Below are 57,671 nucleotides of genomic sequence, written 5' to 3'. Positions count from 1 at the left end.
TGCACCGGAGATAAGAAAAGAAATTATTGTTGGCCCGGATGTGCAAGCAGGTCATCAGCCGCAGGCGTTAGTACCGGCGAACGAATGGCAAATGGCGCGGCCGCTGGGCGACGAGCCTGTACTCGTATCCTGTGTCGTAGCGCCAGGCTTCCATTACGATGATTTTAAGCTAATCAAGAGATAGTCCGCAGCAGGCAGAAGATGGGAATTACTTCTATAAAGGCCATCCATTTGGCTCCTGACTATATACCATTTATGAAAAAAGCAACTGCTCAGGTTTTGATCGCCTGGGCAGTTGCTTTTTCGTTAATGAGGTTAATAGTAAAACTTGTTATGCAGGAAGCTTGATTTTTTGTCCGGGATAGATGAGATCGGGGTTTTTCAATTTGTTAATGTCGCGAAGCACCTGCCATGTTGTTCCGTATTTTTTGGCAATGGCCCAAAGCGTATCGCCTTTTTTCACGATATAGACGGCTGCGACAGGTTCAGGCTTCGGCTTTGGTTCGGGCTTTGGTTCTGGTTTAGGCTCTGGTTTAGGCTCCGGCTTTGGAGTAGGAGGGACTGGCTTCGCACCTTCAGTTATGCGGCCTTCTACGATAGGATTCGCTTTGCCGAGCCTTTGGATGTAAGCAATCAGCGCCTCGTCGAGCGCGCCGTACATGCCAGCTTGAGGATATTTGCTGAACATCGTATATTCATCGCCGCCGGCAGCAAGGAAGTCATTGGTTGCCAGCGTATAAGTCGCTCTATCATCCAGCGCTTTGCCGCCTACCTTAACGGTGTGGACGCGATCGCCTTTGGCGGCTGCCGGATCAATTTTAAAAGTTAGCCCGGCGACTTGTGGGAAGGCACCTTTCGCGTTCGGATAGTCGGATACGCCGTTCTCCAATGCGGCCTTAATATCCGCTCCAGTTACTTTGACCGTAACAATTTGATTGCCGAAAGGAAGGACGGTAATGACTTCGCCTTTCGTAATCATGCCAGCATCAATGGATGAACGAATGCCGCCGCCATTCGTGAGCGCCGCATCGGCGCCTGTAACGTCAAGCAAGGCGTCGGCAAGCAGGTTGCCGAGATTCGTTTCGCCGGCGCGAACCTTCTCGCGTGCACCTTCGAGCAATACGGCCGTTTCCCCAACCTCTTCAGCAAGAATTGCTTCCTGACTCTTTTGAACGGATGCTACAAGGGCAGCAACAGCGGCATTTGGCACAAATTCTGCGGCTTCCGCCTGATTGATAAGCGTCGCTTGCTTCTTCGTGACCTTGCCGTTATCGACCCATAGGTCGACGACGCCAACATACTTCGTGTATTCGCCTGCGCTTACGATAAGCGTTCCGTTATCGGCTGTAAGCCCGTCCTCGAGTACGGTATGGCTGTGACCATCGACAAAAATATCGATGCCGGCCACTTCCTTCGCCACCTTCAAGCTCGTATCGACGCTTGATTTGTCCTGTCCAAGGTGACCGACAGCAACGATAACATCGGTCTTGTCCTTAAGCTCGTCTACGATCAGCTGCGCTTCTTTAGCCGGATCGGTGAAGGTGATGCCTTCAACGTTTTTTGGATGCGTTTTGTAGGCAGTCTCCGGCGTCGTCAATCCGAAAATGCCGATTTTCACACCATCAACAACCTTAATGATGTAAGGCTCGAACAGGCGGCTGTCGTCTGCTGCTTTTACGTTTGCGCTAATCATCGGGAAAGTAAGCTTGCTTTTGAGCTCAAGCAGTTTTTTGGAGCCGTAATTGAATTCGTGGTTGCCGGGGGCCATTACATCGTAGCCCATTTTGTTCATGACATCCACGACGCTTTCGCCGTTCACGAGCGTGGCGAAGGTGGTGCCGTGAATAGCGTCTCCGCCGTCAATGACGAGGGTGTTGGCGTTTTTGCTTCTGTAGCTATCGATAATACCGGCAATCTTGGCTAAACCCATCTCACCGCTTGCCGCTTCTGCGGCTCTGGCATGCATATCATTCGTATGTAATAGCGTGATGTGTTTACCGGCTGGGGCCGGCATGTCTGCGTCTGCAGCCGCAGCGCTGCTCGTTGCCCCTAGCAATAATGCACCGGTAAGCAGTGCGGGCAGCAGCCATTTTGAATGTTTGCGCATCCATTTTTCATCCTTTCACGATATATTTGTAATAGCATGGTTCCACACTATATATTCTACCAGTTTCCAATTAAAACCTTTTTGAATATTCGGTTAATTATAAGTAAAGGCTGTCTCAAAGGTGTTTCTTCTACTGGGAGGAATCCGGATCGCTAATCGACAGTCTGTAAAACCCATAATAAAAAAAGGCTGTCCTCATGGACAGCCCTCGCAATCTTAATCATATTAAACGTTAATCGCGCTAACGGATGCTTTCACCAGTGCAATAAATTTCGGTCTGGCTTGTTCAGCGACGCGCACTACCTGCTCATGCGTCAGGGGCTCAAGCTCATCGCCGATAGCCATGTCCGTAATGCAAGTGATGCCGGCAACGCGAATTCCGCAGTAGTTAGCGGCGATGACTTCAGGCGCGGTTGACATGCCGACGGCATCGGCTCCCCAACCAGCCATCATCGAAAGCTCGGCAGGTGTACAGTAGGTTGGACCAGATATGCTTACGTACACTCCTTGCTGCAGCTTAATGTTCAGTTCGGCCGCTTTGGCGGCAACGATTCCGCGAAGATCGCGGTTATAGGCCTGGGACATATCCGGGAAGCGGGGACCGAGCTCAGGTATGTTGGCTCCCATCAATGGATTGCTGCCCGTATTGTTGATATGATCCGTTATTAACATGAGATCGCCGGCAGCGAACGAGCGGTTCATGCCGCCAGCCGCATTCGTTACAAGCAGCGTATCAATGCCGAGCTGCTTCATGACATAGACGGGGAAGACGACCTCTTTCATCGAGTATCCCTCGTAATAGTGAAAGCGGCCTTTCATAACGATAACATTCTTACCCTCCAACTGGCCAATAACGAGCTCGCCGGAATGACCTTCTACCGTAGAAACGGGAAAGTGGGGGATTTGCCCGTAAGGAATAACAAGTGCTTCCGTCACTTCATCGGCCATTACACCGAGACCAGAGCCGAGAATCAAACCGATTTGCGGCGATGTTTGCAGTTGGTCGCGTATGTAGGCCGCAGCTTCATTTATTTTGCTTAACATATTTTCCATGGGTGATGTACCTCCTAAAGTTAGTGAAGCAAAGCTCGCTTCGTATTCGAAAGCTTTAGCTGGAATGATATTACAGCATTACAATCATAGCGTATCGCATGAGCAAAAGTAAACCAACGGCTTTTTCGGAAGGATGTCATTGTTGTTTCGGACAAAGCTTCGTATAATGAACATTATTATGCGTATCTAGTCCACATAATTGGATAGGATAGGGACGAGAAGCTATGAAAATGAAGCGGAGGAACAAACCATGAGCAACAATTACTCGCCAGCTGAAGTAGCGGCAATGATCGACCATACGATATTAAAGGCCGATGCGACGAAAGAAGAGATTTTACAAATTTGCCGCGAGGCTAAGCAATATCAATTTGCAACCGTATGCGTCAATGCGGGATGGGTTGCGGTAGCAGCTAATGAGCTGAAGGGCTCGGGCGTCGGTATCACAACGGTGGTGGGCTTTCCATTAGGCGCTACAACGACAGCATCTAAAGCGGCGGAAGCTAAATTTGCAATTGCAGACGGCGCAACGGAAGTAGATATGGTTCTAAACATCGGTTTGTTGAAATCGGGAGACTTGGAAGGCGTACAGCGTGACGTCGAGGGTGTCGTTGAAGCCTGCAATGGCCATGCCGCAGTTAAGGTTATTTTGGAGACGGGTCTTCTGACTGACGAAGAGAAGGCAGCAGCTTGCCAAATTTGCAAAAAAGCTGGAGCCGACTTCGTTAAGACGTCAACCGGCTTCGGCAAAGGCGGAGCTACCGTAGAGGATATCGCACTTATGCGCCGCACGGTAGGGCCTGATATGGGTGTAAAAGCATCCGGCGGCGTACGCGACCGCGAAACGGCGCTGCAAATGTTTGCGGCTGGCGCAACGCGCATCGGCACTAGCTCTGGCATCGCGATTGTGACCGGCGGCAAGGGCGAAGGCTACTAAAGTCTAAGTAGGCAAGCTCCGTGATTTATCTTGTATAGTTGGATGTTAAAGGTGAAAAGGCTGTCCCACATTAGTCGATGACGGGGCAGCCTTTTATTGCTATCGTGGATTTTATCCAGCATAGGGTCAAAATTACGGCGGCACGATAGGCTATATTGGATTTTGTACAGTAATCCGCCCAGTGAGTGAATAATGAATCATCGTTACTGCAAATATCCAATATAGCCTCAAAAGAAGTGACGCCGCGTTATTAACGCTCGCAGCTAATGGTCAGGTTGGCGCGCAGCGCTTCGCCGGCACCCAGCATAACGAGCTCCTCTTGACGATTCAGCTCACCCGTCTTGGCCATCCACGGCTCCGCGCACACGAAAGGACGATCCTTCGCCGACCACAGCACCATGTATTTGAAAATATCATCGTAAGTCATGCGGACGCGCGCATCCGGAGCTACAGGGAACGAGATCTCGCTCTTCTTCGTATCGAGCAGGCAGACGGACTCCACGAGCCCTTCCAAATCAATCACACCATCGAATGGTTTCTCCGCGTTATCGTTGTAATCGAAATAACGGGTCGCATCCGTTTCATATGTGATCCGCTTATCCGAAGCAATCGCAAAATAAGGGTGGAAGCCCGCATAGAACGGCATAGCTTCAGATTCGCTCAAATTGCTGTATTGCTGGCGCGAATGTAATTTTCCGTCCTGCAGAGCGTAAGTGAACAGCAGCTCGAACGCAAATGGATAAGCTATCAGCGTTTGCTCATTGCTGCGCAATCGAATCGTGATCGAAGCCTCGCCATCGGTCTGAGTGTCAACGACTTCCCACACAGCTGTACGGGCGACGCCGTGGTTTGCCATTTTGTACGGCTTCCCGTTCCATTCGTAGGAAAGCTCCTCGAGCTGGCCGCAAATCGGAAATAAAATCGGATTGCCGCCGCGAATATTTGCAGTAGGGTGCTCGAACGTAGCTTTGTCCAAATAAAACAGCTCCAGTCCGTTCAACTGGCAGCCAATAACGATACCGCCTCTTTCCGGACATACAAGCACGCGAGAAGAGGTGCTTTGTTCCGTTAATTCATAAAGCGTATACGTGTCTTTAAAGCTTCTTACTTCGTAGTTACTCACTTTGTTCCCTCCAATAAGATAAGTATGTTTTTCCACAATCATACCACACTCTGGATAGGCAGGCGTTGCCCTTTTACCATCGCCTATAGGGTTGTTTCACTATCCCCGGCATTAGCCAGTCTACTTCAAGCAGGTGCAATGCAGGTTTCAAAATGGACGAATCTATAAAATCATCCATCTACGCCAACCCCGGTTTACTAGAATAATATAAATTAACTTCAGAGAGAGAAGCAGTGATACAATATGGCATACACAATCCTTCCGGTTCCCAGCTATTATAGACGCGCATTTTACAGCAGCCCGCCTGCGCTCTCTGTTGTCAAAGCCGCCCTTAGCTCCTCCCTCCGAGTGAAGGGGCGGTATTAAAATGATACGATGCGAATAAAAACAAAAAAAGCGGCAGTATTCCATAAGGTCTGACCGACCTGGAGGATACTGCCGCCTTCTATATGCGCAAATTACTGAACGGCTTCGGTTCCAGCTGCGCCTTCGGCAGGCGTTTCGGTTGCAAGCGTGTTTGTAATTTTCGCTTTTTCACGAATTTTTGCCATCCATGCTTCCGAAAGCTCATTTGCTTCCGTAGCAACGAGCTGTTTGCGGATTTCTTCCTTCTTCTCTTCAAAAGTTGGAACTACAGCAGCTTTCTCGGCTGTTTTCTTAATAATGTGGAAGCCATGCTCCGTTTGAACGACACCGCTTAATTCATTAACCTTCAGTGCGAATGCCGCTTCTTCAAATTCAGGAACCATAGCGCCCTTACCGAAGAAACCAAGATCTCCGCCGTTATCCTTTGAGCCTGGGTCGGTCGATTTCTCTTTGGCAAGCGTCGCGAAATCCGCGCCTTGCTTCAGCTCGGCCAAAATGGCGTCAGCTTCTTCTTTGGTTGCCACCAAAATATGCGATGCCTGAACTTGTTCAGGTGTGCCCAGCGATGCTTTGTTCTCATCGTAAAACTTCTGAATCTCTGCGTCCGTTACGTCCGTTTGCGGCTCCAAAATTTTGCGGATCGTCAGGTTTACTTTCGTGTCCTTCTGCAAGGATTCAAGTGTCATGCCGTATTGTGCAAGCGTTGCATTGAATTCCTCGTCAGAGCCAAAGCTCTTTTTGATCAAATCAATCTCGGCAGTTACATCAGCATCGGATACCGTAACGCTGGCCGCCTTCGCTTCTTGCCCGATAAGCTCTTGTGTAATCAGATTATCCAGCGTTGCCGCGCCGCCTGCTAAAACTAATTCATCATAGAGTCTGTCCTTGCTTATATTGACACCGTTAACGGTTGCCACGGTTTCATTGCTGCCTCCAAATGGCGGCTTAATCAGCACGATAATCAGTGCTATAGCCAGGATAGCGGAGATAGCGATCCATGCTTTACTGCTTCCGCCTTTAGGTGCTTGCTGAGCGGCTTCCGTGTTCGAAGGTGCAGCTGCTGCGCGGATCTCATCGTTTGCGTCTTCAGGGAGCTCTTCGCCTGCTTCTTTCAAAAGCTCTTCTTCTATAGCCGCATCTTGCTCCGACAGCTTGTCCTGCTGCTCTTCATTGTCGTACGTGTAGCGCTCTTCTTTCGCAGTCAATTCGTTTTCTTCATCTTTTTTGTTGGACTGCGATTCATTGTTATTCATTCGATAAACTCCCTTCGATTTGCCTGTCTTCACATACTATAACAAAACAAAATTGAAAAAACCTTAATCTAAAATAAAAATATGTCTTGCAACATTTGTCGATTCGTATTAATTGTATAGTTATACCAAGTATGTTTTCAAGTTACAGCGCCAATTTGATGGCTTTAAAGCATTTTTTGCCCGGGTAAACTTCATTGTTTAAAGGAAGCGGGAGGGATGTTATGATAGTTGCAAAAGGCAAACCAGCATTTTCCTACAGCATTCGCGGTGGCTTCTGCTTACTATCATTAACTACAAATCATTTGTAGGAGGGATCGGCTTGCGGAAAAATACGGGTGTATTTATACGGTTAGCAATATCAATGCTCATACCGTCGCTTGGCTATCTGCTGCTGCGGTCGTCGGCGCTCGACAAAAGCATTAATGCACCGCATGAGCATTTTTATATAGTCAGTCTTATATCCGTATTGGCTCTATCTCTCGCGATAGCAGTTGGATTCGTAGCGATTCAGCTGCGTAATATTAAGATTAGCTTTCTATCGTTGTCCTATGTATCGCTAGCAGCGATGTTCGTCCTGCACGGCTTGTCTACCCCCGGTTTTCTGATTCACCATAGCAGCATTTCGACTAATGCCGCTCAGCTTAGCATTTTGTTGGCTGTCGTTTGGCTGTGGCTTTCCTCAATCTCTGTTGATCAACCGCTCATCAGATGGTTGGCAAATTGGCAGCGCATGCTGCTGCCCGTATGGTCGTTGTCGGTTTTTGCTTTCTGCGCTGTGCTTTGGATGTATCCAGACTTGACCCGTTACTTTCATTTGAAAGAAAACCCGGTGAAATGGTACGCGACTTTCTTTATTGTTGGAATGAACGGATGGACGATGTACAGATATTTGCAAACGTACCTGTCATCCCACTTTCCGCTGCAGCTTTCTGTCGTATACAGCTCGGGCTGGCTGATTATCGCCCAGCTTATTATAGTAACCGGGCAAGCCTGGAACGTAAGCTGGTGGTTATACCATTTCATGCTACTGGCATCCGTGGTTGTTATGGTCGTCGGTATTATTTACCAATATGTAAGCTCAAGATCGATCACGGCATCCATCAAGATGATGTTCCGCGCAAACCCGGGAGAATGGATTCGTACATATATGTCTACAAGCGTCAGGGAGCTGGTCATGACGACAGAAGCGCGCGATTCGTATACGGCAGGCCACAATTATCGTGTTGCCTTATATGCGCTAAAGCTTGGAGAAGAGCTCGGCTTGTCATCAAGCCAGCTGCGGGCGATTGCGCAAGGCGGACTCGTTCACGACGTCGGCAAGCTTCGTATCCCTGATCCCATATTGAATAAAACTGGCAAGCTCACGACTGCGGAACGGCAGGTTATTGAGCTGCATCCCGTTTCCGGCTTTGACTTGTGCAAGCGTCTGGGCTTTATGCCGGAAGAGCTTAGCGTTATTCGTTCCCATCACGAAAAATGGGACGGCAGCGGCTATCCGGATCAATTAGCCGGTGAGCAAATACCGCTTCTGGCACGCGTAACTGCAGTGGCCGACGTATACGACGCGCTAACCTCGTCGCGGTCTTACCGTCAGGCAATGTCCCACGAAGCGGCCATGGATATTATCGTGAAGGAGAGCGGACGGCATTTCGATCCGCAATGCGTGCAGGCGTGGGAACGGCTTGTCCAGGAGCAGCCGGATTTTTTCGAGGAGACGCTACGGAACAGCCCGCACTTGAAGCTGGAGCGTAAATTAGCGAGATAACAGGATTTCCTTTTGCTGCCTTACAGTTGTAAAATAGAAGCGTTCCAATTTAAAATTTGGAGGGAAATCAAACATGACTTATCAAGCGGCTAATAATCGATATGAGGGTATGAAGTATAACCGGGTAGGTCGCAGCGGATTGAAGCTGCCGGCTATTTCACTGGGACTATGGCATAATTTCGGCGGCGTTGACCGCTATGAGAATGGACGGGCGATGGTTCGCCGGGCTTTCGATCTGGGCATTACACACTTCGACCTTGCCAATAACTATGGGCCGCCTCCGGGCTCTGCAGAAGAAACGTTTGGACAAATATTGAAGCAGGATTTCGCAGCTTACCGCGACGAGATGATTATCTCGACGAAGGCGGGCTATCATATGTGGGAAGGCCCGTACGGGGAATGGGGCTCGCGGAAATATTTGATTTCCAGCCTGGATCAAAGTCTGAAGCGGATGAACCTGGAATACGTTGATATTTTCTATCATCACCGGCCGGACCCGGAGACGCCGCTGGAAGAAACGATGGCGGCGCTCGATCATGTTGTCCGGCAAGGAAAAACGCTGTATGTTGCGATTTCCAACTATAGCGCGGAGCAAACGGCCCGCGCTTCCGAAATATTGAAGGGGCTCGGCACGCCATGCCTTATTCATCAGCCTTCCTATTCCATGTTCAACCGCTGGATTGAAAACGGGCTGCAGGACGTGCTGGAGCAGGAAGGCATCGGCTCGATTGTATTCTCGCCGCTTGCCGGAGGCTTGCTCACCAACCGGTACTTGAATGGCGTTCCCTCAGACTCGCGCGCAGCAGGTCCAAGCGTATTTTTGAAGACGGATCAAATAACGGATAGTAAGCTGAGCAAGGTTAAGCTGCTGAATGATCTGGCGCAAGAGCGTGGACAATCGTTGGCCCAAATGTCGCTTGCATGGGTGCTGAGAGGCGGCAAAGTGACTTCTGCTTTAATCGGAGCAAGCAGAGTAGAACAAATTGACGATAATGTCGCGGCGTTAAGCCGTCTCGACTTTAGCAAGGAAGAGCTCGGCCGGATTGAAACGATTCTGGCGGCTGATTAAGCTGAATAATAATATAAATCCAATAAACGCTAGAGTCTGGCCCGTGATATGACGGGCTGCTCTAGCGTTTTTCTTCTACAACTTACCGATAAAAGGTATAATAGTGTCAAAGTTCGACATGCGCGGTTTACGCGGGTTGGAAGGGGAAAACAGCTTGAACAAGATGTCGTTAAGGACAAAAGGCGTAATCTTAATTGTTCTCATTTCTTTTATCCCGTTGCTGATTGCAGGAGTTGGAAACTATTCCGCAGTGAAGCAATCGATGCTTCAATCGGAGATTGAGAAGACAAGCAGCAAGCTAATCAGCCGCGGAAACCTTTTATCGTCGTGGATGGCTATCCGCAAAGCAGAGGTGCTCGTGATGAGCCGTACGGAATTGGTGCGCTTCGGTACGGATGCCGAGCGTCTTCATTATTTTGGACGCGAGCTGGTACGCAGCGGATTTACCTATTATTCAATTGGATATATGGATGAGAATGGGTTAGGCCTGCGAACGAACGGCGGAAAAACGGACATGAATAATGAGCCTTTCTTTGACGCGGCGATGGAAGGCGAGGTTATCATTACAGACCCTTACATACCTACATTTTCCGACACGCCTCAGTCATTAATTGTCGTACCCGTATATGGAGCAGCGAATGAGGTAAAAGGGGCCGTTTACGCATCCATCCTTTTCTCAACGCTTCGGCCATACATTGAGCTAGCTGGAGAGAGCTCGGTTATTCGATTATTTAATGATAAGGGCGGGATAATTTACAGCTCTGATACCCCTCGGTTGTCTAGTACAACCCTATATGACAAAAAAGCTGACCTATTCCCGATTGCGAAGCAATTGCTGGATACGAATGAGGGAATGGTTAAAGTAACGATCGCCGGGGATGATTATGCCGTTTTTCACACGAAGGTAAGCGGCACGCCTTGGCGGGTTGCGCTGCAGGAGCCGATGTCTAAGCTCGAAGAGAAGCTGTTACCTATCTTCTGGCGAATATTTACAACGATTACCGTTTCGGAAGCGATTATCGTCATCTTTTTCTTTCTCTATTTTGAACGAATCATTAAGCGTCTGGAACGGATTTTAAGGGTAACGGAGCAGGCTGCGAACGGCCGGTTCGAGGCTGGGCATCTAGAGGTTGAGCCGCATGATGAGATCGGCAAGCTTGCTCATTCCGTAAACGGGATGATGGAGCATTTGCAGGAAATGTTCGACCGGCTCGAAGCGATTATCAATCAAAATCAATACGGTTTTATTGTTCTCGACGATCAATATAAGGTTTCTTATTTAAACAAAACGGCGGAAGAGATGCTAGGCTACAAAACGGAGGAATTAGCCGGTTTCGCCACTCCGCTTTTGTTTATGGATTTGGATGAACTCCGCAAGGAGGCAGAGAAGCTGTCAATGAAGCTGGGGCGGACGGTACAGCCCGGACTTGAGGTGTTCAAGGAGCTTCTGAGCGAGCAATTTTCTTATGAACGGGAATGGACCTTTATACATAAGGATGGTACACGTATTCCGACGCTGCACAGCTCGAACGGTCTGCGTGACCGCAATGGACGCTTCTCCGGCGTTGTCGGCATGATGCTTGATATTTCCGACCGGAAGCATGTGGAGAAGGCCCGCAACCGATTGCTCGATATTGTGGGGTCGGCCAAGGATTTGATCGCTTCAGTCGATTCGGACGGCAAGGTTGTTTATATTAATCGCGCCGGCAGAGAGATGCTGGGCTTGGAAAGGGATGCTGCGGACGAGTATACGGTGAAGCAGCATGTGCAGCCGCAAACGTATGCAGAGCTGATCAAGGGTGCCGAGCTGGCGAGAGAGTATGGCTACTGGGAAAGCGGCGCTCAGCTGCTCAAGAAGAGCGGCGAGCCGCTGCATGTATCTATGGTCGTCGTGGCCCATCAGAACGAGCAGACGGGAGAGCTGTTTTTCTCTTGTATCGCCCGCGACATTACCGAGCAAAAAAGGGTTCAGGAGGAGCTTGTCCGCGCCACGCTGGAAGCGGAGGAGGCCAATCAGGCAAAGAGCCGGTTCCTCGCTCTTATGAGTCATGAGATAAGAACACCGCTGAACGGTATTATTGGACTCGCACAGCTTATGCGCAAAACGGGCCTCTCGGCATCGCAAAAGGATTACATGGACAAAATGAACACGTCATCCGAAACGCTGCTGCGCATCATAAATGATGTTTTGGACTTTTCCAAAATCGAAGCGGGCAAGGTTGAGATTGAACGGCTGCCGTTCCAAACAGAAGAGCTGTTGAACCGGCTGACCGATCAATTAAGCGTGTTTATGGGCGGCAAGGAGCAATTTGAATTTATCATCGATACGCCGGAGAGCTTACCTCAGACGGTTATTGGCGATTCCATGCGCCTTGAGCAGGTACTGCTTAATTTGTGCATGAATGCCGTTAAGTTTACGAATAGAGGCTGTGTGAAGCTTCAGCTGGAAATCGTGGAGCAGTCTGACGATAAGGCTAGAATCCGCTTCCGTATTGCTGATACTGGAATTGGCATGAGCAAGGAACAGGTCGAGAAGCTGTTTAAGCCATTTACGCAGGCTGACGGCTCGACAACCCGCAAATTCGGCGGTACCGGTCTGGGACTTGTCATTTCGAAAACGCTAGTCGAATTAATGGGCGGCAGGCTTGAGGTTCAAAGCGAGGCCCGCGTCGGCAGTCAGTTTGACTTTACACTATCGTTCGCGGTTGTTCATAAGCAAAGCGAGCGGCGCACGCAGGTTTGCCAGGATATGAAGGAGCAGTCTGTATGGATCGTAGAGGATAATGAACAAATGCGGGAGCACTGGAGCGCGATTGTAGAATCATACGGTCTAACGGCGATATCCTTTCACTCTTGGAAAATGGCCAAGGACCGTCTCCGCCGAATCGGGGCAGGCGCTCTGCCGACGCTTATCATTCTGGATATGGAAATGCCTGATATGTACGGCGTGGAAACATGGCTTGAATTCCACCGCGAGGCTGAGGCTGCCGGCGTGAAAACCATTGCGATAACGACTTCATACGGCCGCGATGAAATGCTGCAGCTTCCGGCTGAGCAGCGTCCGCTTACGCTGCTGATCAAGCCGGTTATGCGCTCGGGTATGCTGCGGGCGATTGATAACGCTCTGGAGCATAAAACAACGGATGGGAACGTGCAGGAAAGCGTGGTTCCAATTGAGGTGAAGCCCGAAACAAACATGAATAAGCGTATATTGCTCGCAGAGGACAATAAGATTAATCAGCTGGTTGCGATTGAAATATTAAAGGAACGGGGATATGAAGTCGGCTTGGCGGAAAATGGCCGGGAGGTGCTTCATAAGCTTATGGGAGAAAGCTGGGATCTCATTTTGATGGATATTCATATGCCTGTAATGGACGGCTCGGAAGCAGTCAGTCTCATACGCAGTCAACCGAAATATGATACTATCCCTATCATTGCCGTAACGGCGAACGTGCTTCGAAACGATCATGATCATTACTTGAGTCTCGGTATGAACGATGTCGTGACGAAGCCAATCAACTCCGGGAAGCTGCACGAGGTCATCACTTATTGGCTCAAGCCGGGCAGCAAGCTGATGACGAAGCCTCCCTGGGAACAAGAGATGCAGAATGTGCAGCTGATGCAGGCAGCAGGCATAGAACGTCCGTTCACCGAAGAAGAAAGCACCAATCCGCTGCCGGCAGTAACGGGAATGGATGTCAGGAGCGCGCTTGCCAGAGTGAATGGAAAGCTGCCGATTTTGCTGCATATGATGGAGCAATTCATGCTCGATTACGAAACGTTTGGTGATCAGCTGCGCATGCTGATTGAACAGTCGGATCTATCGGCTGCCCGGCGAATGGTTCACACGTTAAAGGGTGCTGCGGGATATTTGTCCGCTTATGAGTTGTTAGATGCTTTACATAGGGTCGAAAGTATCGTGCAGCGAACAGAACCGGATAGGGAAGCGCTGCTGAACTCTATTGTTCAATTAGAAAAGGTCTTGAAGCAGCTCTTGAACGGGCTTCATGATGTACGGAATCTCTTCGACAATCGTTCCTAACAAATTTCTAACATATTGTTGTTCCATTAATGTGAGTAAGGTATAGTAGAGATATATGTCAATTCGACAGAATTCCTCAATCCTTAAAAAGGGTGACGACAATGTATAAAGTTCTAGTTATCGAAGATGACGTCATGATGAGTGATATGCTGTCTATGTATTTATCGGAAGAGGGCTACTCAGTTATGCAGGCTTACCGTGCGGACGATGGATTGCGGCTGGTTGCCGATTTCGTTCCGGACTTGGTGCTGCTTGACCTGATATTGCCTGATTTGGACGGCATGGAGGTTTGCGCGCTTATAAGAAAGCGCTCTAACGTACCGATTATGATTCTATCGATGAAGAGCGAAGTGTCCGAACGGGTGCAGGCGTTGAAGGCCGGAGCGGATGATTACATGTGTAAACCTTTCAGTATGCATGAAATGACAGCCCGGGTGGAGGCGTTAATTCGTCGTTCAAGCGTGATGCAGATCGAGTCGGCTCAGCAAATGGCTGCGGCTGTTGAAGCGTCTGACGATCGTGAGCCTATTCAGCTGGATTTTGAAAGACGGCTATTGTTCGTTCGCGGTCAGCTGGTTGAAACGACCTTCTCGGAGTATGAGTTGATGAGGCTGTTTCTCGCTTATCCGGGCAAGGTGTTCAGCAGGGAAGAGCTTATTAATGCGATTCGCGGCTTTGATTCGTTCGTAACGGACCGTGCGATCGACGTACATATCGTTAATCTTCGCAAAAAGATCGAACAAAACCCGAAGGAGCCAAGGCTGATCCGGACGGTTTGGGGGTTTGGTTACAAGTACACGGCTGAGTATTCAAGAAAGAGCTAAGGTTAGGGCAGCTCTAGAACCATTCCGATGATACGGAGTGGTTCTTTTTTTGTAGGCTCGACCTGTCAATGATTCGCCGTTCTGAATATAAGCGGTGAATAGAAAAGACCCAAAAGCGCACATGAACGTGCCTTCAGGTCTTTTTTAACGCCCCGAGCCTTTTACCCTTTACCTTGCCGCTTAACATACTTCAAGATACAGCTTTGTTCCGTCATTATATTGAAATATTGCCACATCGCGCACCATCTCAACGGATTTAATCCGTCTCCATTTTTTGCGGAAATCAAAGTCTAATTCCATTTCATACAATTTATGATGAAGCAGTTCTACTGATGCCGATTGTTCGTTAGGGTAGTAGACAGGGACGGAACGACTTTTGAAGGTAATGACTTTCATCATTTCCTAGAACACCTCCGATCGTTTTTTCCCATTCTAACTTAAATCTTTTAGCGTCTTATGAAACGGTCGTCAGGATTTTGTTTACTTTACTCATACATTTCTAACAAGTGCATTTAACTGGAAAAGCTGCTGTATTTCTTCTTGTAATAGCCGTGCCCGTAGTGCTGATGCCCTTGCGGCGGATATTGCGGCGGACGGTTATGCGGATGAAAGTGCCCCTTCTTGTAATCGCTGCTGCTGTAGTGGTAATAGCCTTGGTGTTTGCGCCCGGTGAGCGAATATAAGAAGCGTTTAATCAAATGTCTGATCATCATCTCAACCTCCTAAAATTATTGTGATGCAAAACTGGCTTCGAAAGCGTAATCTAAAGATTTTGTGAAGTATAATTATAATACGACATTTTGTCATCAAGGTTTCTAGTTGGACGTCGAATTCCGCTCGGCAAGGTGAATCGGCCGCGGTAACTTGATACTAGGAGGAGATCGATGTGTGGAACTTTATCGCGGAGAAGTGGAGGGAAACAATTAATCACTGGCGTGATTATCCGCTTCGGACTGGAACCGTATGGATGGGACGTTACCGGATCGAGCGATTTCTCGGAATGGGCAGCTACGGGCAAGCCTATACGTGTACAGATATTGAAAACGGGTGCGCCGTTTTACTGAAGCGCAGCATGCCGAGCAAGCTTGAGCTGGGCAGGCTGCTGCTTGAGCGTGAAAGCCATATTTTAAAGGCGCTGGACCATCCGCAAATTCCGAAATGGATCCATTATGCAAAGGGCGGCCGCGATGAAGCGCTTATCATGGAGCTCATAGAGGGCGAAAATTTGGAGCATAAAATGATGGTGCAAGGTCGCACCTTTACGCTGCAGGAATCGCTGGGTACGATCAAAGAGCTGATTCAACCGTTAAAGCATCTTCATCAGGCCGGGTTTGTGCATCGGGATGTCCGGATACCGAATGTGCTGGATCGCAGCGGGAGCATCTATTTGATTGATTATGGGCTTGCATGCCGCATTGGCGAACAGCTTCCGGAGGAGCTTCGAGCCTTGTTGAAGGAGACAGATTCAGCGGACAATAATGCAAGCAGCCTGCAAGGCGGAAGCTGGGCTGCAGTGAAGCGGCGAATGAGAAAGCCGTATCCTTCAAGCGATTTGTACGGCTTAGGACACCTGTTTCTGTTTATGATGTATGCAGGCTATGAGCATGAGGAAGGGCAGGCGGAGCGCGGCTGGGAAGAGGAGCTGGAGCTTCCTCAAGCGGTGAACCATTTTATAAGAAGGCTGCTTCAGCAAAGTGAACCGGGCTGGCTGTCCGCTGTGCAATGCGAACAAGACCTGGAGCAGCTAATAGCTGCTCTTGCCTAAGCAATGCCCTATATAAACGGAATAATTTGCTTAAAGCTCTCATTGCTCGTTCCAGCATAGATGATCGCGATTACTGTCAGGTGCAGCGGGTAAAAGCTGCGCCAAATGATTCGGGGAATGCGGATTTTATCGGCACTGCGCATGAAATTAGGCGCATAGACGATGAGCAATGTAGCAAACAAGCTAAAGCTTTGGAGAATCCAGCCTGAACCCTTCACAGGAATGCTTACCACATTTAATAAGAAATGAAACAGCGTCAACCATTGGACGGACGCATAACGATAAATAAGCACGAGCAGCACAGCGTAAGCGCCGTAGCTGAATGGGCTCACTTCTACTAATAAAGCAGCTCCTACTGCCGCAATGATTTGGATGACAAGCTTTCCGTTCCATCTGTCAAGAAGGTACAGGAGCAGGAGGCAAACAAATAACGTGCCTACCGTATTTACTTCAAGCCGGTAAAAGGCAAATTGATAAGGCAGCTGCGAAATTAAAGCAATCCATCCGACTCGCTTCAAATAGCGGTTAATGTCGCGGGTACGGCAGTATCCAAGCACAATGGCATAGGCATAGAAAGGCAGGGCGAGCCTTCCAATAATTCGCCAGATTTCATTTTCAGAGAACCACACAAGGCCGATATGATCAATAAGCATCGTTAGCATAGCTAGAAATTGAATCGTCTTCACCTTCGTCCACCGGGTTTTACCCAGTATACCATAAGGGTTGACTGAAAAAATGAAGAGGAAGACCTCTAAGCCGCTTCGCACGGATAAGGTTTCTTCATTCCATATGTATGACAGCTTTCGGGGCCTTAGACCGTTGATGTCAAAATGGACAACCTCATGTCGAAGTGACTATTCATGGCTGTTGCTGCATTTCAGCATTTGACGGTTATTAAACGTCCATACCATTCTCTCTTAGAAACATAGAATAGGGTATGCTCGAGAGAGAGGGGGGGATAGGAATGTCCGCCAAATTAAAAATGAAAATTCGTAACGTGAAGACGACTCGCAAGTCAACTAAACGCGCTCGTGTATCTTCTACTTGTACATGTAGAGATGATCAACAAGTCGCTGGTCAGCAAGTCGCTGGTCAAAAAAGCGCTGGTCAACAAGTCGCTGGTCAACAAGTCGCTGGTCAAAGAAGTTGTGGCCGCAGACAAGATCCGGCAGTTGATGCTATGCAGGAAGCAGGTAAAGAACTAAGCGATATTTTTAGGCAGTTGAGGAATGAAGATGTAGCGGAGAGGTTTGTTAGAGCGATTCGCTGTCGTGATGCAAGAGCGGTGCAAATGCTGCTTGACTGCAATTGCAGAGTAGTGGACTTCTTCAGCACGCGTGATCAAGACTGTGTAAGAATCTGCTGCGCATTCGGCAGATACAGTGATGTAACAACCACTTTCGATATTTGCGTCAGAAGTATACAGGATGATTGCAGACGCAACAATTTCTGGTTCTAATTCACTCAGGAAGGGCGGTCCTATTCATATAGGGCGGTCCTTTTTGCCGTTCATGCCTCTATGGAAAAAAACACAGAGGTGGCTCTAGCCGCATAACATAAAGGAGTTGAGAGCGAAAAAATGAACAAGCATGGAGGGGAACGAGGTTGCCGCTAATACCGAATTTTCCAAAAGCGTTGTTGGATGAACACCGGATTTGGCATCATACGAATCATTTAACGCCGGGTTCAATGCCGCCGCCGGGCTTCGGGGAGAAATTTTTGCGTTTTCACCGCGATTACATTAATCGGGTGCTCCATTGGTATGACGTATGGGTTACGACAGGAGATGGATTGCCGGTTGGAACCAGATTCCGGAGGCATTTTGCCGCACAAGCTGCTATGATGCCGCTGCAGAACAGCGACTTCAGTTTAATCCGCGCTCGTTCAGAACATTAGATGAGCTTGGCAGCTTTATTGAAATGAAAATACATGGCTGCTTACATGAGATGGGGGCGCAAATATTCAATCAGCCGGAGCTGGATGACTTTGATCTTGCGCCGCGCCATACGGAATTTTACAATATCCACTTTATGATAGATGGATGGTACAGCAATTGGGAGCGTGCTTGGGGGATTCGCGGTCAATCGAATAAGCGCCGCGCGCGTATTAAGTGCAACTGTGCAGCTTCCGAAGTACGCATGCATAGTAAGCAATCTCGCGCGGCACGAATTGGTTCACCTTTACGGATTGCTGCGCCTGTGCCAGACGGCCGGTCTCATCAACCAGCTCAACGCCAAATGCAGTCACCTCATCGACCACGCCTTCAAACAGCGCAATCAGCTCGTCGAGATCAGCCTCATAAACGCCGGCCACTTCTTCTGGCTGGAGCCGCAATTCAGTCAGCGGCACCGAGCAAACGAGGCCGAACACATCGCTAACCTCGCGGTCGATGAATGGAACGCCATTCACATCACCGCTTGCTTGCTCACGAATCTGACCAAGCGGAATCAATTGCTCGAACTCGGCCTTTACTCCAAGCTCCTCCTCGAGCTCCCGGACCGCCTCGCGAACCGTTTCACCGGCAGTCAGATGGCCGGCAGCCGTTATATCATAGCAGCCCGGATTCGTATCCTTGCCTGCTTGGCGGAGCTGGAACCGCACGAACCGGCGGTTTCCTTCGCGCCGTGTCAGCCAACAGTGAAACGTGCGATGCCAGTAGCCATTGGCGTGCGTATCGGCACGGGTTGCGGTGCCAAGCGGACGAAGCTGCTCGTCATAAATGTCAAACCATTCCTCAGCCATTCGCAGCAGCCTCGAGCTGGGACGTGCAGTGCTTGCAGCGCGTCGCTTTGACCGGTACTTGGGACAAGCAGTACGGGCATTCTTTTTCTGTTGGTTCAGCTGCCTTTTCTTCAGATTTCTCTTTACGGCGAAGCACATTGATCACTTTTACAAGCAGGAAAATACAGAAGGCAACGATAATAAAGTCCAAAAGTACATTAATGAATTGGCCGTATGCGATGACGGGAGCTGTAGCTTTTTCAGCTTCTTTTAACTGGCTCATATCCACAAGAGGAATCTTCAAATCTTTGAAATCAACTTCCCCTAAAAGCCACCCAATCGGCGGCATAATGAGGTCGTTGACGAGCGAGGTAACGATTTTACCGAACGCGCCTCCAATAATGACACCGACCGCTAAGTCGATGACATTGCCTCGCATCGCGAACTCTTTAAATTCTTTGACGATTTTCATGTGTATCCTCCTGGCAATTTTCTTATAATGCTGCCGGTTCCAAGTGAACCTACCCTATCATTGTAGCGTAAGAAGAAGATTTGAGAAACTTCCTTCTCTTTTTTTGACAAAAATATGCAATTTTCCGCAAAAGTAGAAAGGATTTTACAGGATATTGTCGAATTCCATTAGAAGAAAAGAATTTATGGATATTTGAAGGAGTCTTATGAACCACCCTATCTTTCATGGAAATCCCTACTATTTGATCTTGTCCTTGTTTATTATGTGCTATGCCTCCTATACGATGCTCAGTATGATTGAGCAGCTGAAGCCGAGAGAACGGGTGGATAGCTTCAACTGGATGGCTGGCGGAGCGGCTGTATTCGGCTTAGGCTTATGGACGATGCATATCATTTCTTTGCTTTCCTCAGACTATATGATCGTCATTAATTGGAGCATGCTTCTTGTCTTAATCGCATGTGCTGCCATTACCTATTTGAGCATACTCCAATTGAAAAAAGAGGAGTTTACAAAAGGAAGGTTTGCCTTAAGCGCAATCATGATGGCGATTGGAGCTAATTTACTTCAATACCTGTCCATGCTTTCCGGTTCCTTCATTGCTTTCGAGATGAATTGGCTTTTATTTGCGCTATCCTTCCTGGTCAGCCTGGCCGGTACCTATTTAGCATTTTACTTACTCGGGAAAAAGCAGGTTAAATACAAGCTGAAAAGCAGCCTCGTGCTTGGTCTGTCAAACATGATCATGCATCAGCTGGGGATGCAGGCTTTGACCGTCGAATATCGGGATATCCTGTCAACCGACAAATTAAATGATTATTTGCTGCTGCTGGCTTTCATGCTTGGGGTGGCTACACTTCTTATACTCAGCTTTAGTCTGACGACAAGGTTTGCTTCTAACAAATATAATCAAATCGATCTGAGATATAAGCTGCTTGTCGAAAACTCGATGGATACCATCGCATTAATTAGCGGCGGCAAGTGGGAATATATGAACCGGGCAGGAATTCGTATGTTTGAAGTACAGAGCGAGAAGGATATAATCGGAATGGACATTTATTCTCTGCTTGATGAGAAGCATCATAGCGAGATGGCTGCCTGGCTCGAAACCGTTCAAGATGATGAGGCTGCACCGATTAAGCCCATTGAGCTGCAATGGCGAACGGTACAGGGCAAGCTGCTGCATACGGAAATCGTACGGGCAAGCACAACATTCTCGGGCAAGCAGATTGAACAGGTGATTATTCGCGACATATCCGAGCGGAAAAAGAATGAAGAGCTGCTCATTAATTCCGAGAAGCTGTACGTAGCAGGCCAATTGGCTGCCGGAATTGCTCATGAGATACGTAATCCTCTTACATCATTAAAAGGTTTTTTGCAGCTCATCGCATCGGGCCGGGGAAATAAGGAAGACTTCTATGACATTATGAAATCGGAGCTTGTACGCATTGAATCGATCGTAAGTGAATTGCTTATGCTCTCAAAGCCGCAAATCTATGAATTAGCTTTTAAGGACGCTCGTCAAATGATGACCGAAACGGTTAACTTACTTGAGACGCAGGCTATTTTGCATAACGTCATTATAGAATTCCATGCGGGTGATAAGCCGCTCTGGGTTATGGGTGTAGAAAATCAATTAAAGCAGGTGTTCATTAACGTGATCAAAAATGCGATTGAAGCGATGCAAAATGGAGGAGTCGTGAAGATCAGCATGTCGCACGACGAAGACGGAACCGTTAACATTCGCATACAGGATCAAGGCTCGGGCATTTCGAAGGAGCAGCTCTCCAAAATTGGACAGCCGTTTTATACGACGAAGGATAAGGGGACCGGTCTCGGACTAATGGTCACCTACAAAATCGTGGATAATCATAAAGGACAAATAACGGCTGAAAGCGAGATCGGGACAGGAACGACTTTCATTATCCGTTTGCCGTATTATGAACAGCCAATTCCCTCCGGTTAAGTGAAAGAAACACATTTGAAACCTATTTTATGAGGAATCGTAATATGCTTATGCAGTAAGGATTCACGATAAAATGAGTGGAGGTCGTTTACATGTTTAATCGTTTTTTGGCCAGTATCGGAATTGGATCCGCAACTATTGATACGCTGCTTGAGAAGCCGCGCTATATGCCGGGCGAGGAAGTCCGGGGAGTCGTTAAGATTCGCGGCGGTAACGTGGAGCAGCGAATTGAAACCATTCAGCTCTCGGTGATGACAGAATATATTCGCGAAAGCAACGACCATAAATATACGCAGCACGGAGAAGTGGGACGTTTCCATGTATGTCCTCCGTTCACACTGAACGCCGGGGAAAATCGCGAGGTTCCCTTCTCGTTCCAGCTGCCGCACCAAACGCCTCTAACTATCGGACGCGCGCCGGTATGGGTGAAGACGGAGCTTGATGTTCGCGGCGGCGTCGATCCGGGCGATAACGACCGAATCGAGGTTATTCCAACACCGGCGATGAATACAGTGCTTGAAGCGCTGAGCCTGCTTGGCTTCCGCTTACGCAAAGCAGAATGCGAGTACTCTTCCCGTCTTGGCGGCAGAATGCCGTTTATCCAAGAGCTGGAGTTCGTTCCTACAACCCAGTTTCGCGGACAGCTCGATGAGCTTGAAGTGATGTTCTATCCATCCGACCGCGAGCTTGAGCTGGTGCTTCAGATCGATCGCCGCGCGCGCGGCTTGTCCAGCTTTTTTGCAGAAGCAATGGATATGGACGAATCATTCGTCCGCACCCGCTTTACGAATGAACAGCTGACGGCAGGACCAAATGAGCTTGCTCACCAGCTGGCAGACATTATTTCACGTTACGCCTAAGCAGCTAATGAATAGACGACAGCTCAGAAATGCTCCGAATGGAGCGTTTCTGGGCTGTTTTTGTCTGTGCAGGAACGTGCTGCATTTTTTCTGTATAATAGCGGGAGGAGGGGATTGACGTTGGCTGAACCGCTAAAAGCTATATATGACGGATTATTTATTGAACAATTTGCTGCTTTAGTGAAAACAGCGTGGAGCCCTTTCGATGAGGCTGCCTTTGCGGAGCGTGTAAGGGATGATAATTGGGAGCAGCTTGAGCTGAAAGCACGCATTAGAAAAATAACGGAAGCGCTCGGCGCTGCCTTGCCGCAAACGTATGAAGATGCGCTGGCCATTTTATATCAAATCGATGAGAAGTGTACCGGTTTTCCGTATCTGTTCTTTCCGGACTTCATTGAAGTATTTGGAATGGAGCCGGAGCATTGGGAGCGTTCGATAGAAGCGTTGGAACGTTTTACGCAGCGTTCCACCTCGGAATTTGCAATAAGGCCGTTCATACTTCTTGATCCGCAGCGGGCAATGGCTCAGATGCTGAATTGGGCGGATCATCCCAATGAGCATGTGCGGAGGCTCGCGAGCGAAGGGACAAGACCGCGTCTGCCTTGGGCGCAGGCGCTGCCGCTTTTTAAGCGCGATCCTTCACCGGTCATTCCGATTTTGGAAAAGCTGAAGGGCGACCCTTCCCTCTACGTGCGCAAGAGTGTAGCGAACAACTTGAACGATATAGCTAAAGATCACCCTGAGCTCGTTATCCGGCTGGCGAAGTCTTGGATCGGAGCAGGCGAAGGGACCGATTGGATCGTGAGACACGGTTGCCGTACGCTCATCAAGCAGGCAGATCCGCATGTGATGGCTTTATTCGGGTACTCGAAGCATGAAGAAACGGACGAAGGGCAAATGCCGCTCGTTACTGCTGCTTCGTTGGACGTTTCTCCGGATTCGGTAGCGATCGGCGGAGAGGTGTCCTTGCGATATCACGTGCAGCTGCGTGAAGGAGAACGCGCTAAGCTGCGTATCGAATATGGCATCGAGTTCGTCAAATCAAGCGGCAAAACATCATTAAAACGGTTTCTTCTATCCGATCGTGAATATGCCGGCGGCGCGGTTGCTCAAGGTGTACGCGTACACCGCTTTGCGGATTTGTCTACGCGCAAGCATTACAGCGGTCTTCACCGTGTTACATTATGGGTCAATGGGAGAGAGGCGGCTTCCACAGAGCTGCAGGTGAAGGAGGCTGGAGCGACATGACAATAGGCGCAAGAGTGCTCAAAACAGGAATGGCCGTCGCATTAGCGATTTACCTCAGCGGGGTGTTCGGCTTTGCTTCGCCGCTGATCGCTGCGGTGGCGGCCATATTTACGATTCAGCCGTCGATTTACCGGTCTTGGCAGAGCGTTACCGACCAAGTGCAGACGAATTTGCTTGGCGCGCTTATCGCCATTGCTGCTGTACGGCTGTTCGGGCATACGCCGATTGCTGTCGGGCTTGTCTGTGTCGTGGTCATCCTGATAAGCATTCAGTTGAAAATGGAAAGCACAATCGGACTGTCGCTCGTCACGGTCGTGGCGATTATGGAAGCGAATGGGCAAGGCTGGGCACTGGCAATTGAACGGTTTTTAATGATACTGACCGGAATGGGTGCTTCTTTCGCCGTTAATGTGCTCGTCTTTCCGCCGCGTCCAAGGCGGCAATTTACTGCCCAGGTGCATCAGGCGTACAATCAGCTTTCGCTGCTGCTGCGGACGGCTATTTCAAATGAGATGAAGGAGCAGGTGTTCCGGCAAGAAAAGGAGAAGCTGCACGAAACGCTGCGCAAGCTGGAGGAGCGCTACGCTGTTTTTGAAGAGGAGCGTAAAATATTAGCCCGAACGAAGACAAGCCACGCCCGGCAGCTGCTCGTTTCGAAGCAGATGATTAAGACGCTGCAAAAAGGGGCAGATTTGCTCGACGTGGTGGAGGAGCATTATTTTGCTTCCCCGAGTGCCGGAGAATGGGCGCTGCGCTTCGACCGGCAGATCGAGGAGCTGTCGAAGTACCACGAGCACATTTTGCTGAAGGCAGAGGATAAAATGAAGCCGCATGCTTTAATCGAGCCGGAAGAGGAGCGCGAAGCCCGGCTTGTGAAGGATCTGACGGCGTACATACTCGAGGATCCGGATGAGCACAAGCGGCTTGTGTTTGTCGCCTCAGGACTGTTTGAATACGCGTATCATTTGCGCCGCTTAGAGAAGCTGCTCGACCAAGTCCAGCAACGGGAAGAGGGAGCGAAGCGGGAGCCGGGAGAGCCGAAGGAGGAGCTGTAGGGAAGTTGCAGTAGAACCGCTGGGCAGCTGCAGTGCCAGCAGCAAAAGCAGCAGCTTACGATGGAAACGATAAACAGCAGGTAGGAGGCTAGCTGGATCCAGCGCTCCGACCTGCTGTTTTTGCTGGGTCTAGCTCAAAGCACCTGGCCAGCAGCACCACCAAACAGCATCACCAAACAGCATCACCAACAGCATCATGAGCAGCATCACGAAAACGTAGGCGTCAAATATAGCACACCTGTCAAACGTTGCCGACCATGCCAGAATAGATTCATCCTAATGGCCGCAAAAGGTTCCAGCATAAGCTGCCTTCATCCATGGAAGCTGTTCTGGCGGAAAATAACGGAATCTTGACAGCGGCATGACGGATTTATGGTAGTTGGAGATTTGCGAACCCCTTATCATTACTTATGAAAGCGTTACCAGTTAATGATAGTCGGGGGATGACATTGAGCATGCATCCTATTGAACGATATCAAGAACGCGGTCAAAGGCTAAAGGCTACATCCGGCTTGCCGGTTAGCATACGATTCCAACTCATTGGGAGGTAATCAAATGAAAAAGGGGTAACGTTGGGAGCGGAGTATTGGACGGAGACGGACTACGCCCTCTCTTCAAAAGCTGAGTGATGAGAAAGCCGATTTTTGGATGGATTATCAGAAATCAAAGCAATATTAAATATCTAGGAGGCAGGTTGTCAATGGTTAATAAAAAAAGCATCAGTAAACACGTGAAAACAGCCATGATGAGTATATTAGCAGCCAGCACAGTTCTCTCTATTAGCACCGGGGTATTGGCCAAGGATGTTAAAACGCACTCTGCCTCTTATCGAACGGTTACGGAAATTGAAGATTGGGGAGCCGTTATCACCAAGGTCATCGTCGATTTGGGCAAACCGGTTGCGAAGGGTGCGGTAACAGCGGATACCTTCAACGTGTATGTCGAAAGAAGCGACAGCCGATTAGCAAATCCCCTATTTGAGAAAGGCTATCGAAAAGTAATCAATGCGTACGTCTCGGATAAAGACGGAAATCCGGCCGTTCAGACTGGCAAATATGCCGTATTGGAAATGGAAATCGGTCCGGAATTATCATTAGGGTCCGCCCTTAACTTTGTCTGGCCCCCAGGATTCAACGCATGGACTGAAAATAAATATACCATTACCCAACAAAAAGAAATCAAGACACCTGCCGGTGATATAACAGGATTGGTTGCGGGTACGTTTACAGGCGGAGTCAGAGAACTGGTAGACGATTTTACAAACGGCAAAGTGACATACAACGACATAACATTGACGTATGCTGACTTTGCACCGGCACAAGACAACCATAAGAATCCCTTGATTATATGGCTGCATGGATTCGGAGAAGGAGGCACAGACCCGACGATTCCGATTTCTGCCAATAAGGCGGCCAACTTTGCTTCGGAACAGATTCAATCCTATTTTGACGGAGCGTATGTTTTGGCGCCTCAGACACCGACTTATTGGATGGATGGTTTTACCGGGTTTGGGGACGGCACATCGAAATACCAGGATTCGCTTATGGCATTCATTAAAGATTATGCAGAGAATAACAAGGACATAGACACGAATCGAATCTATATCGGCGGAGATTCCAACGGCGGTTATATGACGATGTTGATGATTCGCGACTATGCAGATTATTTTGCCGCCGCCTTCCCTACATGCGAGTCTTTACGGGATACGCTCGTGACGGACGAAGACATCCAGAACATGAAGGAGATTCCCATCTGGTTTATTGCGGCCAAAACCGACACGGTCGTGCCTCCGGATCAATACACCGTGCCTACGTACAACCGTTTGGTTCAAGCCGGGGCAAAAAACGTTCACCTTTCCTTATTTAATAATGTGATCGATACGTCAGGCTTGTACAAGAATTCCGACGGTATGCCATACGAATACGGCGGGCATAATTCCTGGATTTATGTCTATAACAACGATGTGAAAGAAACGATCAACGGTAAAGAGACAACCCTCATGGAATGGTTAGCTTCCCAGTCATTGAATAAGTAAATAATTCGTTGATGAATCCAAAGGGTTTGTTTATCGGTAAGCGTCAAACCTAAGCAGCAGATACAGCTTTTTCGGCTCATATGTAAGGTTTCTGATGTAGAAAGTGCTAAAGAAACATAAACAGCAGGTAGGAGGCTAGCTGAATCCAGCGCTCCGACCTGCTGTTTTTAGCTGGGTCTAGATTAGCAATAAGGTCTTGTCAAAAGAATCGCTTTGCGTTATTGATCGTCCCGATTTTTATTGCTGCCCTCGTGACGGCGGGGATGCTGCATATGAGCTTCCGGATTGTCATCGTCATCATGCGGAATCAATCGCGGATCAGTATGTCCTTTGTGATGATTATTGAATTGCAGCTCAACGAGCTCCCATTCTGTCGATCCAAGCATAACGTCAGCGGGAAACAAATCACCGCGTTCCAGCTGTTCTTCGCGTCCCCATTCATTTCTATATGTGCCCTTGACCTCAACCCGTTCACCCGAAATCGGCTTCATCTCATAATGATCTTGATCGCTCATCGTGTCAACCAACCTTCCTATGCTTATAATCCGTGCTTCGGCACCGCTGCACGGTCGGCTTCTGACTGCAGCTCGCTGGCAGCTTGTTTGCTGGCTTTGTTACGGTCGGCCTGAGCTTGCAATTTGCTGGCCTTTTTTTGCATATCGGATGCATGTTCGCCTGACATATGGTCACCCTCCTGAGGTTTTCATCGTTACTTCTTATCTTCACAAGAAGAGAAGATCCTCAACAGTTTGCCACAAAAGGAAGAAATGTATGAGTCCAGGTTAGAGGCAGGAAGACGCTTTGTCGTCATATTTACAATAATCGGAGTCCGCAGGAGGGACACTCGATGTCCCGTTCTGTGATTGTCTCACTGCAAGCGGGACACGGCTCGGAAAATGGAGCTGCTGCAGCGGCGGAAACAGCAGTGCCTGTGGATTTGGCAGGATCTTTGTTTGATTGAGGTTCAGCGTGCTGGCGGAGATGGGCAGGCGTCCCGAATAGCGTCTCGACCATTTCCTTCAACTCTTTGTGCCTGTCGGAATCGTCCGAGGCTATTCGTACGAACATAAACATGCCGCCGAGCAGCAATGCAGCTATGGTGAGAACGATGATCGTCGCCCCAACGTCGAACCAAGTAAATAAGGGCAGCGCCAGATGCGCCGCCCAGCCAGCTATTATAGTCAAAATCGTCACCTCACCCGTTCACTTGATAGCGGGATTCCAGCCGTTTGCCGCCAAACCACATGACGAGTACGGCAGTAACCGTGACGAAAATACGCCATGGCTCATCGGCGAGATTGCCGATATCGAAGCTAATCAGAGAAATGCTGAATATCATGACCGCTTTGCCAAGCAGGGTAGCCAGCAGAAACGTACGGAAGGGCACTTTGCTCAGACCGGAGACGACGGTAATGACCACCGATGGCGTGAATGGAAAGCAGGCTAGCAAAAATAACGGCGTGAATCCTTTTCGTTCAACCCAATTGAAAAACCGTGCCGATTTTGGAAATCGTCGCTCCAGCCATCCCTTAACATTAGTTCCAAGCTTGCGGCTGATCCAAAATACGCTTATTGCCCCGGCTGTGACGCCGATCCATGAGAGTATAAACCCGAGCCAAAGGCCGTATATGTTGGCGTTAGCCGCAATGATGAGAAATAACGGCAAGACGGGAAGGAAGGACTCAACCATCGGAAGCAGTATGCCGGGCAAGGGTCCCCACTGGGAGTAGCTTTCCAGCGTCCATTGAATCGAATCGAGATCCAAATGCTTTATATATTGCAGCCAATTTTGCCAATCTTCCATAGATCTAACCCCGTTCTACTTGTTTGTAGCTTCTCCACTTGGAGCAAATGCATGAAAAGGAAACCATAAATAAAATAAACCGATAAGCCCAAACAGGATGGCGCTGATCCAGAACACAGCGGTGTCACCGTTCCAAGCGGCGATAAAGCCGCCGGCCACCGGGCCGATCATGACGCCAATCCCTTCAACGGTGGACAATATGCCCCAGCCGAGCCCCTCTTGTTTTGGCGGTACATAGGCTGCGAGCAGTGCGTTCCACGCAGGCAGAATAGCGGCATAGGACACGCCCAAAGCAATAGCTATAAGTAAACAATACCAGAACGTGAGGCCTGAGGCCAGCATATACAGCCCGAGGGCGAAAACACCGAAGCCGGCGACGAGAAACCACTTTTTGCCTCCAAGCTTGTCTGAAAGCTTACCCATTGGAATTAGCCCGGCTGCTGCACATATTCCGCCGACCGTGAGCAATATCGAGTATTGCGTACCCGAAAGCCCGAGCTCTTTATCGGCGAAGCTTGGCAAAATAGGGACGAGCATGCTCGCACCCGTCGTCTGTAAAATCATCCCCGGCAGCAATAGCTTCATATGGCTAAGTCTGTCTTTCAAAATGGTGAATTGCTCGCGCAGCGGCATTCGATGTGGCGTAACGGCTTTCCCTTTGCGCATGAAGAGTGTTAGCAAGCAGGCAAGCACCGACATGGTGACAAGCAATTTGTACGTGAACGATGCGCTGTAATCGAGCAAAATATTACAAACAATCGGTCCGCTCCCCAGCCCGACCATCCAGATCGTATATAGAAAACCCATCTGCGTGGCGCGCTGCTGCTCGGATACCTTCGTCAGACAGACGATCCAGATCGGTGACATCCCGATCCCGTATAGAGCGGCCGCCCCGATGAACATCCATGGAAGCTCGGCGAACTGCAGCAAGTAAACACCCGCCAGCGAAACGATCAGTCCGAGTTGAACAACGATACGTATGGAGAAGCGGTCCAGCAAATAGCCAATGGCCATTTTAAGAATCGTGTCGGTTATATAGTGGGCGGATATGGCTGCGCCGATTACATCGGGTGCCAAGCCTAACGTTTTTGCTCCGTAAATCGGCAGCAGGCTCACGAGAACAGCCCCTCGGACAAATTCTACGATAAACAATATAACGGAGATGAGGCGCATCTCCGCTCCAAACCAAGCATTCTGATCTGTGCGCACGGACAAGCTCCTTTTTTAAGTTAAAGAATTGATGCTCTTTCCATTATACGCAAGTTGGATAAGATATCCAAAACGATGCTATCCGCGGCCGTTTGTGACGTTTGAAGCTGTGCGATGGACATCCTGCTAGTAGTAAGACGCAGCGGGTCGCCGATCAGTTTCAAAATTTGTTCGGTTAGCTCCGCCGGATCATTCGCAATGACAGCTGCGCCTTTGGATTGCAGATAAAGCGCGTTTTGCTTCTCTTGGCCTGGAACAGGCCGGTACGTAAAAATAGGCAGCCCCGCCGCGATTGCTTCAGAGAGCGTAACGCCACCAGGCTTTGTAATGAGACAGCTGGAGAGTGCCATCAGCTCATGAATTTGATCCACGAAGCCGTAGACATGCAGTCGGGAAGAACCGCTGTGATGCCGGAATTGCTGTTCGATTGAATCCTTTAGAAGGCTATTATGACCGCATATAAGTGCGATTTGTACATTTGAATCCTGCAGAAGACCGGAGCAAATTTCCGTAACGTCAGGCATGACGCCCTGTGCGCCGGCCATTATGAGGACGACAGGTTTATCCGGCTGCAGCCTGTAGCGTTCATATAGCTCCGCAGATGCAGTCGTTGTGCGAAAACCGCGTTTGAGCGGAATGCCGCTCACTTGAATGCTTCTGCTCGGAATGCCCAGCAGCGAAAGCTCCCGCTTCAAATCATCTGTCGCCACATAATAGCGCTCGATGCTCGGATGCACCCAGCGGCGGTGTAAATCAAAATCGGTAATAACAGCATAGGAAGGCGGGTGGAAATTCATACGTCTTTTAAGCTCGGGTAAAGCGAAGATCGGGAAGGTATGGACGACGGCATCCGGCTGCTCAATGGCAAGAATGCGCCTTATTTTGTCGCGTCCAAAAGAATGGAGCAGTCCGCCAAACAGCGAATCATGCTTCATCGGTCTTGTGAAATCGTACATCCAGCCGTACAGCGAAGGCATGTGGGTGTAGCTTTTTAAGTAGAAACGTCTTGTGACCTCATTCAGCCATGGGTGTGACTCTGCCATCAGGTCAACCATCACCGTCCGATAATTGCCTTGCTCCTCCATGGCATCTCGAATGGCTCGGGCGACCTGCAGGTGACCCTCACCGTAAGATGCGTATAGGATTAATAATTTGGGCTGCCGATTGTTTTCAAAACGAACCATTGGGTACACCTCCTGCCGCTAGTGTAGCGGACATTTGTAAAGAGAGCGTGAACGCTGATTGGTTACTTTGTATTATTTTTGTATAATGATTGGTATATCCATCCTATTTCAAAAATGAAGGAGCGATGATTAGTATGCAATTCACGAATTTAGGAAGATCGGGGCTTCGGGTAAGCCGGTTATGTCTCGGTACAATGAATTTTGGCGTGGACACCGACGAGAAGGAATCATTTCGTATTTTAGATGCTGCACTCGATGCAGGAATTAACTTTATCGATACGGCTAACATTTACGGATGGGGCGACAACGCCGGGCGCACGGAAGAGATTATTGGAAAATGGTTTCAACAGGGCGACGGACGCCGTGAGCGTACAGTACTCGCTACCAAAGTATACGGCGATATGCATGATACATATGACGGTCCCAATCGGGAACCGGGCTTATCAGCCTATAAAATTCGCAGACATCTGGAAAGCTCCCTTAAGCGTCTGCAAACGGATCATATTGAGCTGTACCAAATGCACCACGTCGACCGCAATGTCAATTGGAGTGAGCTTTGGGGAGCATTTGAAATAGCAGCGGCGCAAGGAAAGATCGGCTATGTGGGCTCGAGTAATTTTGCCGGGTGGGATATCGCGGTGGCGCAAGGCGAAGCGAGGGCGAGAGGCTCGCTGGGGCTCGTATCCGAGCAGCACAAATATAATTTGCTTTGCCGTCTTCCCGAGCTGGAGGTACTGCCGGCCTCAAAGGCGCTTGGACTTGGCGTTATTCCGTGGAGTCCGCTCGATGGCGGCTTGCTTGCGGGTAACCACCGCCGTAAGGACGGAGGCCGGCGCAGCGGCGACTCGAAGCGTTTCGAGCAGCACCGCGAGCAGCTTGAAGCCTATTCAGCGTTCTGTGATGAGCTGGGCGAGCCGGAGGATCTTGTATCACTCGCATGGCTGTTAGCTAATCCGGCCGTAACCGCTCCAATTATCGGCGTGCGCACGCTTGATCAATTCAGACGTTCACTGCGCGCAGTGGAGCTCGAATTGGATGAATCGGCGCTGAAGCGCATCGATGAAATATTCCCTGGACCCGGCGGCGACGCGCCACGCGCATACGCCTGGTAAAACAAATAATCGCCCAGCCTTCTTTAGAGGAAGCTGGGCGATAAATTTAAATCAAATGAGTAGATTGAATAATACAGGGTCTTTGTTCAGCTCCAAAAATTGAAAGCCTTTCTTGGTCATCCGCTCGACGAGCGGATCGTAGTCGTCCCGATGCTTAAGCTCGATGCCGACGAGTGCGGGACCGTTGTCTTTATTTGATTTTTTTGTGTATTCGAAACGGGTAATGTCGTCGTTTGGCCCGAGCACCTGGTCGAGAAATTCCCTCAGAGCTCCGGCACGCTGAGGGAAGCTTACCATAAAGTAATGCTTATAGCCCTCATAGATAAGTGAACGCTCCTTAATTTCCTGCATCCGGTCGACATCGTTATTACCGCCGCTCACTACGCACACGACTGTCTTGCCTTCAATTTGATCGCGATAGGCATCAAGCGCGGCAATCGGCAGCGCGCCTGCAGGCTCGGCTACGATAGCATTTTCATTATACAAATCCAGAAGCGTCGTACAAACCTTGCCTTCCGGCACAGCGATAACGTCATCTAGCAGCTCTCTGCAGAGTGCAAAAGTCAAATCACCGACCCGCTTAACGGCTGCGCCATCAACGAATTTGTCGATTTGATCCAGCGGGGTAACTTCTCCCGCATCAAGCGATACCCGCAAAGAAGGAGCGCCTTCCGGCTCCACGCCGATTACTTTCGTTGCAGGCGACACCATTTTCACATACGAGGAGACACCGGCAGCAAGCCCGCCTCCGCCGACGGTAACGAACACAAAGTCGGGAACGGAATCAGCCGCCTCCATAAGCTCTTGACCGACGGTCCCGTTTCCGGCAATGATCTTCCGGTCATCGAACGGATGGATGAATGCCATGCCGCTGCGGTTGCTTTCTGTCATCGCCTCGTCATAGGCGTCATCGAAGGTATCGCCGGTTAAGATGACTTCAACCTGCGAGCCGCCGAAGAAGGACACCTGCTTAACCTTTTGGCGCGGCGTCGTGCTTGGCATATAGATTTTGCCGGGAATGCCAAGCGTCTGGCAGGAGTAGGCTACCCCTTGCGCATGGTTGCCGGCGCTTGCGCATACGACGCCTTTTTCTAACGTTTCGGGTGCAAGGGAGCGCATCAGATGATACGCGCCGCGTATTTTGAATGAGCGGACGATCTGCAGGTCCTCCCGTTTCAGCAGAACGTTGCAGTTGTAGCGTTCGGACAGCACCCGGTTATATTGAAGCGGAGTACGCGTAATGACATCTTTTAAATGCATTTGCGCTTGGACGATTTCTTCAAGCCCAATGCGGGCCAAAGCTGCGGTATTCGGATTCATAGGCGACTTCCTTTCGGCTTTCGATAAACAACAACATATCAGATGATTCATTATAGCACTTTGGACGCGAATTGACGCATCTGCCGGTGTCTAATCAATAAATTGGATAGTAAGGCTCGATACAAGTGGAGGGGGTACCGAATGCGGAAAGCCATTAGAAGACTGTTGACCGCTGTAGTACTTATTATTTTGCTGCTTGGCGGGGCTGCATGGTGGCTGCTTTCTTATATTGCGCCTGACGAGCCGCTCGACATGGCCTATGAATCTATCGATGTGAAAGAGAAGGCGCTCGACATGGCCAAACGGTTGAAGCCGGAGTTTGTGCTTACCGAAGCAGACATTAATAATATGATCAAAATGCATCTGGAGCGCAAGCTCGCAAGCCGTGAAGCGGGAGCGTCCTCCATGGAGCTTGCGAACGGTATTCATCTGGACGGTGCGGCGTTCGAGCTGGAAGAGGATAAGCTCGCTGCGCGCTTGAATGTGACGTACCGGGACCGTGTTCCGGCTGAGCTTGATGCGGTTTACTCTTTGGAATGGCAGCCGCCGAACATTGCGCTAAGGCCGAACTCCCTCTCCGTGAAAGAGATCGGATTGCCGGTCAGCTTACTCGAGCCGATTATTATTCCGCTTGATCTACCGGCGGACGATGTTGTTACGGTGCGGGATGTCCAGTTTCTGAAGGACCAGATTAAGGTTTTGTTAAAGATTAGTCTTCTTTCAGCTGTAGCGGAGGAATAACAGAACGGGGCTGTCCCGAAAGTAATAGCCAACTATTCCCCAAATGTGTTGGGCTTAGCTGAAATGCGGACACAGCTATACTGGATAAATACTGTAACTTTTGGCTTTTTGGCCTTTGCGTTTGCTCTATAATGGAAATACTCCAATGTAGAACACCAATAGAAAGCCCATCTCCCTCAAAAGTACCGAATTGAGCTGATTTTACTGTACGATATCCAACTTAGCCCAGCACGCCAACATATTTCTGCTCCTATCCTGTATCGAATCCAATGTAGCCCACTTACCCCTGAAATAAATGGAGGTAAGTCCTGAGTAAGGTATGATAGATAATTATTAAAAGCCGTCATAAAGCAAATGATAAGCTTGTTTATCCGGAAAATCGCTAGCAAGGGCTGTCCCTGAAGGTCTATAACCTTTGGGACAGCCCCGTTTTTTTGTGGACGGATGGAAGGAATAAGCGTGAAGTAGAACGTTAGAAGAATGACATTGACAACGGAAATGAGAATGGTTATCATATATACGAAAGTGATAATCATTATCACTTAATGTTAAAGCTACATATTCACATAAAGCGCAGCATCCGCTTTCGAAGCGGCAAGCGGAGTCTATAACGAAATAAATTATATAATCGAATTTTTTTTAAGGAGAGAGCTGCATGCAGACTGAAACAAGCAAGCCTTGGAATTGGCTGCTCTTTCCCTTCTCATCGGTAAAGGCCGGTCCGGACTTCTTGTATGCGGCTACAGTCGGTCATGGCGTATATCAAATCGATGCGAAGGGCAATTGGGAAAAGCTCGGTGACGGACAGCCCGATCTGACGAATGTGAACCGGCTGCAGCTGCAGCATGATTTGCTCCACGCGTGCACGGGCAGCGGGCTTTACGAATGGAACGGCGACAAGTGGGAGCATAACGGTCTATCGATTCCATGCTATCAATATCGCAAAATCGGCGGATCCAGCTACACTGCGACGGAATCTGGACTTTGGTCTAAGTCCGGCTCCAGATGGGAAAACATCGCATGCCCGGACAAACGGGTGTATGATTTCCTTCATTTGCCCCAGTATGTCATCATCGCGCATGAGAGCGGCATTTCTTTATACGATCGGTTTATGGACGACTGGGCGCACTTCGAGCTGCAAACGAGCGTAACGAGTCTGGCTGTTTTTAAAGGCCATTTAATTGGCTCGGGCGATAATGGCGAACTGCTGATTGGGGATAAAAAGGGTAAGTTTGATCGGGTCCGGTTCGGAAAAACATTTATATTTTCCGTACTCGCGAAAGGCAAGGATGTCTATGTGTGCACGGACCGGGGATTGTTTCAGCTGGCCTATATTTGCAATCAAGTGACGCTGTTGTCGATAAAGCTCGGCTGCCCGGTGACAGACGTTGACATGCAGGGCGATAGTCTATACCTGGCAACACTGTTTAAAGGCATTCAAACGGTAAACGTCTAGATAATATAGAAAGCGGAGGAATGATTGGTGTCGAAGGTACTTGTAGTGTACGCGAGCATGACGGGAAATACGGAGGAAATGGCCGAAGCAATTGCAGAGGGCGCGAAGGAAGCAGGCATAGAGGTCGTAGCGAAGGAAGCGTTCGATGCGAGCGCAGATGAGCTTAATGAATACGACGGCATTGTTATCGGGGCCTATACATGGGGAGACGGCGAGCTGCCGGATGAGTTTATCGATTTCTACGATGCGCTGGCTTCGCTTGATCTAAGCGGGAAGAAAGCAGCGGTATTCGGTTCAGGCGACACGTCTTATCCGATCTTTTGCGGGGCGGTCGATACGATCGAGTCCAAGCTGAAGGAGCTGGGTGCGGAAATCGTAAGCGAAAGCATCAAGTTCGAATACAATCCTTCGGAGGCAGAGAAGGAGCAGGGCAGAAGCTTAGGGCGTCAAATTGCGGGCATGGTAGCTGTTGCTAGTTAATCCCTAGAGAAAGGCGGCCGTTATAATGGAGCAACTGCCAGCGGTGATAAGATTAGAAGACTATAAGCTTGAAGAGCTGCTGCGCAGCCCCGAACGGTTCGCAAAAATGCAGTCGGGCAGCAAACGGGACAGCGGCGTGAATTGGCGGCAGATGGTACAATTCGCCGCCATGCACAGCGTCAATGATTTCTATAAGCTTCCGGCTGAAGCCCGAACGCAGGCGGCGGTAGAAGCTGCAGTGGAGCGATGGTGGACGAACCGCAATTATAAATTTCATTCGAACGAGCATTTTTTGCAAATGAAGCAAGCCGTCATTTCCAATCTTGGTGCGTTTCTTGTTGAAGAGCAATGCTGCAGCACGCCGATTATTTTATTCGAACAGCTTACCGCTTACGTAGATGAGCTTGATATGGAGCTCTCGCAAATTTTTCATGTGGTATCCGCGGATGCAGAGGGTGCGGCTGACGATTTCATCGTACAAAAATTTGCCGTCGATATGGATGCGGATTCACTCGATTTAATGTTCCATATGACGTCGGTATTTTGCGCGAATGCCTTTGAAAAGCTTCCAGCCCGAATCGAAGTGCTGTCGCTGCTAAGCGGCAAGCGGATTCTGTTCAAGCCGGACGCAGCATCGCTGAAGCGGTCCTATGATTTTATGTACCTCGTAAAAAGCTTGCTGCCGGAAGCAAAAGCAGCGGGAGAATAGAGCATTAAGACGAACCTCAGTCGGTATCCGGCTGGGGTTTTGTTTTGTTGTAGACAAATGAAACGGTTTTCAAGTAACATGGCAGTAGTCATTTTTGCATATTTACACATGGAAAAACCATTGAGGAGAGATCAGGTTGTCAGAGGAGTTATTGCTAACATTTCGTTCACCGCCGCTGCCGTTTTTTATAGAATCAAACCGGTTAACCTATCCCGCCGGGGGAGAGCATCCGAACCGGACCAACCTTGGCGTCTTTGATTTGCTGTTCGTCAATAAAGGCTCGCTGCATATAGCGGAGGAAAACCGCAGGTGGACGCTCGAGCCCGGTGATGTGCTCATACTGAGGCCGGACCGCTGGCATTATTCGACCCGCCCTTGCGAGGAGGATACGGTGTTTGACTGGATTCATTTTCAGACGGTCGGCGCATGGGAAGAAACCGAGGGCAATCAATCGGGTTCGCTGCGCGGCGATTATTACACCTATGCCATCCGGCTCCCGAAAAAGATGAAGCTAACGTATCCGGACGAGGCAAGGCTCATTTTCTCGCAGCTGCATGAAGCAGCCAAAAGCTCGTCGCACGGAGCATTCTGGGACCGCCAGCAGCGCTTTTTGCATTTGCTGCAAATGCTCGATGAAGGCTGGCGCTCGGATGCGGCGAAAGCGGCTGTATCGGTTGCGGAGCGGGCGGCTGCTTATTTGAAGCTTAATTATCGCAGTCCTATAAGCAATACGATGCTGAGCGATGTGCTCCAGCTGCACACGAACTACATCACGCGCTGCATGACCGAGGTATTCGACTGCACACCGCAGCAATATTTGCTGTATTACCGTCTCGACCAGGCGAAGCTGCTGCTTATTAAGACCGACTGGACGATTGCGCGCGTGGCGGAGGAGACGGGCTTCCGGCAAACGCCGCATTTCTCCAGACTGTTCGCAGCGCATACCGGAATGCCGCCGCTTAAATTTCGCAAACGATTTACGATGTAAATGGTTAGCGGGGTAAAGGATTGAGGGATAGAGGGATAGGGATGAGAGATAAGGGATAAGGATGAGTTGTCTAGGCGGCTGAAGAGCGCTGCTATTTTATTGTAAGTTGATGGCTGTGAACTATCTATCATGGAATTTGTCCAACGTTAAGCTGGATTTTACTTTATGACGCAGCTATATTGGATTTCCTCCAATAAAATCCTCTGTAATAGGCTATTTTCAGTCTCTATAGAATTTGGAGGGACCTCTTATACTGGAAAAATACAGTATAGCGTACCAATGAGGGGAAAAAAGCCTAAAGTTATTGGAAAAATACAATATAGCTACCGAATAAAAAGTGAGAAGAATGGCTTCATGAACGGCATACGCTTGGGAAAACGAAGCAGCGTGCATACTTTTCTCGCTTTTAACAAAAACTGGTTCAAACAACGTGAAAAGGGTGGTCGCGATGATTGAACGGTTTTCGTTAACGGCGGATATTGGCGATATGGTGGAAATGTTTCAGGTGAAAAAGGTGATCCGGGGTTATACGAACCGGTTTAATGTAGCTCCGACACAGACGGTGTCGATTGTTATGAATGACCGTTTTGACCAAAGGACGATGCAGGAGTCGAGATGGGGGCTGTTCCCTTTTTGGGCGAAGGATTCCGTTAATGCGGACCATGCTACACTGTCCTCGAAGCCTTTTCTTGACCGGATGCTGCGAAGGCAGCGATGTGTCCTGCCTTGCAGCGGATTTTTTGGCCAGAAGCAGTTCGGGAAGGAAAGGGATCCGCGTGCCATGCACATTGTCGTGCCGAGCCAGCCTTTATTCGGTATTGCGGGAATTTATGATTCTTGGAAAAATGTGAGCGGGCAAGAGGTGCGCGCCTTTACGATGATTACGGCGCCCTCGACAGGAACGATGTCGGTATGGCAGCCGCGGGTACCGGTTATTTTGGACGAGGATGGCATTGAAGACTGGTTGAACCCTCGGATTACGGAGTTCAGCGGACTGCGGAAGCATCTTGAGGCAATGGACACTTACCTGATGCGAGCATACCCTGTAACGAACGCGGTTCATGATGAGTGGTACGAGTCGCCGGATTGCATCAGGGAGATAAGGCCGGATTATGCTTGAATGATATCGGAAGTTGGGTAACTCTGGGATCCTTGGAAACTTGTGAACACAGAAAACGGAAACTCTGGAACCTCGTGAACCAGTGAACACGGAAAGCCGGGAGACCCGTGAAACCGTGAGCCCATGAGCCCGTGATTCCGGAAATCAGGGATCCCAGAAATCCAGAAACCCAGAAACCCGAGAAACCCGGGAAACCCGGTAACCACGGGAAGCACATTGGGGGAGCAGGGAGATAGAATAAGGGTAAAAAGCGGCGCTATTCGGATGAAATACCCATTAAAGTGAGCTTTAGCGGTAAAAATAGGCGTTATATCACCAGTTCGGACCCTGTGGGACCGAATGTGAGGGGATAGCGCCTGTTTTTACCGCTATTTTTGTGGGAGCGGAGAGATCTAACGAATAAATTGCGCCCATTATTTCCGTTAATTTTCTCGAAGGAGAGATATTATGAGCGTACGCGCTGCAGTTCAGCTGTCAGCAAAGGCACAACCTCGAACAAATCGCCAATGATGCCGTAATCGGCGACGCCGAAGATTGGAGCATCGGGGTCTTTGTTAATGGCGACGATGACGCGGGATTGGCTCATGCCGGCCAAGTGCTGGATTGCGCCGCTGATGCCGCAGGCGATGTACAGCTGCGGCGTGACCACCTTGCCGGTTTGCCCAATTTGCAGGGCATAATCGCAATAACCGGCGTCGCATGCGCCGCGGGAGGCTCCGACCGCGCCGCCGAGCGAGGCGGCCAGCGCGTGCAGAGGCTCGAAGCCGGCTGCACTGCGCACACCTCTACCGCCGGACACGACGACGTCGGCTTCGGCGAGATCGAGCTGGCCGCCGGTGCGGCGAACGAGGCCGCGCACGGCGGTGTAAAGCGGCGGCACCGTGAACGGCAGAGCCGTAACGGTGCCCGTTCGCTCCGCGGCGTCGATCGGCTCCGCCGCCGGCAGATTGTTCGGGCGCACCGTGATGACCCACGGGTGGCCCGGTACGAAGCTGCGCCGCTCGAACGCCTTGCCGGCGTAGAGCGGGCGAATGAAGCCGACGTCGCCGCCATCGTGAGAGACATCGATGGCGGTGACGTCGGCAATGTGGCCGGCGCCATAGGCCGCGGCCACGCGGGGCGCGAGCTCGCGCCCCGCTGCGGTGTGGCCGAGCAAAAACGCGTCCGGCCGCACCGCAGCCATAGCTGCGCCGAGGGCGGCGACGTACGCCTCGGGCGCATAGGCGCGAAGGGAAGGATCGTCGGCGATATGTACGACGTCCGCCCCCCGCGCTGTTAGCGTGGCGGCTTCTTCTGCCGCGCCGCCTGAGCAGGCGAGGACGGCATGCACAGCGCCGTCCTTGCCTGCAAGCCGCCGCGCTGCGCCGAGCGCCTCGAGCGCAACGCGGCGGAGCACCCCGTCCCGGGATTCCGCGAACACGAGTATCGTTTTGATCATATGATACAACTCCTCTCCCGTAACATTTCGTGTTAACAAGTGCTCTTACTGACGCGTGTAAAACTAATTAGCGGTGAAAGCTTAATAGGTGGTATTACTTGCTTCAAATCAATTCCATCAATTTCTGCTACCCATCCTCAGCACTCTTCTCCCGTCACCCTACAGCAATTTCGCTTCCGTCTGGAGAAGCGAAATGAGCGAGGCTGCTTGCTCCGCTGGCGTGCCGGGGAGGATTTTGCCTGCAGCGCGCGGCGGGGGCGGGAGCAGCTGTGTGCGTACGGTGCGGTTTGCCATGTTTTCATCCGCAGCCGCGCCGCTGCCGAAAAGCTCCCGTGCCGTTATCGTGCGCAGAGGCTTGCGCTTCGCCTTCATTATGCCGGGCAGAGAAGGGTAGCGCGGCTCGTTAAGCCCCTGCTGCGCTGTGATGAGGGCGGGCAGAGGAATGGATACCGTTTCTGTATCGCCTTCGACATCGCGCTCAACCACTGCGTATCGCTCAGCGCTCAGCCCTGCGGGAGCGTTCAAAGCTTCCGCCGCTGGTAACGAGGCGAGCTCGCCAGCGGAAACAATGGTTACCTTCACCGCTGATGATGCATGCGGTAAATGAAGCCGCTCCGCTACTTGCAGAGCGACACTGCCTGCTCCGCTATCTACTGCAAATAACCCTGCAAACAGCAGATCAGGCGCAAGCGGCTCAATGACAGCAGCTAATGCGGCTGCAACAGCATAGCTGTCATCCGGCAGCCCGTCGCTCTCCAGCCGTATCGCTTCATCAGCTCCGATTGCAAGCGCAGTACGAAGTGCTTCTTGCGACCGCTCGGGGCCGCATGAGACGGCAATGACCTGTCCGCCTAACAGCTCCCGCTGCCGGATCGCTTCTTCCAACGCATATTCGTCGTAAGGATTAATGACAAATTTGGCGTCTCTCTCATCAACGCCCTCCGGTGTAACGACTATTTTCTCCTCGGTATCAAACGTTTGCTTGAGAAGCACCACTATTTTCAGCATAGAAGCTCCCTCACTTATACCGGTATTTTTTTGAAATATAAGCACGTATAAATTGCCTTATACGATGCTTATATTTCACAGCGAAACGAGCTTTGCCGCCAAGGATGGTGCAAAGCTGTTTACGCCAGCTGCCAGTTCTTCACGCCAAGTACTGTCCATCAGTGCTACGATATGTCGTTTCACCGATGATTAGACCGTATGGATTAGTCGGCTGTGCGGCATGTTCGCGATAAAAAGCTCATATACATGGATCACCGCGGCTATTTTTTGAAAGCGCTTCAATACTTGTCCAATTACTTCGCGCATACGTGTTGGTTACAAGGAACCGGCATACAGGGGGGCGGGGCATATGGCATCGTTTTTTGTGTTATTAACGTTCGGACAATTGGTGTTTTGGGGTAGATGGGTGCTGTTTGCGGCCGTTACGGCGTTTGCGATTTCGTTGTTCGCGACAGTTGTGCTTAGGCGTGTCGGGTATATGAGGCTGGGCGTGCCGATTGTTTTTGCCCGCTATCAAGGTAAACGCAAGAGCAGCTTCAGCGGTCAAGTGCTTGGCCATCGCAAGCTGTTGAACGATGTAAGAAGCGGTATTATGCATCTGGTTTATTTTTATGGTTTTATTGTGCTTCAATTTGGCGCTGCAGATTTAATTTGGAAGGGGCTGAACGGAGGCGTTCCGCTGCCGCTGCCCTATTATGATTTGTTTTCATGGACGCAGGAGCTGACGGTAACGCTGGTGCTGGCGGCAGTTCTATACGGCGCATTCCGCCGATATGGAGAGCGGCTTCCCCGGCTAAAACGCGGCTGGAAGCCGTCGCTCGTCATGTGGTTTATCGGTTCGCTTATGCTCACCATATTGTTCACCTTAGCATTCGAGCGTCTGGCTGAGAACGAAAGCCCCGGGAATGCCTCATCAGCTGATTCCGCCTCTCACATCGTTGCTCCCAGCTACGCGCCGGTCAGTGTGCAGGTGGCGAAGCTGCTTCATTATGCAGGTGTGCAGCCGCAAAGTGTGGAGGCCTATGCAGGGTTTGAAGTGTTCTGGTGGCTTCATCTTCTTGTGCTGATTAGCTTTCTTGTCTACGTGCCGCAGTCAAAGCACTTTCACTTGTTGACCGCTCCGGTCAATTTGTGGTTCCGGCGCAGCACGCCGCCAGGGCGGCTCACGCCTTTGAATTTGGAGGATGAGGAAGCGGAGTCCTTTGGCGCAGGGAAGGTAGAGCATTTTACGCAAAAACAGATGCTTGATTTGTATGCGTGCGTCGAGTGCGGCCGCTGTACGAATGTTTGTCCGGCCTCGAATACCGGCAAGCTGCTGTCGCCGATGCATTTGATCGTGAAGCTGCGGGATCATTTGACCGAGAAAGGAGCGGCTATCACGTCCAAGTCACCGTGGCTGCCGGCTGGATTATGGCAGCATAAATCCGCCGAACCGTATGCGCATGTAATGGGAGCGGTGATTCCGTCTTGGGATTCGGAAGCTGAAAGGGGAACGACAATTGAGCCGACGATGGCTGCGCAAGCGGCTGCGTGGGTCAAACGGGAGTCGATTAAACCGGAGGAGGTGGAGCTGATCGGCGAGGTTTTGACCGAGGAGGAGCTTTGGGCATGCACGACCTGCCGCAATTGCGAGGAGCAGTGTCCGGTCGGTAATGAGCATGTCGACAAAATTATTGATATGCGCCGTTACTTAGTGTTAATGGAGGGCAGGCTTCCATCCGACGGGCAGCGAGCGCTGCAAAACATCGAGCGTCAAAGCAATCCTTGGGGACTGCCGCGCGCTGAACGCGCAGCTTGGGTTGCGGACTGTGAGAGCCGTACCGGCATTCGGGTTGAAACGATGCAGGAGCTGAAGCGGCAAGGCCGGAACCCGGATGTATTGCTTTGGGCAGGGTCGATGGGCTCGTACGATATTCGCAGCCGCCGTGTCCTATATGCTTTAGTGCGGCTGCTCGATCATGCGGGCGTCAGCTTCGCAACACTTGGTTTGGAAGAGAAGAGCTCGGGCGATACGGCGCGGCGGATCGGGAATGAGCTGCTTTTTCAGGAGCTGTGCCGTGAAAATATTGAAACGCTGAGTAAATACAGCATAACTCGCATCGTGACCGCCTGCCCGCATACGTACAACACGTTCAAAAATGAATATCCCGACTTCGGCCTAAGCCCCGACGTTAAAGTGGAGCATCATACGGAGCTGCTCGCAACACTGCTTGAGGACGGGGCGCTTCGGCCTTTTTATACGCTGGATGAGCGGGTTACCGTTCACGATTCTTGCTATCTCGGTCGTTACAACGACACGTATGAAGCACCGCGCAGCCTGCTGCGGGCGATACCCGGCGTAACGATTGAAGAGATGGAGCGATCCCGCTCGAACGGGATGTGCTGCGGTGCCGGAGGCGGGCTCATGTGGATGGAGGAGCATTCGGGAACGCGCGTCAATCATGCCCGCACTGCCCAAGCATTGGAGGTAAAACCTTCCGTCATTAGCTCAGCCTGTCCGTATTGCCTGACGATGATGGAGGACGGCTTGAAGGCTATGTCGGCGGACGACAGGGTGGTAGCGCGCGATGTAGCGGAGCTGCTTGCGGAAAGCGTTTTTGGCGACTGAGGTGGAGATAGGTGGAAAATAGAGCTTCGACTCAAAAGACCGTGGTCGGCTGGTTACGCGAGAGGTGCAATTCTGCACCAGCCCAACCCGAGCTGGTTTCGTAAAATGAGGTGCATTATTGCACCTGCCGAGCCCAACCGGAGTTACTTTTCGCGAAATAAGATGCATAAATGCACCTGCTTAGCGCATTCCGAGCTAAGCCCACGCTTTCGAAGCGAATTTTGCTTCGTAATACTTTAAGGAGGTTGCCTATGACGGTAAAAGCATCACAAAAGAGCGCCAGCTCCATTCGCAGTGCCGCAGTAATCGGCTCTGGCGTCATGGGAGCGGGAATCGCAGCTCATTTGGCGAATGCGGGCATGCGCGTCTTGCTGCTGGACGTTGTTCCGCAATCGGTAACGGCGGAGGAGGAGAGGCAGGGGCTGACGCTGGCGGATGCCAAGGTGCGCAGCCGGCTGGCAAGCGCCGCTGTGGCGAGAATGAGCAAGGCGCAGCCGGCGCAGCTCTATGACCCGGCTTGGACCGCGCGCATTACGCCTGGCAATTTAACCGATCATTTGACTGCGCTCGGAGATGTCGATTGGATCGTCGAAGCGGTCATCGAGCGGCTTGATATTAAACGGGAGGTATTCGCAGCAATCGATACTGTCCGGCAGCCGGGAACGATCGTCAGCACAAATACGTCGGGCTTATCCGCAGCGTCAATGGTGGAAGGAAGGAGTGAGGAGTTTCGACGGAATTTTGCGGTGACGCATTTTTTTAATCCGCCCCGTTATATGAAGCTTGTAGAGATCGTTCCAACCGCAGATACAGGCCCCGAGGTTGTGCAGCTGCTGAGCGAGTTATGCGAGAAACGGCTGGGCAAAGGCGTGGTTATCGCGAAGGACACGCCTAACTTTATCGCTAACCGGATTGGAACCTTTGGCATGCTCGTGACTTTAGAGGATACGCTTCGCTTCGGGCTGACGGTGGAGGAGGCGGATGCGTTAACGGGTCCGGCTATGGGAAGGCCGAAGACGGCGACATTCCGTATGCTCGATCTCGTTGGCTTGGATACACTGCTGCATGTTGTGGATAACGTGCGGGAACGAAGCAGTGACCCGAGTGAACAAGCCATATTTGCCAGGCCGGCGTTACTTGAGCAGTTGGTAGCGGCAGGGCGGCTGGGGGAGAAGTCAGGAGCAGGTTTATACCGGAAGGTGAAGGGCCGGGGCGGCAGTGAAATCGAATCGCTCAAGCTGGATACGCTCGAATACGGGCCTAAACGTTCCGTAAGCTCGCCTGTTATCGATGCCGCGAAAGCTGCGAAAGGCGCTGCTGCAAAGGTGAAGGCGCTGCTCCGAACCGATCCCCGTGACCGCTATGCGAAATTCGCATGGTCAACGATCAAAAAAACACTGCTCTATTCGGCGGCCCAAGTCGGCATTATCGCCGATTCCATATCGGATATCGACCGTGCGATGCGGTGGGGCTTTAATTGGGAGCTTGGGCCGTTCGAGCTGTGGGATGCTATCGGTCTTGCGGAATCGGTTCAGCAGATGCAGAAGGAGGGCGACGAAATACCGTCCTGGGTAACGGCTTGGATAGCGGATGGTCATCAAAGCTTTTATCGTGCGGCGGACAATAAACGGGCATATGCTGCCGGCGGCGTTTATAAGCTGGAAGAGCAGGAAGCAGACATGATTTCGTTAGCGGCGTTAAAAGCTTCCGGGCGAACCGTACTCGCCACGTCGGGGGCCAGTTTAATCGATATTGGCGACGAGGTCGCACTCTTGGAGTTTCATTCTCCGAACAATGCGATTGGCGGCGATATATTGACAGCCATTCGACAAGCGACCAAGGAGGTGGCGAAAAATTGGCGCGGGCTTGTGCTCGCCAATGAGGGGCGGAACTTTTGCGTCGGCGCGAATTTGATGCTTTTGCTAATGGAGGCGCAAAACGGCGAGTGGGATGAAGTAGAGGATATTATCCGCTTCTTCCAGGGCAGCATGCTGGATCTAAAGCGGCTCGATCGGCCAGTCGTTGCGGCTCCGCACCGAATGACGCTAGGCGGCGGGGTTGAGGCATGCTTGCCTGCCGATCAAATTATTTTTTCTCCAGAAACCTATTTCGGACTGGTTGAGACGGGGGTGGGCCTTATTCCTGCAGGCGGGGGGTGCAAGGAAGCAGCCGGAATGGCGGCCGAACGGGCACTCGCCGCAAGTAACGGCAAGCCTGGTGCAGACTTGCAGCCGCATTTGAATGCGCTGTTTGAGACGATTGCGCTGGCAAAGGCATCTTCAAGCGGCTACGAGGTGAGCCGGTTAGGGCTGATGCGGCCGCAGGACCGCGTCATTATGCGGCAGGACGCGCGTATCGCCGAAGCGAAGCGCGCGGTTCTAGAGCTTGACCGTGCAGGCTATACGCCGCCCGCGGAAGGCCGTATTCGCGTGGCGGGACGCGAAGGCAAAGCAGTGCTTAAGGTCGCTGTCCAGGCGATGCAGCTGGGCGGCCATATTAGCGAGCATGACGCGCTTATCGCCGGCAAGCTTGCGCATGTACTCGCCGGCGGCGATATTCAGCCCGGCACTGAGGTAAGCGAGCAATATCTGCTCGATTTGGAATGCGAAGCGTTCCTCAGCCTGTGCGGCGAACGCAAAACGCAGGAACGAATGAGCCACATGCTTTCCACCGGCAAACCGCTGCGGAACTAGCACTCGCTCTTGCCGTACCGGCAAACCGCTGCGGAACTAGCATATGCCATGCACCTGGGAAACTATTTAATCAAAGGAGGAGAGCGTCATGTCAGCTGCATCACCGTTTACCGATCACGATCGCGATGCCGTTATCGTAGCGGCGGTACGGACGGCGGTCGGCAAAGCAACGAAGGGAAGCTTGGCGGAAACGAGGGCGGAGGATCTCGGGCGCGCGGTGCTGCAAGGCGCGCTTGCGAGACTGCCCGGCGTATCGCCTGACCAGATCGAAGATGTCATCATCGGCTGCGCGATGCCGGAAGGGGAGCAAGGGCTTAACGTTGCCCGTATCATATCGCTATATGCCGGTCTGCCGGTCACAACGCCAGCCGTGACGATTAACCGGTTTTGCGCTTCGGGGCTGCAGTCAATCGCTTATGCCGCAGAACGTATCCGGCTTGGGGATGCGGATATAATCGCAGCGGGCGGAGTCGAGAGCATGAGTCATGTGCCGATGACCGGCTTCAAGCTGTCGCCTCATCCGGCCATTGTCGATGCGAAGCCTGAGGTATACATGGGTATGGGTCATACCGCTGAAGAGGTTGCCCGCCGCTATGGCGTTACGCGCGAGGCGCAGGATTCTTTCGCGTCAGCGAGTCACCGCAAAGCTGCCGCGGCGATCGCGGCGGGTCGTTTTCAAGCGGAAATTGTGCCGATAACCGCCAGCCGGTCAGGAGTAAACGATGCCGGCCGGCCTTGGGAGAAGGTGTTTCAGTTTGATACGGATGAGGGGGTGCGTCCGGAAACGACGGTGCAGACCTTAGCGCCGTTGAAGCCCTCGTTCGCCCGCGAAGGCACGGTAACGGCGGGCAACACCTCGCAGATGAGCGACGGCGCAGCGGCGGTTATCGTGATGAGCCGGGCCCGCGCAGCGGAGCTTGGCTTACGTCCGCTCGCCGTTTTCCGCAGCTATTGCGTAGCTGGCGTCGCTCCTGAGGTGATGGGCATCGGACCGATAGAAGCGGTACCTAAAGCATTGAAAAAAGCCGGCATAACGCTTGCACAAGTTGATCTGTTTGAGCTGAACGAAGCTTTTGCGGCACAATGTGTCCCCATCATTGATCAGCTAGGCATTAATCCTGAAATAGTGAATGTAAACGGCGGAGCAATAGCGCTCGGCCATCCGCTCGGCTGCACGGGAACGAAGCTGACTGTATCGCTTATTCATGAGCTGGGGCGGCGTGGCGGCGGTATTGGCGTCGTGACGATGTGCGTGGGCGGCGGAATGGGAGCGGCGGGCGTTATTGAAGTGTATGGCTCCTGAGTGATTGGAATAGCTAATCAATTTGACTGACTTGACTGAAGGGAGAGCTGCGGCATGACGGAAACGATACGTTTTGGCGGTCGGTTTGTCGTGGAGGACAGTGCACCGGAATCGGTCGTGACGCCTGAAGATTTCACGGATGAGCAGCGGATGATGGCCGAAGCCGCGCAGCAGTTCATGGAGGCGGAAATTATTCCGCGCGACGCGGAGCTGGAAGCTTTGAACTACGATCTGACGGTAGAGCTTATGCGCAAGGCCGGAGAGCTTGGTCTGCTCGGAGCCGATGTTCCCGAGGCGTACGGCGGGCTCGGACTCGATAAGGTAAGCACGACGCTATTAGCGGAAACCTTAGCGCGGGCTTCGTCATTCGCGCTCTCGGTTGGGGCGCATACGGGCATCGGCACGCTTCCGATCGTATTTTTCGGCACGGCTGCGCAGAAGCAAGCTTATTTGCCTGCATTAGCGTCGGGAGAGCGGATTGCCGCGTATTGCTTGACTGAGCCGGCTTCAGGTTCTGATGCGCTGGGTGCCAAGACGACCGCAAGGCTTTCGCCAAGCGGCAAGCATTATATATTGAACGGCTCAAAGTTGTACATTACGAACGCCGGTTTTGCCGATCTGTTCATCGTATACGCGAAGGTCGACGGGGAATATTTCACTGCTTTTATCGTGGAGCGCGGAATGCCGGGATTCAGCATCGGGCCGGAGGAGCACAAGATGGGCATCAAGGGATCTTCAACATGCCCTTTATATTTTGAGGATGTAGCGGTTCCACTCGAAAATGTGCTTGGAGAGATCGGAAAAGGACACCATATCGCCTTTAACATATTGAATATCGGGCGTTTCAAGCTTGGAGCGGGCTGCCTGGGCTCGGCGAAGGAAACGATCGGGCTGGCGTCGGCCTATGCCAATACGCGCAAGCAGTTCGGGCGTGCCATTTCCTCCTATCCGCTCATTGGCGCCAAGCTGGCTGACATGAACATACGCACGTTCGTGCTGGAGAGCATGGTATACCGGACGGCCGGTTGGATCGACGGCATGATGCGGGACGCTGATTCAGCGGATGATGGCATGCAGGTGGTGAAGGCGATCAGCGAGTACGCGCTGGAGTGCTCGATTATAAAAGTGTTCGCGTCCGAAGCGTTAGATTTTGTCGCGGATGAGGGGGTGCAGATTCACGGGGGGTACGGTTATATCCGTGAATACAAGGTGGAGCGGATTTATCGGGACTCGCGGATCAACCGGATTTTTGAAGGGACGAATGAAATCAACCGCATGCTCATCCCGGGCACCCTGATGAAAAAAGCGCTCAAGGGCGAGCTGCCGTTGCTGCGTAAAGCACGTGCCCTTCAAGCTGAGCTTGTTCAGCCTATGCCGGTTCCGCCGTTCGATATGCCGCTCAGCAAGGAAGCATTCCGGGTCGGCCAAGCGAAAAAAACATTTCTCGCCATCGGAGGACTTGCCGTTCAGAAACTGGGCTTAAAGCTCGAGCAGGAGCAGGAGGTGCTGTGTTCCCTTGCGGATCTTATGATTCAAATTTTTGCGATGGAGAGCGTACTGCTTCGCACGCAGAAAATGATGAAAGCCGGCGCTGAAGCCGACTCGGAAAAAACGGAGCATATGATGGCGATGACGACAGTGTTCGTACAGGAGGCCATGGAACGGGTTGAATCATTGGCAAAGCTAGCTTTAACCGCATTGGAGCAGGGAGACGGGCTGCAAATGCAGCTATCTATTCTGAAAAAGTTAATGCGGGCGCCGCTTTCCGATACAGTAGCTTTGAAGCGGACAATTGCCGCGCGAGTCATTCGAAGTGAGCATTATGTCGTGTGAAGGGGGAGAGCAAGTATGGAACCGCTCGGACCGCAGGACCCGCTTTTGCCCGAACAATCGTCCGCTGGCGATTCGCCGGCGGATGCTTCTGCCGAACCGCCTCTTGATTCATCCGTCGAAGCGCCGTCAAGCCCGCTGGGAGTAACCGCCGGGCTTGCGCGTCCATGGCTTCGCCATTATCCGAAAGAGATTGCTCACTCCATTAAATATCCGAATTATAACATCGTTCAATTTTTGATAAATGCCGTTAATCATTATCCCGATCATACCGCCGTGCATTTCATGGGCAAAACAATGACCTACCGCGAGCTGCATACCGGTGCCGTTCGTCTGGCTAACGGTCTTATTTCACTTGGCGTAGCCAAAGGAGAGCGGGTAGCCATTATGCTGCCTAACTGCCCGCAGGCGGTTGTTTCTTATTACGGCGTGCTGCTGGCTGGGGCAGTCGTCGTTCAGACGAATCCCATGTACGTGGAGCGGGAGCTTGAGCATCAGCTGTCGGATAGCGGAGCAGTCGCAATTATTACGGTTGATCTTCTATATGCGCGATTGTCCCGGGTGAGAGGGAATCAGCCTAAGGAAGGTCCGCTGCCGCAGCTGAAGCATGCCATTATCACCTCCATTAAGGACGGTCTTCCATTTCCAAAAAATATTCTTTACCCCATTAAGCAGCGAAAAGACGGGTTCCGCGCAGATATCCCATACGGCAGCTATGGCGTCGTTGCCTACAAGCGGCTGATCGCTATGAAGCATCAGTCGATAGAGCTGCCTGAACTCGCTGAAGGCAGTGAGCTTGCAGCTCTGCAGTATACGGGTGGAACGACAGGTACGCCGAAGGGTGTTATGCTGACGCATCGCAATCTCGTTGCCAACACGCTGCAGATATCAGCTTGGTGCTATAAAGCGGAGGACGGCAAGGAGAGGTTTCTTGCCGCGATGCCGCTGTTTCATGTATTTGGATTAACGGTATTAATGAATATGTCTGTCCTGCGCGCAGGCATGCTAATCCTGCTGCCGCGATTTGAACCGGATACGGTGCTGCAAACGATCAGCCAGCTGCATCCAACGATTTTTCCAGGCGCGCCAACGATGTATGTAGCGCTCATTAATCATAAGGCGGCAGCCAAAGCCAACCTTTCTTCCATTAATGTGTGTGTAAGCGGTTCGGCCGGGCTGCCGCTTGAGGTACAGGAGCAGTTCGAATCGCTGACCGGCGGAAGGCTCATAGAAGGTTATGGCTTGACGGAGGCTTCGCCGGTGACGCATGCCAATCCGTTATGGGGAACGCGCAAAATCGGGACGATCGGCGTGCCGTTTCCCGATACGGATGCTGTTGTGGTTGACCCTGCTACGGGAGAGCAACTTCCGGTCGGCGAGCTGGGAGAGCTGATTGTCCGCGGCCCTCAGGTCATGAAGGGCTATTGGAACAAGCCTGAAGAAACGGCGAAGGTGCTGCGGGACGGATGGCTGTATACCGGCGACCTCGCGACGATGGACGAAGATGGTTATTTTACAATAATGGATCGAATTAAAGATATCATTATCGCAGGCGGCTTTAACATCTATCCGCGTGAAGTGGAGGAGGTGCTGTTTGAGCATCCGGCCGTGCGCGAAGCTGCGGTTGTCGGCGTGAAGGATGCTTATCGGGGCGAGACCGTGAAGGCGTTTATCGTATTGAAGGAGGGGTGGCAGGTATCGCGCAGCCAGCTGGACCGCTGGTGCAGGGAACGGCTCGCAGCCTACAAAGTGCCGCATCACTATACGTTCAGGGAAACGCTTCCAAAGTCGATGATCGGCAAGGTGCTGCGGCGTAAGCTGCTGGAGGAGGAAGCCGAAACGAAACGGTCCGCCGAGGATAAGGGAGAGTGAACGATATGGATGAGGAACGGTTTGTGCAGCAGGCAGATCAGGCCGAACACTTGGCGCGGCTGTCAGAACGGGCGGAAGCGACGTTCTGGGGACTGCTCGGCTGCCAGGTTGTGCAGGCCAATCCGAGTAAAGTGACGATTTGCCTGGATGCCGCTGAGCCTCATATGAACCTGCTTGGCATCGTTCACGGCGGCGTGCTTATGTCGCTGTTAGATAATGCAATGGGGCTCGTTGTGATGCTGGCCTCCGCGAATGAACGGATGGTTACCGCCAATATGAACACGCAATTTCTCGCCAGCAGCAAGGGAGGCATGCTGTTTTGCGAAGCGGAGCTTATGCACCGGACGGATCGGACGCTGACGCTTCAAGCCCGGGTTAAGGATGAAAGCGGCAAGCTGCTTGCATGGGGCAGCGGCGCCTATAGGCTCATTTAAAATATTTTACCACGAAACGAGCTTTTGCCGCCAAGGATGGCACAGAACCGAGCTGATCATTCACACAGCTAGCGGTTCGTGCGTCGCGACATCCGTTTACGCCCTGAGTTGCTTGTCTTTATGTAATTCGTTATAATAATACCTAATATATGGAAGGTTGACTTTGCAATAAAATAGTTAAATATTAATCGATTTTAAACCGATAAACATATTAAAGGAAGGAGGCGAAGACATGGTCCAGGGCTGGGTAACGACGCTCGTATTAGCGTTTGGAATTGTTGTCGCCATGATTGGCGTAATTGCATATTTAAGAATGTTTCGTAAAGACAGGCTTTCTGAGACAGCTCGGCCGGCAGTCGATGTCTCGTCTCCAAATCCGATTATTACAGCAAAATCAACGGATGGCGGGCACAGTTCGGAAGCTATAACCGAACATGCCGGGCGACGAGATTAATAATTGTTAACTTTCATAATTGTTTCCAAAATGTTATAATAGTAAGAAAAATTAAAACATTGTGACTCTTTGGCCATGGAGTTACCTGCACCGACCGGGGGGTTCTTTCGGTGCAACCACCGCTAGCGGTCTCGTATATTGCTGTTTAGGACGACCATCCAACGTATAGGGGAGGAGATTTCATGGCGAAACATAGCCAGAATGAAGTCAAGGAAAGCCTGAAGGAACTCACGAGAATTTTTCAACCCAAGGACCCGCGTAAATTTGTTAAAGATTATATTCGCAAGTACCGGATTACCGGTGGCTACGAAGATGAATTAACGACATTGGTGGAAAATGAGTTAGGCAGGATCAACTCCTCGGTCAGCTGAATCATGATGAATATAAGGCTGTGCAACCTGTCATGGGCAGGAAGCAAAGCCTTTTTTGTTTCGGAATAACACGAAAAAGGGGCTTCTCTGAAGGTTTATAACCTTTGAGTCAGCCCCTTTCGGTGAGATATCTGGAGGTATGCTGTTGCGAGCGGGAATAGGAGGAATTTTTAGCAGTCTGAATGCATGGAGGACATTCAGTGTTTATTTACTAGCCTCTGCCGTAGCCGCCGAATAAGCCGCAACTGCAAGCGATAATTACTAACAAAATGAAAAGCACCAGAATGGAACCTGTGTTTGTGAAAGCACCACCTACGTAACCGGACATTATTAAATGCACCTCCTTACGTGTTGAGTACTCTGTAATTTATGCATGGCTGCTGCTTTGTGATTGGGTGTTTGCCGTAGAGACATTTAATCAGTGTCATTAGCCTAGTGAATAATGAAATACAAGAAGGGAGGAAGTTAATCCTCCGGAGTACGATCGAGGTAAAGACGGGTAACAGCAGTTGTATCGCCTTTTTCTTTTTCTTTATCTGTTGGTTTTTCCTCAAGTTGATCGTGCATGTTCATCCCTGGCGCAATGGTTGGTTCATGCTCTTTTTCGTTTGGCATACAACACTCTCCTAAAATGAAGCTTCTCGTTTTTTCAGCTTTAATGTACCCAAGAATACGGAATTAATGTAAAGCTTTACCTCGATGTTAAGCTCCCATGGAAGAACGCAATTACTTCCATAATCTGTGGTAGCGCGTGAGAGTTATGGATGGCTAACGGGGACTGTCCGGCGGCAGATGTTTTAAACCTCTTTATCTTAAACCAAGCTCCTCGCGAGCGCAGTCCTCCGATTTTTCCGGCCAAAATACACCTTGTTCCCAAGCGATTACAAAGGACTCGTATCTTTTTGTCTCCGGAAAATCATGCAGCTTGCCGAAATACCGCTCTATCCCAATGATTTGGGAATCATGCGCACGCAGGGCTTCCGCTTTTACGTCCCACATCGGTTTAGTATCGACAGAAAAGGTAGGCTTATGACCCGCATTCATAACTGGTTCGGACATAGTGTAGTACAGCTGTTTCACGGATGGACATTGTCCGCCGACAACAGCCTTCGTAGTGATCCGGGATATCGCCATATGATCGGGGTGGAAGTTTCCGCCATCAGGAGGAAAAGTAAAGACGCCCGATGGTCTTCTGCGATTGAGGAATGCCACGACTCCCTGCAAGAATGCCTGCTCATCGCACTCAGCCAGCTTTCCGTCGGGAAAACCCAGGAATTCTACGGCATCCAGCTTCAGGACGCCTGCCGCGCGTCCCATTTCCTTCTCCCTCAGATGACCCAAATCCATCTTTGACAAATGGGCATAAGCGCCGTTCTTGCCGCCGGCATCTCCTCTCGTTGCGAGCAAAAGCGCAGGCTGATCGCCGGATTCGGCAAGCTGGCGAATGAGACAGGCACTCAGAAAAGATTCATCATCGGGATGCGCGTAGCTGAATACGATACGGTTGGACATGGTTTTCCTTCTCTCGATAAGTATTCGATTGCTTTTTACAACTCCATCTTCTTATTATGTTACTTCAAATGTCCGCAATAATAAAATAACAGCCTTAGTCCGTTCAACAACGAACCAAGGCTGCTTGTTGCCGTACTTAAGTATATTTATCGTTGTTGTATATACTTTTTAAATCATCCATATATACTTACATTTACTTATAAAAATTATAAAAACTTAAAAATAATTAGCATTAATTACTTACGATCACTTATAATCAACCCATAGGTGGTGAATATTTGTGTACCAAGAAGAACGGTTAATAGGTATATTGAATTATTTGCAGGAACATCAAAGAATCAGTATTGAGGATATTTGCAAAGTCTTTGAAGTATCTAGGGACACAGCTCGTAGAGATTTAGTGAAACTTGAAGAAAATAGAAGCATTATCCGTACAAGAGGAGGAGCCATTCTTCCTTCTTTAACTAAAGAAGTCCTCAATTATGAACAACGATTGCTGGATGAACCCAAGGGGAAAAAGGAAATTGGACGATTGGCCGCATCTCTAATTAAGAATAATGAGTATCTCATTATGGATGCATCAACAACGGTACAGTTTCTTGCTGAGCATATTTCAACTCAAAACAATATAGTCGTTACAAATTCCATTGACATTGCGGATATACTTTCAAAAAAAGACACGTTAAGTATCCATTTGTTAGGTGGCTTGTTTAATTCTACTCACCGTTATATTTACGGAGCAAAAGCCATAGAAATGTTAGCTGATTATAACGCCGATAAACTGTTTTTAGGAACATGCGGAATTACTCAGGACGGGTTGTCCATTCCTGATTCGGAAGAAGCCTCTTTGATGAAAGAAATGATACGAAGAGTTGACCAAGTTATTGTATTAGCAGATAGTACAAAGTTTGGTCGAAAACTTTTTCAAAACGTGTGTGGGTGGGACCGTGTAGATATACTAATAACAGACAAGGAACCTAATGATCAATTAATTGAAACTTTAAATCTTCACGAGGTAGATATTATGTTGGTACAAGGTGCAACGAACGATGGATAAAATTAATGATGTGAGAGGATAGTATAAAACTATTTTTATTATTGGAGGAAACAAATAGATGAAAAGAATAGCAATAGATATGGATGAAGTAATTGCGGATGCAGCTGAAAAGCATTTGAAATTATACAATCAACATTTTAAAGAAACCATCATGATTGACGATATTAAAGGAAAAAAATTAAGAGATCTTCGCCCGCATCTGGAAAGTGAGATTAAGAGTTTTTTTGCAGAACCAACATTTTTTCGTGATTTGAATGTAATAGAAGGAAGTCAGGAGGTTATTAAAAAGTTAAGTCAGCACTATGAAATATTTATAACTACTGCCGCTATGGAATTTCCAAGTTCCTTCACGGCGAAATATGAGTGGTTAAAAGAACATTTCCCATTTCTTTCAGACATGAATTTTGTTTTTTGTGGTGATAAAAGCATCATCCATGCAGATTATCTTATAGATGATAATGTAAGACATTTCAAACGTTTCTGTGGGCAGGGAATCTTATTTACTGCTTCTCACAATATGCATGAAACTGGATACGTGAGAGTAAACAACTGGAATGAAGTACAGGATTATTTTCTTAAGTAAAGCAAATGGGAGAAACCCTTGTACTACCGGATTACAATAGCAATAAACATTAAGAACAAAGATAAGGCTGCCGTCGAACGGCAGCCTTCGTGATCCGCGAGATCAGATCTTTCCAACTAATCAGCAATATTCCGGGTATAGTATTCGATTATATCTTTGCGGCGAATGATACCGAGGAAGACGCGATCGGCGTCTACTACCGGAACGAAGTTCTGATCAGCCGCCAGCGCCAGCATATCGTCCAAATCGGCGCTGATCGCGACGCATTCGACTTTCATCCGTTTTTTGATGGAGACGACAGGAATTTCGTGCATCGTATCGAAGCCGAGGCCGGGTGTGGCTTTCAGCTTCCATAACAAATCTCCCTCGGATAGCGTTCCGAAATATAAGCCATTGTCGTCCAAGATCGGAATGGCCGTATAGTGGCTCGCCTCCAATTTATCCATGGCTTCTTTCATATTAGAGGATGTCATGAGGTAAGAGACCTCGTTCTTGGGATATAGAAACGATTTGATGTCCATTGAATCACGCTCCTTTGGTATATTAAAGCATATTTCGTCGCGGGGCGCATGTGGAAGTGACTGTGGCATGCCTAACATTATCGAATAAAATATGCGGTAATTACAGGGAAAGCGAAACTTCAAATGCTAAGCGGCCAACCTTACGTGAGAGGTGTAACTTCGGGCGCTGTAGTAAATAAATACTAAACCAGCACTTTGTTGAACTACCATGAAAATTCATATCGCAGGTGACTAATAAAAAAGGCAAAACTAAAGAGAGACGCAGTTCGTTAATTTTTTAAAAAGTACAGCGCCTAATTAAATCAATATTACATTAGGTGAATTAAGGGTTAGGAAACTTCTGAAATGGTAACGGCAAACCCTGGTAACGGCAAACCCTAAGCTTTCTAGTCTTCGAACCGAATTGCGTACAACTGCTGCTTGCTTTTTCTTATCAAAATAGTCTTCGCCTAAGTCCACATACATTTCTTTTCTCGTCAGAAGGTAATATGCAATTCGTAATATAGCATGCGCAACTATAATAGCTGCTCGTTTCCTTCCTTTTTTAGCAAGTGCTCGCCGATACATCGCACCAAGGTAGTTTTTAGATGCCCCTACTGAATGCGCTGCTTCTGTTAATGCAGATCTTAAATACTTGTTTCCCTTTTTGCCTTTGGAAGACTTTCGTTTGCCTGCGCTTTCATTATGCCCAGGGACTAAAGCTGCCCAAGAACATAAGTGAGCGGCGCTAGGAAACTGTTTTTCAATGTTTGTTCCGAGTTCAGCTAGGATCTGTTCAGCCATACGAGGAGCAATTCCTGGTATGGAGTCCAGGCGTTCAATGTCTTCCTGATACGAACTAACTCTTTTAGCAACCTCTTGATCTAACAATTCAATTTGTTCAGTCAGAAAATCAATATGGGTTAGAATTGTTTTGATCATTAAACGCTGATGGGGGTTTACATAGCCTCGAAGAGCGGTTTCAAGTTCTGCCTTCTTCTTTTTCAGTGTTCGTTGAGCTAAATTTGCTAATTTCTCAGGGTCTTCTTCACCGTCTGCAATCGCACGGAGCATATTCTTAGATGAAACACCCATGATATCGGAAACAACAGAGCCAAGTTTGATATTTGCTCCCTCTAGCACCTTTTGAATTCGATTGTGCTGTCTGGCACGTTCTTCAATGATGCTTCGGCGATAACGAACTAATTCTCGAAGTTCTCTTTGATTTCG

54 protein-coding genes (1 of these 54 running past the window's edge) are annotated in these 57,671 nt (G+C 50.2%); 31 read left to right on the top strand and 23 right to left on the bottom strand.

Going from position 1 to position 57,671, the window contains the following annotated elements; translation table 11 throughout:
* Positions 1-184 carry the end of a cupin domain-containing protein gene (locus tag DFP97_RS12195; RefSeq protein WP_114380604.1) on the top strand. The gene continues 269 nt to the left of window position 1, outside the view, so the window shows 184 of its 453 coding nt (coding positions 270-453); the start codon falls outside the window, past its left edge; it ends in the stop codon at positions 182-184.
* Positions 185-331: 147 nt separating this feature from the next.
* Here the strand turns inward: DFP97_RS12195 and DFP97_RS12190 are convergent, their stop codons facing one another.
* On the bottom strand, positions 332-2,107 hold the full coding sequence (locus tag DFP97_RS12190) for a 5'-nucleotidase C-terminal domain-containing protein (protein WP_114380270.1): 1,776 nt from the start codon (positions 2,105-2,107) through the stop codon (positions 332-334).
* A 225-nt stretch (positions 2,108-2,332) separates the two neighbouring features.
* Positions 2,333-3,160 carry a purine-nucleoside phosphorylase gene (locus DFP97_RS12185; RefSeq protein ID WP_114380269.1) on the bottom strand — a complete coding sequence of 276 codons (828 nt, stop codon included), beginning with the start codon at positions 3,158-3,160 and terminating at the stop codon, positions 2,333-2,335.
* 250 nt (positions 3,161-3,410) lie between these two features.
* Between DFP97_RS12185 and deoC the strand changes: the two genes are divergently transcribed.
* Positions 3,411-4,094: a deoxyribose-phosphate aldolase gene (deoC, locus tag DFP97_RS12180; protein ID WP_114380268.1), complete on the top strand. Its 684-nt coding sequence runs from the start codon at positions 3,411-3,413 to the stop codon at positions 4,092-4,094.
* 250 nt (positions 4,095-4,344) lie between these two features.
* Here deoC and DFP97_RS12175 read toward each other — a convergent pair whose 3' ends face one another.
* On the bottom strand, positions 4,345-5,217 hold the full coding sequence (locus DFP97_RS12175) for an aldose epimerase family protein (protein WP_114380267.1): 873 nt from the start codon (positions 5,215-5,217) through the stop codon (positions 4,345-4,347).
* 458 nt (positions 5,218-5,675) lie between these two features.
* The gene (locus DFP97_RS12170) at positions 5,676-6,836 is read right to left on the bottom strand and encodes a peptidylprolyl isomerase (RefSeq protein ID WP_114380266.1); all 1,161 of its coding nucleotides are present in this window, start codon (positions 6,834-6,836) and stop codon (positions 5,676-5,678) included.
* Between the two features lie 319 nt (positions 6,837-7,155).
* Between DFP97_RS12170 and DFP97_RS12165 the strand changes: the two genes are divergently transcribed.
* The 4 genes from DFP97_RS12165 (at position 7,156) to DFP97_RS12150 (ending at position 14,536) form a co-directional block, all read left to right on the top strand.
* Positions 7,156-8,601: an HD-GYP domain-containing protein gene (locus DFP97_RS12165; protein ID WP_245976167.1), complete on the top strand. Its 1,446-nt coding sequence runs from the start codon at positions 7,156-7,158 to the stop codon at positions 8,599-8,601.
* A 73-nt stretch (positions 8,602-8,674) separates the two neighbouring features.
* Positions 8,675-9,670 carry an L-glyceraldehyde 3-phosphate reductase gene (gene mgrA / locus DFP97_RS12160; protein WP_114380265.1) on the top strand — a complete coding sequence of 332 codons (996 nt, stop codon included), beginning with the start codon at positions 8,675-8,677 and terminating at the stop codon, positions 9,668-9,670.
* 103 nt (positions 9,671-9,773) lie between these two features.
* Positions 9,774-13,712, top strand: coding sequence for a response regulator (locus tag DFP97_RS12155; protein WP_114380264.1), 3,939 nt, complete (start codon positions 9,774-9,776; stop codon positions 13,710-13,712).
* A gap of 101 nt (positions 13,713-13,813) precedes the next feature.
* A complete protein-coding gene (locus tag DFP97_RS12150; protein WP_114380263.1) occupies positions 13,814-14,536 on the top strand; it encodes a response regulator transcription factor in 723 nt (240 codons plus the stop codon).
* Between the two features lie 180 nt (positions 14,537-14,716).
* Here DFP97_RS12150 and DFP97_RS12145 read toward each other — a convergent pair whose 3' ends face one another.
* Both DFP97_RS12145 and DFP97_RS12140 read right to left on the bottom strand, forming a co-directional pair.
* Positions 14,717-14,935: a hypothetical protein gene (locus tag DFP97_RS12145; RefSeq protein ID WP_114380262.1), complete on the bottom strand. Its 219-nt coding sequence runs from the start codon at positions 14,933-14,935 to the stop codon at positions 14,717-14,719.
* 113 nt (positions 14,936-15,048) lie between these two features.
* Positions 15,049-15,249 (bottom strand): hypothetical protein, encoded by a 201-nt coding sequence (locus DFP97_RS12140; protein WP_245976165.1) that lies wholly within the window; start codon positions 15,247-15,249, stop codon positions 15,049-15,051.
* Positions 15,250-15,422: 173 nt separating this feature from the next.
* Between DFP97_RS12140 and DFP97_RS12135 the strand changes: the two genes are divergently transcribed.
* Complete coding sequence (locus DFP97_RS12135) at positions 15,423-16,301, top strand: serine/threonine protein kinase (protein WP_245976164.1); 879 nt, start codon at positions 15,423-15,425, stop codon at positions 16,299-16,301.
* An 8-nt stretch (positions 16,302-16,309) separates the two neighbouring features.
* On the opposite strand, the gene DFP97_RS12130 is transcribed toward DFP97_RS12135, so the two are convergent.
* Complete coding sequence (locus DFP97_RS12130; protein WP_114380260.1) at positions 16,310-16,987, bottom strand: TraX family protein; 678 nt, start codon at positions 16,985-16,987, stop codon at positions 16,310-16,312.
* Positions 16,988-17,265: 278 nt separating this feature from the next.
* Here DFP97_RS12130 and DFP97_RS12125 point away from each other — a divergent pair, with 278 nt between their 5' ends.
* Both DFP97_RS12125 and DFP97_RS12120 read left to right on the top strand, forming a co-directional pair.
* Entirely contained in the window at positions 17,266-17,760 is a 495-nt protein-coding gene (locus tag DFP97_RS12125; protein WP_114380259.1) for a hypothetical protein, read from the top strand.
* A 146-nt stretch (positions 17,761-17,906) separates the two neighbouring features.
* Positions 17,907-18,197, top strand: a complete 291-nt coding sequence (locus DFP97_RS12120; RefSeq protein WP_114380258.1) for a hypothetical protein — start codon at positions 17,907-17,909, stop codon at positions 18,195-18,197.
* A gap of 210 nt (positions 18,198-18,407) precedes the next feature.
* On the opposite strand, the gene DFP97_RS12115 is transcribed toward DFP97_RS12120, so the two are convergent.
* Together DFP97_RS12115 and mscL are read right to left on the bottom strand one after the other, a co-directional pair.
* Positions 18,408-19,043, bottom strand: coding sequence for an NUDIX hydrolase (locus DFP97_RS12115; protein ID WP_114380257.1), 636 nt, complete (start codon positions 19,041-19,043; stop codon positions 18,408-18,410).
* Positions 19,036-19,494 carry a large-conductance mechanosensitive channel protein MscL gene (gene mscL, locus DFP97_RS12110; protein ID WP_114380256.1) on the bottom strand — a complete coding sequence of 153 codons (459 nt, stop codon included), beginning with the start codon at positions 19,492-19,494 and terminating at the stop codon, positions 19,036-19,038. Before mscL ends, DFP97_RS12115 begins: the two co-directional genes overlap by 8 nt.
* A 205-nt stretch (positions 19,495-19,699) precedes the next feature.
* Here mscL and DFP97_RS12105 point away from each other — a divergent pair, with 205 nt between their 5' ends.
* From DFP97_RS12105 to DFP97_RS12085, 5 genes are all read left to right on the top strand, one after another.
* Positions 19,700-21,457: an ATP-binding protein gene (locus tag DFP97_RS12105; protein WP_114380255.1), complete on the top strand. Its 1,758-nt coding sequence runs from the start codon at positions 19,700-19,702 to the stop codon at positions 21,455-21,457.
* A gap of 92 nt (positions 21,458-21,549) precedes the next feature.
* Positions 21,550-22,317 (top strand): sporulation protein, encoded by a 768-nt coding sequence (locus DFP97_RS12100; RefSeq protein ID WP_114380254.1) that lies wholly within the window; start codon positions 21,550-21,552, stop codon positions 22,315-22,317.
* A gap of 120 nt (positions 22,318-22,437) precedes the next feature.
* Positions 22,438-23,565, top strand: a complete 1,128-nt coding sequence (locus DFP97_RS12095) for a DNA alkylation repair protein (RefSeq protein ID WP_114380253.1) — start codon at positions 22,438-22,440, stop codon at positions 23,563-23,565.
* A complete protein-coding gene (locus DFP97_RS12090) occupies positions 23,562-24,620 on the top strand; it encodes an FUSC family protein (RefSeq protein WP_114380252.1) in 1,059 nt (352 codons plus the stop codon). Before DFP97_RS12095 ends, DFP97_RS12090 begins: the two co-directional genes overlap by 4 nt.
* Positions 24,621-25,320: 700 nt before the next feature.
* Positions 25,321-26,655: a prolyl oligopeptidase family serine peptidase gene (locus tag DFP97_RS12085; RefSeq protein ID WP_114380251.1), complete on the top strand. Its 1,335-nt coding sequence runs from the start codon at positions 25,321-25,323 to the stop codon at positions 26,653-26,655.
* A gap of 218 nt (positions 26,656-26,873) precedes the next feature.
* Here DFP97_RS12085 and DFP97_RS12080 read toward each other — a convergent pair whose 3' ends face one another.
* From DFP97_RS12080 to DFP97_RS12065, 6 genes are all read right to left on the bottom strand, one after another.
* Entirely contained in the window at positions 26,874-27,170 is a 297-nt protein-coding gene (locus tag DFP97_RS12080) for a transposase (protein WP_114380250.1), read from the bottom strand.
* A 23-nt stretch (positions 27,171-27,193) separates the two neighbouring features.
* Positions 27,194-27,337 (bottom strand): hypothetical protein, encoded by a 144-nt coding sequence (locus DFP97_RS30720; protein WP_181873483.1) that lies wholly within the window; start codon positions 27,335-27,337, stop codon positions 27,194-27,196.
* A 131-nt stretch (positions 27,338-27,468) separates the two neighbouring features.
* The gene (locus DFP97_RS30420; RefSeq protein WP_147275049.1) at positions 27,469-27,840 is read right to left on the bottom strand and encodes a zinc ribbon domain-containing protein; all 372 of its coding nucleotides are present in this window, start codon (positions 27,838-27,840) and stop codon (positions 27,469-27,471) included.
* A gap of 10 nt (positions 27,841-27,850) precedes the next feature.
* Positions 27,851-28,459, bottom strand: a complete 609-nt coding sequence (locus DFP97_RS12075) for a TVP38/TMEM64 family protein (protein ID WP_114380249.1) — start codon at positions 28,457-28,459, stop codon at positions 27,851-27,853.
* 15 nt (positions 28,460-28,474) lie between these two features.
* Positions 28,475-29,668 carry an MFS transporter gene (locus tag DFP97_RS12070; protein ID WP_342773271.1) on the bottom strand — a complete coding sequence of 398 codons (1,194 nt, stop codon included), beginning with the start codon at positions 29,666-29,668 and terminating at the stop codon, positions 28,475-28,477.
* Between the two features lie 20 nt (positions 29,669-29,688).
* A complete protein-coding gene (locus DFP97_RS12065) occupies positions 29,689-30,852 on the bottom strand; it encodes a diglucosyl diacylglycerol synthase (RefSeq protein ID WP_114380248.1) in 1,164 nt (387 codons plus the stop codon).
* A 134-nt stretch (positions 30,853-30,986) separates the two neighbouring features.
* Between DFP97_RS12065 and DFP97_RS12060 the strand changes: the two genes are divergently transcribed.
* A complete protein-coding gene (locus tag DFP97_RS12060; RefSeq protein WP_114380247.1) occupies positions 30,987-31,964 on the top strand; it encodes an aldo/keto reductase in 978 nt (325 codons plus the stop codon).
* A 51-nt stretch (positions 31,965-32,015) separates the two neighbouring features.
* On the opposite strand, the gene ilvA is transcribed toward DFP97_RS12060, so the two are convergent.
* A complete protein-coding gene (ilvA, locus tag DFP97_RS12055; RefSeq protein WP_114380246.1) occupies positions 32,016-33,284 on the bottom strand; it encodes a threonine ammonia-lyase IlvA in 1,269 nt (422 codons plus the stop codon).
* A 141-nt stretch (positions 33,285-33,425) separates the two neighbouring features.
* Here ilvA and DFP97_RS12050 point away from each other — a divergent pair, with 141 nt between their 5' ends.
* The 6 genes from DFP97_RS12050 to DFP97_RS12020 all read left to right on the top strand — a co-directional run bounded on the left by DFP97_RS12050 (position 33,426) and on the right by DFP97_RS12020 (position 38,778).
* Complete coding sequence (locus DFP97_RS12050) at positions 33,426-34,025, top strand: hypothetical protein (RefSeq protein ID WP_114380245.1); 600 nt, start codon at positions 33,426-33,428, stop codon at positions 34,023-34,025.
* A gap of 655 nt (positions 34,026-34,680) precedes the next feature.
* Complete coding sequence (locus DFP97_RS12045; protein WP_114380244.1) at positions 34,681-35,481, top strand: hypothetical protein; 801 nt, start codon at positions 34,681-34,683, stop codon at positions 35,479-35,481.
* 27 nt (positions 35,482-35,508) lie between these two features.
* Complete coding sequence (locus DFP97_RS12040; RefSeq protein ID WP_114380243.1) at positions 35,509-35,961, top strand: flavodoxin; 453 nt, start codon at positions 35,509-35,511, stop codon at positions 35,959-35,961.
* Positions 35,962-35,986: 25 nt separating this feature from the next.
* Positions 35,987-36,670, top strand: a complete 684-nt coding sequence (locus DFP97_RS12035; protein WP_114380242.1) for a hypothetical protein — start codon at positions 35,987-35,989, stop codon at positions 36,668-36,670.
* 136 nt (positions 36,671-36,806) lie between these two features.
* On the top strand, positions 36,807-37,658 hold the full coding sequence (locus DFP97_RS12030) for an AraC family transcriptional regulator (RefSeq protein WP_114380241.1): 852 nt from the start codon (positions 36,807-36,809) through the stop codon (positions 37,656-37,658).
* Between the two features lie 448 nt (positions 37,659-38,106).
* The gene (locus tag DFP97_RS12020; RefSeq protein ID WP_114380239.1) at positions 38,107-38,778 is read left to right on the top strand and encodes an SOS response-associated peptidase; all 672 of its coding nucleotides are present in this window, start codon (positions 38,107-38,109) and stop codon (positions 38,776-38,778) included.
* Positions 38,779-39,223: 445 nt separating this feature from the next.
* On the opposite strand, the gene DFP97_RS12015 is transcribed toward DFP97_RS12020, so the two are convergent.
* A complete protein-coding gene (locus tag DFP97_RS12015; RefSeq protein ID WP_114380238.1) occupies positions 39,224-40,216 on the bottom strand; it encodes an electron transfer flavoprotein subunit alpha/FixB family protein in 993 nt (330 codons plus the stop codon).
* A 159-nt stretch (positions 40,217-40,375) separates the two neighbouring features.
* Positions 40,376-41,221, bottom strand: coding sequence for an electron transfer flavoprotein subunit beta/FixA family protein (locus tag DFP97_RS12010; RefSeq protein WP_114380596.1), 846 nt, complete (start codon positions 41,219-41,221; stop codon positions 40,376-40,378).
* A gap of 352 nt (positions 41,222-41,573) precedes the next feature.
* Between DFP97_RS12010 and DFP97_RS12005 the strand changes: the two genes are divergently transcribed.
* The 8 genes from DFP97_RS12005 to DFP97_RS11970 all read left to right on the top strand — a co-directional run bounded on the left by DFP97_RS12005 (position 41,574) and on the right by DFP97_RS11970 (position 52,789).
* Positions 41,574-43,832, top strand: a complete 2,259-nt coding sequence (locus DFP97_RS12005) for a (Fe-S)-binding protein (protein WP_114380237.1) — start codon at positions 41,574-41,576, stop codon at positions 43,830-43,832.
* 251 nt (positions 43,833-44,083) lie between these two features.
* Complete coding sequence (locus tag DFP97_RS12000; RefSeq protein ID WP_114380236.1) at positions 44,084-46,525, top strand: 3-hydroxyacyl-CoA dehydrogenase/enoyl-CoA hydratase family protein; 2,442 nt, start codon at positions 44,084-44,086, stop codon at positions 46,523-46,525.
* An 88-nt stretch (positions 46,526-46,613) separates the two neighbouring features.
* Entirely contained in the window at positions 46,614-47,828 is a 1,215-nt protein-coding gene (locus tag DFP97_RS11995) for an acetyl-CoA C-acyltransferase (protein WP_114380235.1), read from the top strand.
* A 54-nt stretch (positions 47,829-47,882) separates the two neighbouring features.
* Positions 47,883-49,661 (top strand): acyl-CoA dehydrogenase family protein, encoded by a 1,779-nt coding sequence (locus DFP97_RS11990; RefSeq protein WP_114380234.1) that lies wholly within the window; start codon positions 47,883-47,885, stop codon positions 49,659-49,661.
* Positions 49,662-49,676: 15 nt separating this feature from the next.
* Positions 49,677-51,530, top strand: a complete 1,854-nt coding sequence (locus DFP97_RS11985; RefSeq protein WP_114380233.1) for a long-chain-fatty-acid--CoA ligase — start codon at positions 49,677-49,679, stop codon at positions 51,528-51,530.
* 5 nt (positions 51,531-51,535) lie between these two features.
* Complete coding sequence (locus DFP97_RS11980) at positions 51,536-51,964, top strand: PaaI family thioesterase (RefSeq protein WP_114380232.1); 429 nt, start codon at positions 51,536-51,538, stop codon at positions 51,962-51,964.
* Positions 51,965-52,196: 232 nt separating this feature from the next.
* The gene (locus DFP97_RS11975) at positions 52,197-52,418 is read left to right on the top strand and encodes a hypothetical protein (protein ID WP_114380231.1); all 222 of its coding nucleotides are present in this window, start codon (positions 52,197-52,199) and stop codon (positions 52,416-52,418) included.
* Positions 52,419-52,600: 182 nt separating this feature from the next.
* Positions 52,601-52,789 carry a hypothetical protein gene (locus DFP97_RS11970; protein WP_114380230.1) on the top strand — a complete coding sequence of 63 codons (189 nt, stop codon included), beginning with the start codon at positions 52,601-52,603 and terminating at the stop codon, positions 52,787-52,789.
* 211 nt (positions 52,790-53,000) lie between these two features.
* Here the strand turns inward: DFP97_RS11970 and DFP97_RS11965 are convergent, their stop codons facing one another.
* The 3 genes from DFP97_RS11965 to DFP97_RS11960 form a co-directional block, all read right to left on the bottom strand.
* Positions 53,001-53,117, bottom strand: a complete 117-nt coding sequence (locus DFP97_RS11965; RefSeq protein WP_114380229.1) for a sporulation protein YjcZ — start codon at positions 53,115-53,117, stop codon at positions 53,001-53,003.
* Positions 53,118-53,254: 137 nt separating this feature from the next.
* Positions 53,255-53,404 carry a hypothetical protein gene (locus DFP97_RS30715; protein ID WP_181873482.1) on the bottom strand — a complete coding sequence of 50 codons (150 nt, stop codon included), beginning with the start codon at positions 53,402-53,404 and terminating at the stop codon, positions 53,255-53,257.
* A gap of 192 nt (positions 53,405-53,596) precedes the next feature.
* A complete protein-coding gene (locus tag DFP97_RS11960) occupies positions 53,597-54,301 on the bottom strand; it encodes a PIG-L deacetylase family protein (protein ID WP_114380228.1) in 705 nt (234 codons plus the stop codon).
* A gap of 280 nt (positions 54,302-54,581) precedes the next feature.
* On the opposite strand from DFP97_RS11960, the gene DFP97_RS11955 reads away from it, so the two are divergent.
* Together DFP97_RS11955 and DFP97_RS11950 are read left to right on the top strand one after the other, a co-directional pair.
* Complete coding sequence (locus DFP97_RS11955) at positions 54,582-55,358, top strand: DeoR/GlpR family DNA-binding transcription regulator (RefSeq protein WP_114380227.1); 777 nt, start codon at positions 54,582-54,584, stop codon at positions 55,356-55,358.
* Between the two features lie 58 nt (positions 55,359-55,416).
* Entirely contained in the window at positions 55,417-55,941 is a 525-nt protein-coding gene (locus DFP97_RS11950; RefSeq protein WP_114380226.1) for a 5' nucleotidase, NT5C type, read from the top strand.
* A gap of 116 nt (positions 55,942-56,057) precedes the next feature.
* Here the strand turns inward: DFP97_RS11950 and DFP97_RS11945 are convergent, their stop codons facing one another.
* Positions 56,058-56,462 (bottom strand): CBS domain-containing protein, encoded by a 405-nt coding sequence (locus DFP97_RS11945; RefSeq protein ID WP_114380225.1) that lies wholly within the window; start codon positions 56,460-56,462, stop codon positions 56,058-56,060.
* Between the two features lie 297 nt (positions 56,463-56,759).
* The coding region (locus tag DFP97_RS11940; protein ID WP_245976155.1) for an IS110 family RNA-guided transposase at positions 56,760-57,671 on the bottom strand (912 nt) is incomplete at its 5' end.

Source organism: Paenibacillus prosopidis, assembly GCF_003337375.1.
Lineage (GTDB): Bacteria > Bacillota > Bacilli > Paenibacillales > Paenibacillaceae > Pristimantibacillus > Pristimantibacillus prosopidis.
The sequence above is the reverse complement of the archived record's forward strand: the minus strand, read 5'-3'. Positions and strand labels throughout refer to the sequence as shown.

What these genes read in the sequence shown, in the direction of transcription:
- DFP97_RS12190 (WP_114380270.1), bottom strand. Translation starts at nt 2,107, where the DNA reads ATGCGCAAACATTCAAAATGGCTGCTGCCCGCACTGCTTACCGGTGCA.
- DFP97_RS12185 (WP_114380269.1), bottom strand. Translation starts at nt 3,160, where the DNA reads ATGGAAAATATGTTAAGCAAAATAAATGAAGCTGCGGCCTACATACGC.
- deoC (WP_114380268.1), top strand. Translation starts at nt 3,411, where the DNA reads ATGAGCAACAATTACTCGCCAGCTGAAGTAGCGGCAATGATCGACCAT.
- DFP97_RS12170 (WP_114380266.1), bottom strand. Translation starts at nt 6,836, where the DNA reads ATGAATAACAATGAATCGCAGTCCAACAAAAAAGATGAAGAAAACGAA.
- mgrA (WP_114380265.1), top strand. Translation starts at nt 8,675, where the DNA reads ATGACTTATCAAGCGGCTAATAATCGATATGAGGGTATGAAGTATAAC.
- DFP97_RS12150 (WP_114380263.1), top strand. Translation starts at nt 13,814, where the DNA reads ATGTATAAAGTTCTAGTTATCGAAGATGACGTCATGATGAGTGATATG.
- DFP97_RS12145 (WP_114380262.1), bottom strand. Translation starts at nt 14,935, where the DNA reads ATGATGAAAGTCATTACCTTCAAAAGTCGTTCCGTCCCTGTCTACTAC.
- DFP97_RS12140 (WP_245976165.1), bottom strand. Translation starts at nt 15,249, where the DNA reads ATGATGATCAGACATTTGATTAAACGCTTCTTATATTCGCTCACCGGG.
- DFP97_RS12125 (WP_114380259.1), top strand. Translation starts at nt 17,266, where the DNA reads ATGTCCGCCAAATTAAAAATGAAAATTCGTAACGTGAAGACGACTCGC.
- DFP97_RS12115 (WP_114380257.1), bottom strand. Translation starts at nt 19,043, where the DNA reads ATGGCTGAGGAATGGTTTGACATTTATGACGAGCAGCTTCGTCCGCTT.
- mscL (WP_114380256.1), bottom strand. Translation starts at nt 19,494, where the DNA reads ATGAAAATCGTCAAAGAATTTAAAGAGTTCGCGATGCGAGGCAATGTC.
- DFP97_RS12105 (WP_114380255.1), top strand. Translation starts at nt 19,700, where the DNA reads ATGAACCACCCTATCTTTCATGGAAATCCCTACTATTTGATCTTGTCC.
- DFP97_RS12100 (WP_114380254.1), top strand. Translation starts at nt 21,550, where the DNA reads ATGTTTAATCGTTTTTTGGCCAGTATCGGAATTGGATCCGCAACTATT.
- DFP97_RS12090 (WP_114380252.1), top strand. Translation starts at nt 23,562, where the DNA reads ATGACAATAGGCGCAAGAGTGCTCAAAACAGGAATGGCCGTCGCATTA.
- DFP97_RS12085 (WP_114380251.1), top strand. Translation starts at nt 25,321, where the DNA reads ATGGTTAATAAAAAAAGCATCAGTAAACACGTGAAAACAGCCATGATG.
- DFP97_RS12080 (WP_114380250.1), bottom strand. Translation starts at nt 27,170, where the DNA reads ATGAGCGATCAAGATCATTATGAGATGAAGCCGATTTCGGGTGAACGG.
- DFP97_RS30720 (WP_181873483.1), bottom strand. Translation starts at nt 27,337, where the DNA reads ATGTCAGGCGAACATGCATCCGATATGCAAAAAAAGGCCAGCAAATTG.
- DFP97_RS12075 (WP_114380249.1), bottom strand. Translation starts at nt 28,459, where the DNA reads ATGGAAGATTGGCAAAATTGGCTGCAATATATAAAGCATTTGGATCTC.
- DFP97_RS12065 (WP_114380248.1), bottom strand. Translation starts at nt 30,852, where the DNA reads ATGGTTCGTTTTGAAAACAATCGGCAGCCCAAATTATTAATCCTATAC.
- DFP97_RS12060 (WP_114380247.1), top strand. Translation starts at nt 30,987, where the DNA reads ATGCAATTCACGAATTTAGGAAGATCGGGGCTTCGGGTAAGCCGGTTA.
- ilvA (WP_114380246.1), bottom strand. Translation starts at nt 33,284, where the DNA reads ATGAATCCGAATACCGCAGCTTTGGCCCGCATTGGGCTTGAAGAAATC.
- DFP97_RS12050 (WP_114380245.1), top strand. Translation starts at nt 33,426, where the DNA reads ATGCGGAAAGCCATTAGAAGACTGTTGACCGCTGTAGTACTTATTATT.
- DFP97_RS12045 (WP_114380244.1), top strand. Translation starts at nt 34,681, where the DNA reads ATGCAGACTGAAACAAGCAAGCCTTGGAATTGGCTGCTCTTTCCCTTC.
- DFP97_RS12035 (WP_114380242.1), top strand. Translation starts at nt 35,987, where the DNA reads ATGGAGCAACTGCCAGCGGTGATAAGATTAGAAGACTATAAGCTTGAA.
- DFP97_RS12020 (WP_114380239.1), top strand. Translation starts at nt 38,107, where the DNA reads ATGATTGAACGGTTTTCGTTAACGGCGGATATTGGCGATATGGTGGAA.
- DFP97_RS12015 (WP_114380238.1), bottom strand. Translation starts at nt 40,216, where the DNA reads ATGATCAAAACGATACTCGTGTTCGCGGAATCCCGGGACGGGGTGCTC.
- DFP97_RS12005 (WP_114380237.1), top strand. Translation starts at nt 41,574, where the DNA reads ATGGCATCGTTTTTTGTGTTATTAACGTTCGGACAATTGGTGTTTTGG.
- DFP97_RS12000 (WP_114380236.1), top strand. Translation starts at nt 44,084, where the DNA reads ATGACGGTAAAAGCATCACAAAAGAGCGCCAGCTCCATTCGCAGTGCC.
- DFP97_RS11995 (WP_114380235.1), top strand. Translation starts at nt 46,614, where the DNA reads ATGTCAGCTGCATCACCGTTTACCGATCACGATCGCGATGCCGTTATC.
- DFP97_RS11990 (WP_114380234.1), top strand. Translation starts at nt 47,883, where the DNA reads ATGACGGAAACGATACGTTTTGGCGGTCGGTTTGTCGTGGAGGACAGT.
- DFP97_RS11985 (WP_114380233.1), top strand. Translation starts at nt 49,677, where the DNA reads ATGGAACCGCTCGGACCGCAGGACCCGCTTTTGCCCGAACAATCGTCC.
- DFP97_RS11980 (WP_114380232.1), top strand. Translation starts at nt 51,536, where the DNA reads ATGGATGAGGAACGGTTTGTGCAGCAGGCAGATCAGGCCGAACACTTG.
- DFP97_RS11975 (WP_114380231.1), top strand. Translation starts at nt 52,197, where the DNA reads ATGGTCCAGGGCTGGGTAACGACGCTCGTATTAGCGTTTGGAATTGTT.
- DFP97_RS11970 (WP_114380230.1), top strand. Translation starts at nt 52,601, where the DNA reads ATGGCGAAACATAGCCAGAATGAAGTCAAGGAAAGCCTGAAGGAACTC.
- DFP97_RS11965 (WP_114380229.1), bottom strand. Translation starts at nt 53,117, where the DNA reads ATGTCCGGTTACGTAGGTGGTGCTTTCACAAACACAGGTTCCATTCTG.
- DFP97_RS30715 (WP_181873482.1), bottom strand. Translation starts at nt 53,404, where the DNA reads ATGCCAAACGAAAAAGAGCATGAACCAACCATTGCGCCAGGGATGAAC.
- DFP97_RS11960 (WP_114380228.1), bottom strand. Translation starts at nt 54,301, where the DNA reads ATGTCCAACCGTATCGTATTCAGCTACGCGCATCCCGATGATGAATCT.
- DFP97_RS11950 (WP_114380226.1), top strand. Translation starts at nt 55,417, where the DNA reads ATGAAAAGAATAGCAATAGATATGGATGAAGTAATTGCGGATGCAGCT.
- DFP97_RS11945 (WP_114380225.1), bottom strand. Translation starts at nt 56,462, where the DNA reads ATGGACATCAAATCGTTTCTATATCCCAAGAACGAGGTCTCTTACCTC.